Here is a 49,676-nt window from a genome sequence, read left to right as displayed (position 1 = left end):
ACTGGATAGAAACTGGGGGCAACGTCAACCCCAGAGCTGAATTAATAATGCCGTCATCAAGAGAAAAATTGGGCCCAGCCAAACTACCTCTCTTGTCATATTCAGCCGGTGGTGCAGTTCGAAGCCAAGCCCTGTTTTTGTCGTTACCTTGCTGAGGAATGAAATCCGGAAGTCATAGGCAATTTGCGCGAAAATCAACCCGGCCGCCATGATTGCATAGGGGTAGCGACTGACTGGCAAACTACCCTGAAGAGAGAAAAAGCCGACTGCAACCGCGAACGCTGGAAATCTCCCAATCACACTGTAGGGAAATCGGCGATACACGGCGATCAGCGTGGGGCGGCGGCTTTCGAGCAAACGTTTGCTCCAATGCTGAATGACGCTACCCAAGCTGATAGTAATGTACGCAGTAAGGAGATAGCGTCCCCACACCACCTGAGTCGGCTTATTGAAGTTTGCGTATTCGAGGAGGGCTTCATGCGTCTGCTCGGCAGCCAGGCCGGGTATCATGAAACATAAGGTCAGACCGAATATCACAATGGTGACTGGCCATGTTCTATAGAGAGCCGTTATGACTTCAACGTACGGCCGTATCGTTGCTTCCAAACGTCGGCGACAGAATCTAACGCGCGCAAGGAACATGCGAGACTGGCGTATGAACCGCGAGTCCGACGACATGTTTCGGAACCTCCCCCAATCTACTCGTCACCGTTGGCCAAGTTCGGGTTGGCCAAGTTCGGAATCCGGCAGATTAAATCAACGACCGAAGTTAGTACGTGGGCAGCCTTCGCGCCATGTCTATTCGAGATCCGATCTATGAGCGTCGCAATGGCGCTTTTCCGCCGGGTGTCGGGTGTCGCCGATCGGCAGTGTTATGCCGATCCTAGGATCGACCACCCTATCGTAATCAAGCCGGCGCCAAAGGCGAACGACATTGCGCGCCTTGAGCTCACAATTTGCAGGGCGGGATACTATCAAATGGAGAGATTTGTGAGTTCTTCGTGATCGCACGAGCAGTTCTCAGGTGCATGGGATCAAAATTCGACATCCACGCTACGATGCCAGGAGGAGCAAATGGACAGCCACCTGCATGCGAGACAGGCTGAGAGGATGCTTCGTGCAACCGAGACTCCTATCGTGGACGGCTTGCCGGACTTTCCGGGCATTCTTGCCGCGATGATGATTTCGCCAGATTTGGCGACGCCACTGAGGTCGCTTGCTGACACCCTTCTCGTCAAGCTATTTCCGGGTGCAACGCTGACGAGATCCGAACGTGAATTGATCGCAGCGGGGGTATCCGCGGGCAACGCCTGTTTCTATTGCATGGACACGCATGCCGCCTTCGCAGAAGCGCTGCTACAGCGAGAAGGCGTCGGCGAGGATCGCTCGCGTGTGCTGACAGACGACGTAAAGATGGGAGTGCTGACGGGCTTGTCCGGCAAGATGCAGCGGCTCATTCGCATCGCCTTGATCGTGAGGGATAGTGGTCGAAAGCTCACCGAGCGACACATCGCAGCGGCTCGCTCTTCTGGCGCCAGCAATGCCGATATCCAACTGACAATTCTGATCGCTTCGGCGTTCTGTATGTACAACCGAATGGTTGACGGGTTTCGAGCGCGTACGCCGTCAGATCCCACTGCGTTCCAGGATCGCGCTCAGCAGATCGCAAACTATGGATACTCGGACACGCGTGTAACGGCTGTTCCAGTTGCAGCGTGATATGTTGGAGTCCAGTCCGAACTGCTTCTCACCTAATAAAGCTCTGGGAAATTTTAGCGATCCGTGATTTTATGGTGAGCGAACTCTGCATTATTGCCAACAACCAAGTAACATTGCGGCCATCCACCTGAAGCGGCGGTCGGCGCGGGCGAGTCCCTGTGGTTTGGGGGGTGGGTCGTGTTGCAGGTCAATCTATTGGGTTCATTTGCTATCACCGTGGACGGTCGGCGGGTTCACTCTGACCTTGGGCCGTCGGGGCAGAGGATGGCTGCATTTCTGTTTGCTTTCCCGGGCAGGCTTCATCGTCGGGAACGGATCGCGGATCTCTTCTGGCCGGAAATGAACACCGAGAGGTCCCGGGCCGCGTTGAACTCTGCTCTATGGCGCCTGAGAAAGATTCTGGGGCAAGAGCCGAGCAGCAACGGCGGTAGAAATCTTCGATCGATCGGGGACGACGTGGTTCTGGATCAGGAGCCTTGGCTACACGTCGACTCAAACGCGATCACAGCGTTGGCAAAAAGGGTGGCCCTCGGATCAGATTCCCAGGTAGCAGCTACGCTCGAGGCAATCAGGTCCGCAATCGAATTGTACCAGGGGCCATTTCTGGATGGCGAAGAAGATGCCCTGTTTGTGGAAGAGCGCGAGAGAGTTCATACATGCTTTGTCACGCTCGCTCACAATGCGCTTGCCCAATATATCAGGCAAAGTGACTACGCTGACGCGATTGCAGTATGCCGCAAGGTCCTTTCATTCGATCCTTTCCGCGAGTTCTTCGTTCGAAATATGCTTGGTCTGTTGTGCCTGGATGAGCAGCGCGCCGAGGCGGCCAGGTTCTTCGAGCGCTGGCAGAAAGTTCTTCGTGCAGAAATCGGAGTTGGACCGATGCCTGAAACGGCCCGGCTCTTTCAACTCATCCGGCAATGCGACAACCACGACGACATAGAGTCGATCCGGCAAACACTCTGCCTTGAGAAGCGGGGTGTGCTGAATTTGCATTCCCTATAGGCGAGTGCTCGCATTCCCACGGCACTCACTGCATCTGTGATCAAACGTTGGCACCTTCTTGTCCAGCCATTGATCCTTGGCAAAGGCATATCCAGATTTGCACATTCGGATCGTGTCATTGTCTGGATAATTGGTCGATGGGTCGGCAGGTATCCTCGATGCTAGGCTCCAACTGCCCGCTTTCGGTAACGCCGCGCCCACTTCACACGGATGAGAACGCTTCGCGATGGCGGCTCTGACGCGGGCAGTCGCTGCAGGAACATGCTCGCGAAGTTCGCTCGGAGACGCCCGTTCTCGTCTGATGCTGGTCTGGCCCAGCAGAGCTCTTGAATCACAAACCTCCCGATTGGAAATCCTGTCCGGCTCGATCAATGCACAGCATTCGCTAGCCAGGCATCGGTAGCCGCTGCAATGATAGTGCGGGCAATTCGCGCCAAAGATGGTGTTGGCAGTATCTTGTGAGGGTTTGGTAATTCTGGCGCCAGCGCTACGACGTAGGTCTTGGGCCTTGGACACAACGCGACCCAGGGAACAAGAGATGGCTACTTCAGATGTGTCTCAAACTTCCGAGGTGTGGAATTACAAGATTGCCCTTGGAGTGGTTGCCGCGCTTGGCCTGATTTTCCAGATTGGCCATTTCGCGGAGCATGCATTCCAGTTTGGTGTCTGGGTTCTTGGCGACTGGTCGAACATCTGCGGCCGTGACACTCCCTGGATGTCTCCGTGGGCCATGAACCTCGTGCAGCAGATTGGTCTCGTTGTGGCGCCTTCCGGCGATGCCGCGCGCCGCACGATGCTGGGGATGGAAGTGCTACATCTGATAGGCAACGGTATTTTTCTGACAGCCCTCGTCTGCCTTTATGTGTGCCTGCCTTCGAAATGGGTTCGCTGGGCTTTATACATCGAGACCTTCCACCTCTATGAGCATATCATGCTCACGACCAGCGCCTTCTTTGTCGGAAAACCAATAGGTATGAGCACGCTCTTCGGGGCGGCAAGTGTCGTCGGGAGTCGGGATTTCGCGGTAGGGTTCAGGGTGACCTGGCACTTTGCCATGAACCTTCTGCCGATGCCCTTCGCAATGCTCGGCATCATGGAATATGAGCGCATGAGGAACGCGCTGGCCAGAGTTAGCCCGGCAGACCGTTTCCGTGGGCTACGCCTGGTCTCGTGCCCTAAATTACGTCAGGGCGAAGATCCCGGGGCCCGCACATGAAGATCCGCTGCGGTGGGCTGCACATGTCTGCCCGGTTCACCGGCGCCAAGGCCTGAATCCTGGCGGCATGTCGGCGTGGACCCGCAACGAGCGCACAGCACGTTTCGTGAAAATCGAGGGCACCACCGGTCGTGAGGCATTCGTGAGAATTCACTGAGAAGCGCCGCGCCGTTTTTCGACTTCGCCGCAACAATCTGATGAGAACGCAAACACCGTTTCACGAAATACTTCGTCAATCGAAGGAGCCTTGGTCGTGAAAGAAAAGGCCAGGTCAGGCGAGCCGGACAAGGTGTTTGTGCTCCGTTTCTGGGGAGATCCGGGAAGTCAGCCGGCAACCTGGCGCGGAGAGGTCAAGGAACTGGGCGCAAGCAGGCATTCTGACAGGCCATTCAAGGTTTCGGGCCTGGCGGCAGCATGCAAGGTCATCGCTGAGCAACTGAGAAAATCGATCATGAGGGAATGACGTGATCCCCCTTCCGTTCGACCCGTTTGATCCTCCGGTCCTGTCGCCGCCAAAGATGCTGTGGCGGCCATTTATTCTGTCTCCTGTTGAAGCAAGCTTCGAACGACGTGGTTTCGCTTCGTCATCGAAGGAACGAAGAGCACAGCTCGAAATGATCGGCGAGGCCTTCATCCAAGGCTACAACAAGGGACTCCTTGCCAGGGACGCTGCCGAGGTGCGCCTGGCCAGCAAGGACGTTGACCCTTTCTTACGCGGATTCGCTGTTGAAGGCAGCGCCATGGGCGTGGCGGTCCATGACGCATTCTCCTTACGACGGCCAGTTCTCCCAGAATTGCTGGCCGAGTTTGCTCCTGATTTCACTTATCTGGCCCACGTCGGATGCGGATGGGCTATGGCAAGGCTGCCCTGGCGAAGGGCACCGGTACTGAAAGCACTTGACCCGCTGCTGCGCTGGCTTGCTTTCGACGGGATGGGTTTTCACGATACGTACTTCAAGCCACGTCGCGTCCTGTCATTCTGGCGCAGGGTCGACAGTGGCTATGCGGCGCACGCGTATGACCAGGGCTTGGGACGCGCGCTATGGTTCGTCCGCGGCGGCTCCGTTGAAGATGCCGTTCACACAATCCGGCGATTTCCGTCAACCCGGCAAGGCGACCTTTGGGCCGGTCTTGGTCTCGCCATGGCCTATGCGGGTTGCGCGGACCGGTCCGATTTCAGGATCGCCCTGACTGCAGCACAGCTAAACGGGCGGCATTTCGCGCAAGGTATCGCATTCGCCTGCGAGGCGCGCGCGCGCGCCGGCGTGCCATCTGCAGCGGCCGACCTTGCCGCTCGGACAGTTTGCGACATGTCGGCGCTCGAGCTGTCCAAGCTGGTTCGGACAGCCCGAGAGGATCTCTCCGCGGTCGATCCTGATGTTCCTGACTATGAGGTCTGGCGAGAGCGGGCATCCTCGTCGTTGACCGTCTGTCGACTGGAGGCTGCCGAATGACAAGCCTTCTTCTGCGACATGCAGCGAAAATCGTGACTGTGTCGATAGCTGTGGCGCTCTATCTGGCAGCGTCTCCACGTCAGCTGACGGCAGAAGCATCGGCCGAGCTGGCCGCACCGTTACGATTGTTGCCGACCTATCTCCAGCCAGCGGACACGGGACGACCTTACCGCACAATTCGTGATGTCAATCCTTCGCTCAGGCGCATCGACGCGTGGATCTCGTCAGTAGGTTCAGGAATCGCCCTTGCAGATATACAGGGACGAGGATTGCCGGATGACATATGCCTTGTCGATCCTCGCAACGACAGCGTTACGGTGATGCCTGCTCCGCAAACTGGCGACCGTTTCGTACCATTTGCCCTGGAGCCTCCCGACAGAGGCTTCGATATCCGAACAATTGCCCCGATGGGCTGTCTTCCGGCGGATGCCAACGAAGACGGTCGGATGGACCTCATCGTCTACTACTGGGGCAGAACGCCGGTGATTTTCCTTCGCAACGAGCGCCCGGATCTCGATGCGGGAGGGTTCACGCCCGTCGAGCTGATTGATGCTCCGGAGATATGGAACACGAATGCAGCCATTCTTGCCGACGTTGATGGTGACGGCCATCCGGACCTTGTTGTCGGGAACTACTTTCGCGACGGCGATCGGGTGCTCGATCCCCGGTCGGACAAGCCGGTTGCCATGCAGCACTCCATGTCACGTGCAGAAAACGGCGGGAGAAACCGGCTGTTTCTATGGCAGGGTGCCACCAGCACGTCCGTAGCTTTCCGCGACGCAAGCGCGGCATTCACCGACGAGATGGCAGACGGGTGGACATTGGCACTTGCCGCGCGCGATCTGGATGACGCGTCGCTTTCAGGCGACATGCAGAAGTTTCGCAGCCTGCCCGAGATCTATGTTGCCAACGATTTTGGCAATGACCGGCTTCTCCTGAACCGGTCAACTCCTGGCGAACCGCATTTCGAACTGGTCAAAGGGACCAGAACTCTCGGCGTTCCGCGCTCCAAAGTTCTTGGCCAGGATTCTTTCAAAGGGATGGGCGCCGATTTTGGAGATCTGGTCGGCGACGGCCGCTCGGCGCTTGCAGTAAGCAACATCGCGTCTCCATACGCGCTTCTCGAGAGCAATTTCCTGTTCGTCAACAATGGTGACGACACAGCATGGCTCAGAGGTGTAGCGCCCTACGTCGACCGGAGCACGGAATACGGGACCTGGATCAGCGGCTGGGGCTGGGACATCAAGTTTGCGGACCTGCTGAATTCGGGGCGGCCGGCGATCCTTCAGGCAATTGGCTTCATCAAGGGGACAACGAACCGATGGCCCGTACTTCAGGAGCTTGCCATGGGCAATGACGAGCTTCTGCAGTATCCCGCCGCATGGCCCTGTTTTTCCCAGGGGGATGAACTTTCCGGACGGGATCATGATCGGCTTTTCCTCCCGATGGGCGACGGCAGGTATGCAGACGTCTGGAAGTCTCTCGGGCTGGACTCCGAAACTGTTTCGCGCGGGATCGCGACCGGCGACGTCTACGGCGATGGTCGGCTCTCCGTCGCTATTGCACGGCAATGGAGTCCTTCTGTCTTTCTGAGAAACGTGTCAACGGATGTCGGACAATCGATCGTTGTTGATCTCAGGGTAGCAGGAGCCGTCGGGGGTACAAGACCCGCGATCGGTGCCGAAGCGCGCGTCGTTCTTCCGGATGGACGTATCGTCACTTCGGTCGTGGATGGTGGATCCGGCCATGCCGGAAAGCGTGCGCCAGAAATCCACATCGGCCTTGGCAAGGTGGCCTCCGACGCCCGGTTCGATGTGCAATTCAGATGGCGCGCCCCTGCTGGCCAGCAGACCATGACGATGAAGCTGACGCCCGGGCGGCATCGGCTGGTACTCGGCGATGCGCTGGCCGCTGCCCCGCAGGACAACTCCCGGAATGGAGGTGGCTGATGTCGACCGCAACAACGCCACTGACTGGTCGTCGCGTTGACCGCTTCGAAGCTGTTGCGGAACGCTGGTATTCCGAGAAGCGTCTGGGTGGGCTGTCCCGCTTTGCTTTCGCGATCACTGTCCTGAACATTGTCGGCCACGCCTTCCTTGGGTTTGAGCAGTCGTGGATCACCCCCTTTGTCGCGGTGGGGATAACCTATTCAGTAGATCTGATCGGCGAAACATTGGAAGCGCGCGCTGCCGGTCGCAAACCTCGCTACGCAGGCGAATTCCTGGATCTGGTCAGGTTTCTGCTACCAGCTCACATCAGCGGACTTGCAGTTGGCATGCTATTGTATTCAGCTGATAATCTGGCTGCCGTTGCTTTTGCGGCGAGCGTTGCGGTGGGATCAAAATATGTATTTCGGGTAGCTCAGGGGCAGGATAAGGACGGCAAACCGGTTTCGAGACACTTCCTCAACCCTTCGAATTTCGGCATCACCGTAACGCTGCTGTTGTTCCCCGCAGTGGGAATTGCACCGCCATACCAGTTTTCCGAGAATACGTGGGGTTTCGTGGACTGGCTTCTGCCGCTTGTTATCGTTGGAACCGGAAGTTACCTCAACAGGAAAGCAACGGGCAGGATCCCGTTAATCCTCACCTGGGTGACGGCGTTCGCTGCGCAGGCGATCATTCGTGCAGCCATAAACGGAACACCGATTACATCCGGCCTTGTGCCGATGACGGGCTTTGCCTTCATACTGTTCACTTTCTACATGATCACCGACCCGGCAACGACCCCTGCCAGAACGCGCGGGCAGATTGCTTTCGCTGTTGCGGTCGCCCTTGCCTACGCCGTCTTCATGGAACTCCACGTGGTTTTCGGCCTGTTCTTTGCGCTCACTGTAGTGACTGCCGGACGGGGAGCGTTGCTTGCAATTGCCAATGCTGGCCTCAGGGTACGGTCTGCCGGTCAGAACCGAAGGTCCGCTGCTCTCTCCCCGGGTGAGTGATGAAGCCGCAAACTAGAATAGCCGTCGTCTCGCTCTCCTGCCGGTTTCCCGATTCTGGGAGCCCGACCGGGTTGTGGCAAAATGCAATGGAGGGACGCAGAGCGTTCCGGGCAATCCCTAAGGAGCGATTGAACCTCGAACAGTATGCAGAATGCCTTCTCGGCGAAGCCGACTCGATTGCGCCGGTGATGGCGGGACTCCTTACAGGCTGGGAATTTGACCGCGCTCGATTTCGCGTACCCATGTCAACCTTTGAAGCAACCGACATGGCTCATTGGCTGGCGCTTGAACTTGCCGCTGACGCGATCTGCAAGGCAGGCCTCGACAGACTTGATCGCAGCCGGACGGCGGTGATCGTTGCAAATACGCTGACCGGTGAATTCAGCCGGGCCGCGATGCTCAGGCACCGGCTCCCTTTCCTCGACGCCATGTTGGCAAACGCTGTCCAGATCGAGGGCCTCGAGGCGACTGTCGGATTAAGGCTCAGGCAGGCATTTGGTGCCGAGGTGCGGAAAAAGTTCCCGCCGCCGAACGAAGACAGCCTGGCCGGAGGACTGGCGAACACGATCGCCGGCAGAATTGCCAACCATTTTGACCTGGGTGGTGGCGCATACACAGTCGACGGAGCATGCGCGTCATCTCTTGTTGCGGTCGCGGACGCAGCCAATCTGCTGGCGTCACATCAGGTTGATGCAGTTGTGGTTGGCGGTGTGGATCTCAGTATTGATCCATTCGAGCTCGTCGGATTTTCGCGAAACGGTGCGCTTGCCAAAGGCGATATGCGGGTTTTCGATGCTAACTCGGCAGGCTTCTGGCCAGGAGAGGGAGGAGCGTTCGCCTTAATCGTGCGAGATGGTGACGCACGCCGCGCCGGTTTCGACCGGCTGGCCGTGCTTCGCGGCTGGGGAATTTCTACGGATGGAGCAGGGGGGTTGACCCGGCCATCCAGCGCAGGACAGCTGGTTGCATACAGGAGAGCTTACGAAAGTGCAGACGCAGACCCCGCGGATCTGGCCTTCGTGGAAGCCCATGGCACCGGGACAGCTGTAGGCGATCCAACCGAAATACGAGCTCTGGCCTCGTTGCGTGGCCGGACATCGAACCCGCTCCTCATCGGATCAATCAAGGCAAACATAGGTCACACGAAAGCTGCGGCCGGATTTGCGGGCCTGGCAAAGGCTATCGAAGCATTGCGCCAAGGGGTGCTGCCGCCTCATGTCGGGTGTCGCGATCCGCATCCCGCCTTTGCGGAGGTGGAAAACAGGGTTCAGCCCGCCGTCGTTCCGACGCGGATTGATGGAAGACTCGCCGGCGTGTCGAGTTTCGGGTTCGGTGGAATCAATGCCCATGTCGTCATTGAGCAGGTAGGCAAGCCCGAGAAGGCATCGGTGTCGCTGCGAGCTCCCGCCGCCTTCGATGCAGAGCTGTTTCTCTTTTCAGGAGCCACGCCTGATGAGGTTGCTCGAGATCTCGACGTCCTTTTGGCAAGGGCACCGTCCCTTTCGATATCTGAGCTTTCGGATGCCTCTGCCGCAACTGCAGCTAAAGCAGGGGCAGGTAATATTCGGGCCGCAGTTGTGGCCTCTGAGACCAAGCAACTTGCGGAACGGCTGCTGCATGCAAAATCGTTGCTCGAAAACGGACGATCATCGTTCATACGTGAAGCTGGCGTTCTGGTGGGCAAAAACCATTCTGCCCCGCGAATAGGCTTTGCTTTCCCGGGGCAAGGAGCACCTTCACGACCTGACGGCGGACTTTGGGCGCGGTGCTTCTCTGACGCCGATGCCTTCCGATCGCAAATTCCTCAACGTTGCCAAGTGGATTCCGTCGCAACGGAGGTCGCGCAGCCCACAATAGTCGCTGCGAGCATGGCTGGACTTGCGCTATTGGAGAGACTTAGTGTGGTCGCCGAAATCGGCATCGGTCACAGCCTCGGCGAGATATCCGCGCTTGCCTGGGGCGGTGTAATGGCGAGGCAGACTGCCGTCGAGCTTGCAGCGAAGCGCGGCGCAATAATGGCTGATCATTCCACGGCAGGCGGGAGCATGCTGCGCGTAGCGCTACCCTCAGCCGAGGCCGAGGCGATTTCGGCAACTGTCCTGAACGCTGTTGTGGCGTGTGAGAATGGTCGAAATGAAACGGTGATTGCCGGTCCTCGCGCATCCATAGAAAGCCTCAAACACATCTTTGAGAGTAGCCATATCGATCACACGCTTCTGGCGACCTCGCACGCCTTTCATAGCGCAGACATTTTCGGAGCTTTGAAGCCTTGGCGTGAAGCACTTGCTGAAATAGAGCTTCAGGTTTGTGAGAAGTCGGTGGTGTCGACCGTCATTGGTGAAATCGTCGGCGACGCAACCAATTTGCGATCACTCTTGACAGACCAGCTTGTTCGCCGGGTTCGCTTTGAGGCTGCATTGAAGCAGGTCCGGCTCCATGCTGACATATTAGTTGAAGTCGGACCGGGACAAGGACTTGTGAGGCTGATAGAGGACTGTGGCATCCCAGCCTTGGCTATCGACGCTTTTGGCCAGTCCATCAATCCACTTCTCGTTACACTCGGGGAGCTTCATGCACGCGGACATTGCATCAACTGTGCTCCGCTATTCGCCGAGCGCGCAATCAGGCAATTTGATCCGGCGCCTTCGGCGTTCCTGACCAATCCGTGTGGGTCGGCAGCGGTGCCAGGCGCACAAGGTCCAATCACAAATCCGATGGCTGTCATCAATGTACCCGTGGTCGCAACCGGGGACAGCCTATCTAGAGTTCTGTCCGTCATTTCGACCCTGACGGGGCTTCCGCAGGAAGCAGTTGGCGCCGACGACCGGTTCCTCGAAGCGTTGCATCTGAATTCGCTGTCCGTTTCACGAATAGTGACCGCCGCTGCTAATGCCCTCGGGGTGCGGCCGCCCGCGGTTCCTACTGAGTTTGCCAACGCAACGCCGCGCATACTGGCTAGCGCGCTCGATGAACTGCGCGAGTTTGGCCCAAGCAACGGTGAAGGCGATCGGATCTCGGGAGCCCGTCTTTGGGTAGACACCTACGCAATTCGGTGGGTGGGTGGTTCGTTGTCATCAGATGTCGATACGGCAGCCTGGTCAACAATCCGGCTTTCGGCATCCAGCGATAGTCCCCTTTTGCCAACTTCAACGGAAGCTTGGCTTCTGCATCTTCCGCATCCGTTCTCCCGCACATGCGCCGAGGTGCTGATCAGCGTGACCGCAGAAGCTTCGCGTCGTGGCGTCAGGCACTTCGCCATTGTTCACAAAGGCTCGCCAATCTCGGCCTTTGCACGGTCCTTAGCGCTCGAAGGGGCCTTCCAAACCGTTCGTGTCGTTGATTTCAACGAGAAACTTCACACTGACGAGACGCTGACAAAGGCTCTCAGAGCGTGTGCCGGCCGATATACCGAGCTGCGGGTCGATTCCGACGGATCACTGAAAACTCCGGAGTTTGTTCCGTTAGAACCCGCGACCGACCGGGAATCCGGGGCGGTCGGAGTGGGCGATGTTGCACTGATCGTTGGAGGCGGCCGAGGCATCACCGCCGAGTGCTCGCTGGAACTCGGGAAAAGAGGCGCCGCGTTGATCCTCGTGGGCAGAACAGCTCCCGAGAACAAGGAGGTTTCAGACACTCTCGCTCGAGCCCATAGGCTAGGCATTAACTGCACATACGTGCGTGCGGATGCGTGCGATGCGGTGCAGTTGCGATCCAGGCTTGCTCCGGTATTCAAGACCGTGGGCACGCCGTCGGTTCTCGTACACGCAGCTGCCGTTAACGAGCCGATGCGGATCTCGAATGTAGACGCGGCGACGGCGCGTCGCTGCTTGGCGCCCAAGATCGATGCTTTTGACAACGCCTTGTCTTGCTGCGGATCTTACCTCCGGAGGATCGTGACGTTTGGCTCGCTAATAGGCCGGATCGGGCTCGAGGGAGAAGCCCACTACGCCCTGGCTAACAGCGCGCTGACTGATCGTGCTCTTGCTTGGGCATCTTCGAAAAGGGGACGATCGGCGCTTGCGCTCGAATGGTCAATATGGGGTGGTGTCGGAATGGGCGAGCGTCTCGGCACCATCGATCGCCTGACCACTGCTGGTGTTGACCCAATTTCGGTTGACGACGCTCTAACCGTGTTTAATCGACTCGTTGAGTCGGGTGCTTCGGGGGCTGTCGCAGTTACGAGCCGCTTCGGATTCCCTTACGGCCTGGATTTGGGTTCCACGACCCTGCCATCGCTGCGGTTTGTAGATCGACCCGTACTCCATTACCCCGGCAAGGAGATCGTGCTTGAAACTGAAATTTTGCCAGGGCGGGATCGCTATCTTGACGATCATATCGTCGGCGGCCACCGGGTTTTCCCAGGCGTCATGGCATTGGAGGCCCTAGGTCAAGCAGCCTTGTGCTTGTCGCCGCAAGCGCGCTTGGCGTCTATGGAAAGGATCGTATTCGAACGCGCCATCCATGTGGGCGACTCCGGTGGGGTGACTATACGTCTGGCAGCGGTTAGGGCTGAGGGCAGAATTGAGACGGCGCTCTTCGCAGCTGATGACAATTTCCTGTTTGCCGCTGTTCGTGCAACCTTCAGGTTGGGAACAGGCACTTCGATCGGCTCAAAGTATCAGTCAGACAGTCTTGTTGAAGCGGAAAGTTTCGACGCCGGTCCGCTATATGGCCGGCTGTTCTTTCATTCTGGCCGGTTCCGGCGTGTGGACCGGTTCCTGGCTGTGAACTCGCGATCAATCACAGCAACGCTCACGGACAATGGACCGGATGGATGGTTTGGGTCATACGAAGCGGCCCAAACGATCCTTTGGGATCCGGGCTTGGCAGATGCCTGCATGCACGCCTTGCAGGCTGCCATACCGCACAGAACGGTCCTGCCCGTCTCAATCGATCAAATCGAATTGGTGTCGCACGCTTGTCCGAAAATCATTCGCGCACGGGAACGCAAGGCAAGGCCCGGCTTCTACGTCTTCGACATAGAAGCTGAGACTGCGGAAGGCCAGATCGTGCAACGCTGGACCCGGGCAGCATTTCAATCGATCGGGGAAATGGATGCATCGGATGTGATTGCGTGCGAAGGCCAATTGATCACTCCGTTCTTGGAGCGAGTGGCCAGGGAAACCTTTGGAGACGAGAGCATCAAAATCGCTGTTGTGAGAGATCAGTTGGGTTCACGGCAGGATCGCCGGAATACTGCCCTGTCGATGCTGAAAGTCTCAGGCTGCGTCGATCGGCGGACCGACGGTCGGCCGATAAGAATCGACGGCAAGGGTTCGATCACCATCGCCCACCGCGATAGCGTAACGCTGGCGGTCACAGCCAAAACAATGATCGGATGCGATATTGAAACATCAGATACAGCCGGCCCCGAGTTCGTTGCAGTCGAAGCCTGCAGGAAGATCGACCGTCAGATTTCGCCTGGCCACGTGGCGAAACTCCGCTTTGGTGGATCGCTCCGTGTCGATGACATGCATGTACTAGTGGTGAGCCTGCCGGTTCAAGCAGGCTTCAAAACCGTCGCGCTAGCTCACTCAAGGATGGCCCCTGAATGACCGCGTACACCAATATTCGCGATTCGGCATTGGATTCGCGCAAGCCGTTTGTGTATCGGCACCTCGTAACTTTTGAGGACACAAATGTCGTGGGCAATGTGTATTTCGCCCGACACATATCTTGGCAAGGTCGCTGCCGAGAGTCGTTTCTAAAGGCTTATGCGGCAGGGATTGTAGCCGACTTGAAAGGGAATTTTCGGTTAGTAACACTGCAAGTGTCTTGCGAATACTACGAAGAGCTCCATGCCCTTGACGAAATCGAGGTTCGAATGCGACTCGCTTATCTTCGTCAACACAAGATTGGCCTCGACTTTGATTATATGGTTATCAATGGCGGCGAGAATATTTTAATGGCGAAAGGGTTTCAGGAGATTGGTTGCATGGAGGTAACAAGTCGAGGCCTGCAGGCTGTTACACCACCTGAGGATCTTGCCAGAGCACTCCAGCAGTTCACTCACACTTGACCCGGAGAACTCTGCGCATCGACTTGGCAACGCTGTCAGCGCTCAATGGATGGTGCGGCTCCAAAGCGGCGCTCGATAATATAGTCCATGGCCATGCGTTGGAAGTCGAGTTTTGGATGCTGTTTCCTTACGAGACCCTCGATGCAAAATAGTGCGTAAATTGGCCAAAAGAATTCGGGAGTTCCGTAAACACCATGAGACCTCTGAATTAAATAAAGATTACTTACAAATGTCGTCAGGCTAAACTTTTCAGCTGTTAGACGAGAATAGCTAGAAATTAACTTCGAAACGTCAAAACGGAATTTGTCAATATCGAAAATTTCTGGAACTGATATCGCTGTATTAACTATTATGTTGGCCGCGATGTCTCCCTTTCCAAGTGAGACGCTCAAAAAAAATTCACGAAAGTTCCCCATCGTGGCTGCTTCCATGCGGGAAACTAGTCCGAAATCAAGATACAATAGCTGGGAATATTGGTTCAACTGTAAGTTTCCAGGGTGGATATCACAATGAACAATTCCAAAAAAGAAAATCATTTCAAAAATCGACCGCATGCAATCTTTAATAACTTCATGTTGATTTTCACAATTTGATTGATCGATTGGAGTCAGGTTTGTCTCGAAAGACATAGCAAGTATATTTTTGGATGGTCGGCAAACTACAGTCGGAAATCTAATCCGTTTAGGAAAAAAATTCCAAGACCTAAATATTTCAATATTAAGAGCTTCCTTTTCGAAATCGAGCTGTTCATAAAGTTTGTCCGATATATCTTTTGATAGTTCTTTGATCGGAATCGAGCGAATTTGAGGAACCCTAGCCAAAATGCGCGCGGCTGCGGAGAAGAGCCGTAGGTCCAACCCTATCAGCTGGTCAATTCCAATTTTTTTTAACTTCAGCGCAATCAGGTCCCCCGTTCGTCGATCAGTTGCTAGATGAACTTGAGCAATAGCGCCGGAGGCGATCGGATGCGGCTGTATGTCAAAGATTTCCCTTATCCATGCGTCCTCATCAGCGATAACCAGGGCAAGGGGTTGGTGGCTGCAGCTGGCGCGAAGAGTTGAGAGAAGCGCGATGTCGGTCGCTGAAAAGAGGTCGTGGCGCGTAGATAAAATCTGTGCGATCTTGATCCAGCCGCCACCAAGACTGCGGGCGACGTGGAAGACTGCCGCTCCAAGAGAATACGTCGGCGGCCTGTCTCTGGCCGCCGCATTTCCTAATCGGCTCGTGCCGAAACGTAGGGCTGCGCCCGTGAGCACTATCACGGTATGCGAGGCCCTGCCAAGAACCTGCAGCCCTAACCGCACGCTATTCACTCAAGCTCCCGGTTGGCCGCTGGCTTGGTCGTGCCAAACCGGACTCGGCCCATGCGACCGGCATAGTCGGCCGAAGTAAATTCCGCTTGATCTTTGGCGCATGCCGCAATCGTTGGGCCCGCGTGCTGCATAGCGACCAAGGGAGAAATCTGGCCGTCTCGCTGCGCCGTGATGATGACCTCTCCTTCATAAAAGAAGGGGGCGGCTCTGAAGGAAGTTACCACGCGATCAGTCGGTGGCCTCATCGACCATCGGCCCCCCGCACTCCCGATGTTCATCGGAAAGCCTGGTACTCGCGCAACGCCAGTGTCGACAAAAATCGAATGTCCCTGACCTAGGGGGCGAAGTTCGAAAAGTGGCCAGAATTCAGCCTTGCTTTCGAATGTACCGTTGGTATCATCTTCGAAATGATAAATAGCTTCACCTACTGACTCTCGCGTCGGGGAAAGCGTAACATATAGATCATAGTATCCGGCAAGTGCGCCGTTACCTTTCAGTTTGACTGGCGCCGCGCTGACATTTGCAAAAGCCACAATTCGTGTCGGAACCGGCGCATCGGAAGTCGCATCATCGAGGCGCTCCATGATCGTGTCGGTATTTCCTATAGGGGGATCAAGGGGAATACCGACCAGCGTAACGAATTCGCTGAAGAGCTCCATACCGTCACCCAGCAGGCCAGGTGAGAACTCGATATACTGGTCGGATCGAATGGTGTGTAGATAGTCTTGGCCTCGCGGAAGGCGTCCGCTGGGCGTCGTGCTTGCAGTCTGCTGAGATGGACTACGCGGTTTCCTTTGGCTGGGCATCGGTATCTCCTTCCAATTGAGCGGCAGAAACTTATCTTTATGCTACTTCGCTGGGCTAGCTGGCGGCTCACGGCTGGATCACGATGTGCTTTCATCTAATAGTCGGTGCTGCTGGTATTGGCCGGCGACGCGTTGTCGAGGCTGATATTTCAGGTATCTGGACCAATTTCGCGCAGACAAAGTCAAAAAAAGGAGCGAAGGGGTTACACCGACCAAGACGATACATCACTTCTCAATACAGGATCCCTGCCTCGCTTTGAGCGCAAAACCTATTGCTTGTCTCTCTCCAATCTACGAAACACAGAGGCCAAGCTACCTCAATTAGCTCGTACGGAGACTGTCGAGAGAGCCAAGTTTGTAAATGCAGGTTACAAGTGTGGTTTTTATGGCGAAGAAACCCTTGGGTGAGCCGAAGAGAAGTCGATCTGGCTTCGATCGGCTAGTCACTGCACAGGCCAATCCGGGTTTGAGGCAAATTAATAACGTTAAATACATCAGAAATTCAGGGAGATGGTCAGATGAGAGCTCTTACCTGTCTACTTAGCGTGCTATTTGCTACGATCAGCTTCTCGGTTGGAGAATCTTCTGGACAGGATGCTTTTGCCCCATTTTCATCGCCGTTGGCAGTTCGAGGGGGAGCCATTTTCGGGCAGGCAATCGGTGTGACATCGGTGGTATTTGGGAAAAAACCCGAAGGAAAGCCGGAAGTGATCCTATTTTCGGGACTACTTGAAATCACAAAATCGCCTCTGGTTACCCTCTCGGATGGATCGCATCAGATAGCAGTTCAGTTCGACTCGATTACTCAAGGAGGCGCACGGATTGCGCGCGCGGCAAAGACGACGAAGGGATTCGTCGAGGTCTGGGTAGATCCGAGCAAGGCACTCGATTCAATTGGCATCCTTACCGAGATACCAGAGGCGGAGCACGGACATGAGGCAGCCGAGGGACATGCTAAGCTCTATTTAGCCTTCAAGGCTGGATTGGATTTCTCGGGTCCGGATTTCGGCGAACTCCGAAACACAGAGCCGGTTGAACTCAATGGCCATATCCACAGAGTCCCACCCATTACAAAACCTATAAAGCTCGAAAAAAATATGACGGCGGACGAACTAATCATGTTGATGGATGACGTCGGCGACGCCGACAAATGGGTTGGCGCAAATGACCACCCTATAGCCTTGCTCGATAAGACGGCGTGGCGCGTGCCTGGTTCACACCGTATGTTCATGTCACGACCCTCACGGGGTTTTGCGGCGACAAAATTGATAATGATGTCGACGGACGCATAGATGAGGAGAACGGTGACAACGGAGATGACGACCATGACGGATTTGTCGACGAGGATTCAACATGTCCGTCCTGAAACAGTCAGCTTGGGCTGACCTCCCTCCGAACTTCCATCTGGTGGCGAGTCGCGGGCAGCCTGGGTGAACGGACTGGCGCGAAGGGTCGCGCTGCGGTGTTTTTTTGCTCTTCCGTGGCAGACGGCGATGTCCGGGCGGGACGTAAGCGTCGAAAAGTAGATCGTCCCGAAACCTATCCTCCGCTGATCGCTATGATGACGAACACCTTCGCCCCCGGTTCGAGCGGCGTATCAAGCCTGGCGCGCTCGCCGTCAACGAAGACGTTGATGTGCTTTCTGATCGCCGGCGTCGAGTCGCAGAGCCTGTCGCGCATGCCCGGCCACCGCCGGTCGAACTCATCCATCATCTCGTCAACAGTTGATGCCGGCATCGTCACCGAGCGTGTCGAGCCTGGGAACAGGTCCACCAGCACGCCGGGCAATCGCACCGTGATTGCAACGGTCTGGCTGGGTCGCGTATGACGCGAATCTTTCGGCACAGTCCTTACCCTTCGACCACCATTGTCTCGACCGAGGTGATGACAGGCAGATGCTCGGCGATAGGTGCAAAACTATCGCCCTCGTTGGCGCTGGCAAATACCGTGCCGCTCGATGTGCCGAAATAGACGCCGCCCGGCTCCAGCCGATCCGTCGCCATCGCCTGCCTCAGCACACCGAAATAGGCGTTTTGCTGCGGCAGGCCTTCGCGCAAGTCCTGCCAAGTCTTGCCCGCGTCGCGCGTGCGCCACACCGCTGCCTTCGCATCGGGCATATAGCGGCCCGCCGTATCCCCGTTGAGTGGGATCATGAAGACCGTGTCGGGGTTGCTCGAGTGGGCAGCCACCGGGAAGCCGAAGCTCGACGGCAGACCTTGCTCTATGCTCTGCCAGCTCTTGCCGCCGTCGTCCGAGCGGTACATGCCGCAATGGTTCTGCTGGTAGAGCCGGTCAGGCTTCCCCGCAGCCATGACGAAGTTGTGAACGCACTGGCCGAACTCTGGATAGTTTTCTCCCTCCGGTAGGAAATCGGCACGGGTTCCTTTGTTGCGGGCCTCCCATGTCTTGCCCCGGTCCGACGTATAGAATACGCCGGCCGCCGAGATGCCGATCCACATCTGGTTCTCATCATTCGGGTGAAGCACCATCGAATGAAGGATCAGGCCGGCGTTGCCAGGGCTCCACTGTGGGCGTGACGGGTGTTTTCGCAGCCCTTCAACATGCTGCCAGGTCTCACCGCGATCGTCGGAACGGAACAGGCCGGCAGGCTGCACGCCGGCATAAAGAATGCCGTTGTTCGGCGCGACGCTCCACACCGCTGTGATCGGCTCGGCGCCTCGCTCATAGGCGAGCCCCTTACTCGAATGCGTCCAGCTCTCTCCGAGATCTGTCGATTTCCAGACGGCCGGGCCGAACCATTCATTGCCACCGCCGCCGTAGATCGTGCCTGTCGTCGGGTTGCCGACAAGATGGTTCATCGGCCATGTCGCGCAGAATGGACCTTTGAGACCCCACGATTTGCGCTTGGAATCACTTTCCAGGATGAAGGCACCTTTGCGGGTGCCGATCAGAACGAGCACATTCTTCGCCATGATCAGGTCCTCTTGCCACCGGCGGGTACGCCGGTCGGAGGATGAAAGTTACGCCCTAAAGCAATAACGTCAACTCGCCGGCACAGAGCCTGTTGCCACTTCGCCGCGACTTCAACCAGGCGTCTTTGATAGGTGCCACTTTTTCGCTATCCAATCCGCGATGAGGCGCGTTTGCATAGACCATAAGATCAAGACAGGAAGGCCAGTGCGAGGCTTGGTTGTTTTCCAGTTTGCAACACCTTCTTGAGCGTGGCGGATCCCTGCTTGATGCCCTGCTGCGCCTGCTGCCCGGCGTTCCATTGACGCTGCAACTGGCATTCATCTCGGTCGGGCTCGGAATGGTCCTTGCCCTGGTGCTGGCAATGCTGCGGCTATCGGGCAGCCGCCCGGTCGAGTGGGTCGCTCGTAGTTACATCTTCGCGTTCCGCTCCACTCCTCCCTGCTGGTGCAAATTTTCCTGATCTACTACGGTCTTGGCCAGTTTCCGGCAATTCGGCATAGCGTGCTGTGGCCGGTCCTGCGCCAGCCTTACTGGTGCGCCATAATCGCGCTTGCGCGGAACACGGCCGCCTACGGAAGTGAAATAATCCGCGGTGGCCTGCAGTCCGTGCCGGAGGGGCAGATCGAGGCTGCCCGGGCCTGCGGCATGAGCCGGTTCCTGATATTCCGACGCATCATCCTGCCCCTTGCCGTCCGCCAGGCCCTGCCGGCCTATGGCAATGAAATCATACTGATGGTGAAGGCGACAGCGCTGGCATCGGTGATCACCATGATGGAAGTCACCGGCCTTGCCGCCAAGCTGATTTCCGAAACCTACCGCGCTGTCGAAGTCTTCATTGTCGGGGGAAGCATCTACCTGATCATCAATTACGTCATCACGCGGATCATTCACTTACTGGAATGCTGGCTGACGCCGCATCTTACATCTGTACCGCCAGCCGTCATCGAGAGAGAAGACGCGATATGAGCCTGCAACTGCAGAGAAATCCGATTGTCGATGCCACGGCTCCAGCTGTCCGCATTCGTGATCTGCGAAAAGCCTACGGCGCTTTCGATGTGCTGAAAGGCGTGTCGCTCGACGCTTATGACGGGGATGTTGTTTCAATCCTCGGGTCTTCGGGCTCGGGCAAGTCGACGATGTTGCGGTGCATCAACATGCTTGAAACGCCGACCGGCGGAGAAATCTCCATCGGTGGCGAGACCATCCGGATGAGACAGGTGAAAACCGGCCTGCAGCCAGCTGACCGTAAACAGGTCGATCGCCTCCGCGCACGCGTGGGCATGGTCTTTCAGAGCTTTAACCTATGGTCGCATAAGAAGGTGCTTGAGAACGTCATCGAAGCACCGATCCACGTTCAGGGCCGCACGTGCGCCGAATGCGTAGAGGAGGCAAAGGAGCTTCTGGCCAAGGTCGGTATCGCCGACAAACTTAATCACTATCCGATACATCTTTCCGGCGGGCAGCAGCAGCGTGCCGCAATCGCCCGTGCGCTCGGCCAACGACCCCGTGTCATGCTTTTCGACGAACCGACGTCCGCGCTCGATCCTGAACTTGTCGGCGAGGTCCTGAAAGTGATGCGCGCGCTCGCGGAAGAAGGGCGGACCATGCTCGTGGTCACGCATGAGATGGGCTTCGCGCGGGACGTGTCGAGTAAGGTCGTATTCCTTCACAAAGGAGTTGTCGAAGAGGAGGGGCCGCCTGAAGAGGTCTTCCGCGAGAGTCGATCAGATCGTTTTCGACAGTTCCTGGCTCGGTAGTGCGCCAACATCTGTGAGATTTGATGCTGCGTTGACGGCATCGTGTTACAAAGACCGGAGTTGCCATTGCGCTCCTGGTCCCCCAGACCAAACGCGCTCATATCCTTGTGGTAACACGCGTTCCATCTACCATTTTCGTGGGAAAGACAGAGACATCACCTGCATCGGAAACTAGTCCTCGTCCAGGTCCTTAGGTTCGCCAGGCCATTTGATAGAATACGAAGGAAAGGGGCTGGCGAATCACCCGCTAACGTATTGATTTTGTATAGAAAACGGTGACCCTCCGGGCCAACCACTTGGTCGCCCAGTTTCAGTTGTTGACCGTCAGGACAATTTCCGGAGGTTGCAGATTCGGCTCGGCGTTTGCGTCGATGTTGGGTTCAAAGTAGACCCTCGCGATAGTGTATGGACGGCAGTGTCCCCGGTCGAGATTACCCGCGCGTTTTTGCTCTCGAGTTCATCCAGATAATCGGCCCACCATTGCATCATCTTGACGCGCTCTTCCCAGTGCTCTGCCCGAGCGTAGGCCCGACGAACGTCGTTGCTCTCGATGTGGGCCAGCTGCCGTTCTATGGCGTCCGGATGCCATTTTCCGCATTCGTTTAGCAGAGTTGATGCCGTTGCTCGAAAACCGTGCGCGGTAGCTTCTTCCTTGCTGTAGCCCATACGGCGCAGGGCGGCGTTAAGCGTGTTGTCAGAAATCGGACGCGAACCCGATCGAACACTGGGAAACAGCAGTGCTCCACCACCAGAGATTTCTCTAAGTGAGGTCAGGACACTGACGACCTGACTTGAAAAGGGTACGCGGTGCGGCCGTCGCATCTTCATGCGTCCTCCAGGTATGGTCCACACCCATCTTTCGAAATCGAACTCATCCCACTCGGCGGCGCGCAGCTCGCCAGGTCGGGGAAACAGCAGTGCCATCAGCCTCAGGGCCGCTCGGGTTGTGGGCTGTCCGTCAAATGCATCGATCGCCCTCAGCAAGCCACCCAAAGCCTTTGGATCGGTAATCGCCGCGCGCGGCGTGACGGTCGGACTAATGAGTGCGCCCCTCAGTGAGAACGTCGGATCTGCCTCAGTGCGTGCAGTCGCGATTGCGTATCTAAACACGCTCCCGATGGTGGAGCGTAGTCGTCTCGCCGACTCATATCGACCGCGAACCTCCACGCGACGGAGGGCGTCAAGGACTATGGCCGGATCGATCTCTCGAATGCATTTTTCACCGATTGTCGGATAGGCAAAGTCCAGCAGCCATTTGACCTTGCTGATCGTCCGGTCGGCACGCCCCTCCTTCTTCAGCTTGTCAACATATTCGTTCGCGATTGAACGAAAGGTGTCCTTTACCGAACCGGCCTTGCGCAAACTGCGTTCCTGTGCGGGGTCGATGCCAGTCAGCAGTAGGCGTTTGGCGTCATCCCGGGCTTGGCGTGCCTCGGCGAGGGAAATGAGAGGATAGCCGCCTAGCGCCAGAAGCTTCTGCTTTCCTTCGAATCGATAGGCGAGGCGCCACAGCCGAGATCCGGTGGGTTGCACCCAAAGTTGGAGCCCACCACCGTCAGACAGTTTAACGAGCTTGGAGGCGGGTCTGGCATTTCGGCATCTGACGTCGGATAGGGCCATTGATCGGACCTCATTTTGGCTGTTTGATACCAACAGGATGCCCAATACCAACGGAAATACCATCCCAGCGCGCTCTTGGACCAAGTACGCCCAGATCTCCGCGAAACCCGCCTAGCCACGTCGTTCTCTACGAAAAGATCAGCGATTTCAGTGATTTGCAGAGATGGAAGCGTAGAAGTTTCGGCGAAAAGGAATGTCGGGCGAGGAGGGGATGGTGCCCAGAGGCGGATTCGAACCACCGACACGCGGATTTTCAGTCCGCTGCTCTACCAACTGAGCTATCTGGGCCTGTGCCGGCTAACGGGATCGCCCGCCGGGTTTCACCGGAGCGCCGGGCGGCACCCCTTGAAAGCGCGTGGGTTATAGCATGGGAATTCGGCCTGTCCAGCGCTTAGGTGTCGATTTCGTCGGGAAAGAAAAATCGCCGGAAAACGGCCAATTGCCGCGTGCCCTCACTCTTCGTCTTTGGGCGAGGGGGCCTGCTGCGAGCCTTCGTCTTCTTCCTCTTCGTCGCGGCCGGGGATGACATAGGCGCCTTTCAGCCAGCGATTGAGGTCGATGTCCTTGCAGCGCGCCGAACAGAACGGATAGTACTCGCGCACGGAAGGCTTGCCGCATTCCGGGCAGGGACGCTTTGGCCTGAGCGGCGTTACTTTTTCGTCCGGGCTCATGGCCGCGCGACGTGCCAGTTCTTGTGCGCCTTGAAGCCCTCGCCGGAAAGCAGCGCGACACTCTCGTAAAGCGGCAGGCCGACCACATTGGTGTAGGAGCCGACCATCTTGACGACGAAGGAGCCGGCGAGGCCCTGCACGGCATAGCCGCCGGCCTTGCCGCGCCATTCGCCCGACGCGATATAGGCGTCGATCTCCTCGCGCGGCAGCCGCTTGAAGCGAACTCTCGTCTCCACCAGCCGCTGCCTGAGCTTGCCGCTCGGGGTGATCAGGCAGATGCCGGAATAGACACGGTGCGAGCGGCCGGAAAGCAGACCGAGGCAGTTCACGGCGTCGTCGATCGTCTCGGCCTTGGGCAGGATGCGGCGCCCGACCGCCACCACCGTGTCGGCGGCGAGGATGAAGACCGGCGCATGGTCGTCTTCGCTTTTCAGCGAAGCCAGCGCCTTCTCGGCCTTGTCCTTGGAAAGGCGCTTCGCCAGCGAGCGCGGATGCTCGGCGCGCAGCGGCGTCTCGTCGACATCGGCGGGCAGCACGCGGTCCGGCTCGATGCCGGCCTGCTGCAACAGCTCGATGCGGCGCGGCGAACCCGAGGCAAGCACGAGCTTCTGCAGGTTGCTCATCGCGGTTCGCGCCGGGCTGTTACTTGAAACGGTAGGTAATGCGGCCCTTGGTCAGGTCGTAAGGCGTCATCTCGACCAGGACCTTGTCGCCGGTCAGCACGCGGATACGGTTCTTGCGCATGCGGCCGGCCGTGTGGGCGATGATCTCGTGCTCATTTTCGAGCTTCACGCGGAACATCGCATTGGGCAGCAGTTCCGTGACCACACCTGGAAACTCGAGGACTTCTTCCTTCGGCATTCGATACCTTTGCTTGGATGGAGGTTCCGGCGGCCGGCCGGAATTCGCGGCGGAACCTATATGATAATCGCCTGCTTGTGAACATGCTTAATCCGTCGCGTTTTTTGCCTCTGGAAGCGAAAAACGTCGGCTTATGCGCGCTTTCAGGCGCTCGCGCACATCGCGATAGGCGGCCATTATGTGCTCGCGCGTGCCGCCGGTGTCGGTCGGATCGGGCATCGGCCAGTACTCGACTTCGACGGCGAGCGACCGGGTGAGCTCGAGCGCGGCGTGATGCGCTTCCGGTGCCAGCGTCACGATCAGGTCGAAATAATCGTCTTCCAGCTCGTCCAGCGTCCTCGGCTGCCGCTCGCCGAGCGTAAGGCCTTCTTCGGCAAGCACGGCGTCGACGAAGGGGTCGCGCTCGCCGCTGCGCACGCCGGCCGACGCGACGAAAGTGGTGGCGGGTAGCAGCCGTCGCGCCAATTGCTCGGCCATCGGCGAGCGCACGGCGTTCATGCCGCACAAAAACAGGATCGAATGCGGCAGCCCGGCCAGCACTAGAGCATGATCCCGAAAAGGGGGAACCGGTTTTCGGAGAAGATCATGCTCCGACAAAAGAGCATGATCCCGAAAAGTGGGAACCGGTTTTTGGAGAAGATCATGCTCCAACAAAGAGTTAGATCAGGATGGCGATTCAACGAAACGTCATCCTGATCTAGCCCCGCCAGTGCAGCACACAGACCAGCGTGAACAGCCGGCGCGCCGTATCGAAATCGATCTCGATCTTGCCGGCGAGCCGGTCCTTCAGCGTTTGCGAGCCTTCATTGTGCAGGCCGCGTCGGCCCATGTCGATCGCCTCGATATGGCTGGGCGTCGAGGAGCGGATGGCCTCGTAATAGCTTTCGCAGATCAGGTAATAGTCCTTGACGATGCGCCTGAGTGGCGTCAGCGACAGGATGTGGGTGACCACGTCGGCGCCATCCTGGCGGCTGACGGCAAACACCAGGCGCTGCTCGGCCAGCGACAGCTTCAGCCTGTATGGGCCGGCGCCGCCGTCGTTGACCGGCCGGAAGCTGTTTTCCTCGATCAGGTCGAAGATCGCCACCGCCCGCTCGTGCTCGACATCGGGCGTCGAACGTCCGATCGATTCGTCGAGCTCGACGTCGATCAGCCTGTCGCGGTTTTGGTGGTGGCCGGACATCGCTACATGTTCAGCCTGATCGCCACGGAGCGCGCGTGCGCGTCGAGCCCTTCCGCCTCGGCGAGCGCGATCGCCGCCGGCGCCAGCGCCTTGAGCTGTTCCGGCCCGAGCTTCAGGATCGACGTGCGCTTGACGAAATCGAGCACGGACAAGCCCGAGGAGAAACGCGCCGAGCGCGCCGTCGGCAGCACATGGTTGGAGCCGCCGACATAGTCGCCGATGACTTCCGGCGTGTGGCGGCCGATGAAGACGGCGCCGGCATTGCGCATCCTGGCGAGAAAGTTCTCGGCGTCGTCGAAGGCGAGCTCGACATGCTCGGCCGCGATCCGATCGACCAGCGCCAGCGAGGCTTCGATTGCCGGCACCAGGATGACTGCCCCGAAATCGCGCCAGCTTGCCGCAGCCGTCTCGGCGCGGGGCAGAACTTTGAGCTGGCGTTCGACCGCTTGCTCCACCGCCTTGCCGAAATCGCCATTGTCGGTGATCAGGATCGACTGCGCCGACGCGTCATGCTCGGCTTGCGCCAGCAGATCGGCGGCGATCCAGTCCGGGTCGTTGTCCGCATCCGCGACGACAAGGACTTCCGACGGCCCGGCGATCATGTCGATGCCGACGGTGCCGAACACCTGGCGCTTGGCCGCCGCGACATAGGCGTTTCCCGGCCCGACGATCTTGGCGACCGGCCTGATCGTCTCGGTGCCGTAGGCGAGCGCGGCGACCGCTTGCGCCCCGCCGACGCGGTAGATCTCGGAAACGCCGGCAAGGTCGGCCGCGACCAGAACCAGCGGATTGATGGCGCCGCCCGAGGCCGGCACCACGATCACGATGCGCTCGACGCCGGCGACCTTGGCCGGGACGGCATTCATCAGCACCGAGCTCGGATAGCTGGCCGTGCCGCCGGGCACATAGAGGCCGACCGCCTCGATTGCCGTCCAGCGCGAGCCGAGCTCGACGCCGGCGGCGTCCGTGTACCGGTCGTCCTTCGGCTTCTGCCGCTCGTGATGCGAGCGGATGCGGTCGCGCGCGAATTCGAGCGCCTCGATCGTTGCAGGATTGGCGGCGGCATAAGCCTTGGCGATATCGTCCTTGGAAACGGCGATGCCGAGCCTGCTCAGATCGGCCTTGTCGAATTTCAGCGTGTAGTCGGTGAGCGCCTTGTCGCCCTCGGCGCGCACCCGCGCGATGATGTCGCGCACCACCGCCTCGACATCGGCCGACACCTCCCGCTTGGTGGTGAGGAATGCCGAAAAGCGCTGCTCGAAATCGGCGTCGGTTTGGCTAAGCGTGATGGCCATTGTCTGTGCTCAGGTCCTGTGAACAGGGCGTGAGGTGGCTTCCCAGGAGCCGCCGATATCGGCAAGCCGCGCCTCGATGCACTCGACGTCGAGCATGATCGTGCCGCCTCCGGAAAACACCAGCTCGATGATGCCGGCCGGCTTGCTGATTGCAACGAAGCTGATCGCCAGCAGCGAAAGCACCTCAGCCGGCTTGTCGCGGGCAATGCCGCTGGTCTTGGCGCCGAGCACGCGGTCGAAATGCAAAATACTCTGGCGCCGCTCATTGTGCTGGCGCAGGAAGCCGGATTTCGCCTCCCAGACGAAGCGGTTCATGGTCAGCACAAAGCGTTTGGCCGCCGGCAGGTATTCGAGGTCGGAGACCTTCATCACGGCGTCCTGGACATGGGCCGAGACGATGCTCAGATCCTGGTCGTCGAGCGCGATGAGCTTGAGAGCGGCCATGCGGAATGCGCACCTGAACGTTGACAATTCAAAGTTCTGTTAGAGCATGATCCCGAAAAGTGGAAACCGGTTTTCCGCAAAGATCATGCTCAAACAAAAAGATTAGAGCCTGTTTCGCCCCGATTTGATCGGGACGAACAGGCTCTAGTGGGTCTTTCCGCTCTGCGCAACCGACGCGCGGCCGCACCGGCTCCTTTAGCCCGAAATCCGCTCGATCACCGCGCCGCAGCCGGAGAGCTTCTCTTCCAGCCGCTCGAAGCCGCGGTCGAGGTGATAGACGCGGTTGACCACGGTCTCGCCCTCGGCGGCAAGGCCGGCGATGACCAGCGAAACCGAGGCGCGCAGGTCAGTCGCCATGACCGGCGCGCCCTTGAGCCTGGCGATGCCGTCGACGATCGCCGTCTGGCCCGACAGCGTGATGTGGGCGCCGAGGCGGGCAAGCTCCTGCACATGCATGAAGCGGTTCTCGAAGATCGTCTCGGTGATGCGCGACTTGCCCTTGGCCATCGTCATCAGGCCCATGAACTGCGCCTGCAGGTCGGTCGGGAAGGCGGGGAAGGGCGCGGTCGTCACGTCGACCGGTGCGATGCCGGCGCCGTTGCGCTTGACGCGGATGCCCTCGTTGGTGGGCGTGATCTCCGCGCCGGTCTCGACAAGAACGTCGAGCGCGGTCTGCAACAGGTCGGGTCGCGCGCCTTCGAGCACGACGTCGCCGCCGGTCATCGCCACCGCCATGGCGTAGGTGCCGGTCTCGATGCGGTCGGGAATGACGCGGACCCGTGCCCCCGACAGCGCCTCGACACCCTCGATGGTGATGGTGGAGGTGCCGGCGCCATGGATCTTGGCGCCCATGGCGATCAGGCATTCGGCGAGGTTGACGATCTCCGGCTCGCGGGCGGCGTTTTCGAGCACCGTCTCGCCCTTGGCGAGCGAGGCCGCCATCATCAGCACATGCGTGGCACCGACCGACACTTTCGGGAACACGTAGCGATTGCCGTGGAGACGGCCATTCTTCGTCTTGGCGATGACGTAGCCGTTGTCGACGTCGAGCTCGGCGCCCAGCGCCTGCAGGCCCTCGAGGAACAGGTCGACCGGGCGGGTACCGATGGCGCAGCCGCCGGGCAGCGACACCTTGGCCTCGCCCATGCGGGCAAGCAGCGGGCCGATCACCCAGAAGGAGGCGCGCATCTTCGACACCAGCTCATAAGGAGCGGTGGTGTCGACGATGTTGCGGGCGGAGAAATTGATGGTGCGCGAATAGCCTTTCTGCTGCTTCTCGCGGCGGCCGTTGACCGAATAGTCGACGCCATGATTGCCGAGGATGCGGATCAATTGCTCGACATCGGCCAGATGCGGCACGTTTTCGAGCGTCAGCGTATCGTCGGTGAGCAGCGAGGCGATCATCAGAGGCAGCGCCGCGTTCTTGGCGCCCGAGATCGGAATGCTTCCGGCAAGCTTATTGCCGCCGACAATTCTGATGCGATCCATGGAAAACGTCCCCTCGGCCCGGACGGGCCGGTTTCAATCGGTTGAGTATGCCCGGCTCTAGACTATTGGCCGGTGCGGTTCAAGAAATAGGATTTCCCCATCTGTGGACCAAGTGTGGACAGCCAGTGTGGCTGATTTGGGTTACCTTTTCTGCATTTTTCCAGCAGACGGCAGTCCTTCCGGCTGCTGATCCGGATCGCAGGCGCGCTGCCTGTCAGCGTCGCAAGCGCGCTGCTTGTCAGCGTCGCCGGCGCGCCGGGAGCGCGCCTGCGCCTTGCGTTTCTGCAGGTTGGCGCGCAACGCTTCGGCGAGCCGGTCCTTACGCTCGCCGCCGCCCTTTTTCGGTGGATTTGCCTTGTCGTTCATCGTCCCGTTCCGGCCAGCGGCTAGCCGGCTGTGGTTCAGGCATAGTTAACATTGTGGCGTCGCCATGTCATGAAAACCTGCTTGGAAGCGGCTTTCACAGCCGCGGCAGTCAATACATGTCGCCCAAAACTGCGAAGCGGTTTTGCGACAACGACCTGCGTCGTTTTAAGGTTTTCTTGGCCTTGCGCTTGCCGGTTCGTTATGGCAGAAGCGCCGCCATCGCAGGCTGCGGTAGCTCAGTGGTAGAGCACTCCCTTGGTAAGGGAGAGGTCGAGAGTTCAATCCTCTCTCGCAGCACCATCCTATCCCATTGAAATCACTGAAGTGCTTGGCACTCAAGGCTTCCTGTCCATTCTGGCGTTACAAAAGCCGTAACAAACCGGATGGATCACATGGCAGACCGCTTTCGAAATCTTCCGTTCGACAGGGCAGCAGGTCCGATCTGGTCCCGCGGGTTCACCAAGCATTGCCCGCGAAACAGATCGTCTCATATCGCGCAGGGCAAAGCCCGACGCTGTCGGCGTCGTCGCGTTGTTAGCGGTGGTGTGCGCAAGTCCAACGATGACCACCCTTATGCTGGGTCGTCGCCGCCCGTGAGTATTTTTCAAAGCGGGAGAATCTTGGCCCTCGATGACACGCCGAAAGAGCGTTGATCGCTCGACTCACGATCCGGAACTCGGCCGGCTTCGGCCGGCATTGATTGCGGCTCGGTCATCGCCTCAGCCCGGCCATGAAAGTCTTTACCCGTGCGGGGTCGACCTGGTTCCACCAGACGCCGTCATGCTTCAGGGCACTTGCGATGATGACACCGTCAACGATGCCAAGGATGTCGTCGGCGTTGTCGGGCGTCACGCCGCTGCCGACCAGGGTCGGGAGTCCGGCGGCCTCCTTGATCATGCGGATGTAGCTCAGATCCGCAGCATGCCCGGTGCGCTGACCCGTCGCGATGATGGCGTCGGCGTCGAAGAAGACCAGATCCTTGACCAATTCCTCTACAGGGCGGTCACCAACGATGGCGTGCGCGCCGTGTTTGACATGAGCATCGGCGAAGATGCGGATGCCGTTGGCGCGCAGTCGGGCGCGGTAGCGTGCTGCGCGGCCCGACTCGCCCTCGACAAAGCCCTCATTGGCGACATAGGCATTGGCCCACTGGTTAATGCGGACGAAGCCCGCGCCAGCGGCACTGGCGATCGCAAGCGCCGGGATCGCGGCATTGGCTAGCACATTGATGCCGATCGGCTTGCCGAATTCGCGGCGAATACGGTCCGAGATCACCGCCATATAGGCTGCTGTCTCCGGTCCGATATCGTCAGGTTTGGCGAAGGGAATGTCGCCATGGTTCTCGACGATCACGCCGTCGCATCCGCCACCGAGATAGGCGCGCGCATCCTCGAGCCCTCGCTGATAGATGGCCTCTACAGCCTCGCCGTCATAGCGTGGCGCGCCAGGAAGCGGCGCAAGATGAACGACGCCGATCACCACCTTGCTGCGGCCGAAAAGCTGGACGAGTGCGTCGCCGCCTGATTGTCCGATCGGACGTGAGGGCTGGGTCATGAGAACTCCGTTTGATCGACGAGCGCCGCCATTTCAGACGCGGAGGGACAGGATAACAATGTGCCCGGCCGTGTCACCGCGATTGCTGCGGCCGCGAGCGCGAACTTCAGCGCCGAGATAACCGGCATGCCCCTGGCGAGCCCGCCGGCCAGACAGCCGCAGAACACATCGCCGGCACCACTCGTGTCGAGCGCCTCGACGTGTGGGGCTGGCAAACGCAGTGTTCCTGGCTGGTCCGGGCCAAGCACAAGACAACCCTTGGCGCCGAGCGTGATCACGACTGTCACGGCGCCTTTGGTGGCCAGCGCGCCGGCCGCCGCCGCCATATCCATCTGACCAGTCAGTGCTTTCGCTTCGGATTGATTCACCACCAACATGTCTGCCAAGCCGAAGTCAGGCAGAGCGGCCTTATCGATAGGGCTGGCGTTCAGAATGGTGCGCGTGCCTTTTTCCCGAGCCGCTCTCAGGCAGGCGTTGGTAGCGGCGCCTCGCAGGTTTCCTTGGCAGACAAGGATGTCGCCCGGCCTAATCCGGCGCCCAAGTGCGGTTTGCGTGATCGGATCGAATGCTTCGCTGCAGGCGACGCCGCTGACGATGAAGTTCTCGCCGCCAGCATCGATGACGATGGTCGAGCGATCGCTTGGCAGGTCGAATTCGCTCGCCCGCACGTCCGACAGCTCCATGTCGAGCCGGCTCCTGATCCATGCGCCTGCCGGATCCTTGCCGAGCGCCGTCCATAGCGTCACCGCCGCGCCTGTGCGGGCTGCCCCCACCGCCTGGTTCGCGCCCTTGCCGCCGAGGCCATCGGCATAAGCGGTGGCGTTCAACGTCTCGCCGGCTGTAGGGAAGCGGCCGAGGCGAAACGTCGTGTCGACACAGGCGTTGCCCACGACGTGGACGTGCATCGCTCAATTCCCGCCGGTTGCCCAGCCAAGCATCTGTTCGAACAGGGTCTTGTAGCCTTCCCAGGCGATGAACTCCGGTGGCAGCCAATGCGGCCCGACATCGGACGTCCAGGCCACGGTGCGGCCCTTGCCGTAGTGGCCGGTGACGAGCAGCGGCAGTGACCCATATTCCGACGACACGGTTGCCAGAACTTCCGCCCCGTCTTTCAGCGTCACCTCGTTGAAGCCGAGCAGCATTGGCCAGTCCGCACCGAGACCGTTCAGGATGGGATGGCTCGACGGACCTTTCAGCGCGGGCGCAAAGCCTTCTGGAACCTCGACGCGGTCATCGACCGCGAGGCAGTTCACCGGCAGCACTTCCTCGACCGGCGTCTTGCGGTAGCGCGCGCCGCCGTTGATACCCTGGAAACTGTAGTAGCCGCCGAACATCAAAAGCCCGCCGCCGCCGCCCACGTAGTCGCGCAGCAGACGCAAGCGGTTCGGCGTTCGCTTCGAGTGAACCCAGGTGTCTGGATGCAAAAGCAGCGTGTTGGCGCCGATGTCGGAGAGCACGACCGCGTCATATACGGAGAGGGCTTCCATCGTTTGCGGAAAGGTGCGCTGCGCCTCGTGCGCCGGCATGAAGGTGACGTCGAAATCGGTCGCTTTCAGCGCCGTCAGCAATTCGTCCGCGCCGGTATGGTAAGTGACCGTCGGGAACTGGTCGAAGCCCTTGATATGGGTCGCCGTCGAGACCCAGGATTCACCAGCCAACAGGATCTTTTTCTTGGACATTTTAAACTCCGCAGTAGGTGTTGGCTGCCATATAGCTGGGTCGCCGTAAGTCTGGGCCGTTCAATTCTGCCGCGCGAACACGGCCTTAGGATTGGCGATCAGCATGCGGTCGATCGCTGGCTGCTCGAGACCATGCCGTTTCAGACGCGGTATGAAGTGCTTCAGGATATAGCCGTAGCCGAAGCCGCCGAAGCGGGTCAGCATGATCTTGAGGAACACATCCTGGGAGAGCAGCAGGCGGTCGCCGAAGCCCGCTTCGACAAGCGCCGCGATCGCTCGCGCATTCTCTTCATCGGAGGGCGATTGCGCGTCCTGATCGGCATAATAGTAGTCCATGCCGATCATGTCGTATTCGAGGAACGCGCCGCGCCGGGCGAGGCTTGTCTGGTAGTCCAGATCGTCGTGGCTGGGATTCATGTGGCAGAGCACGGTGTGACGAAGATCGGCGCCCTCGGCCTCCACGACATCGAGCACGTCGTGCGCCAGGCGTTCCCAGCCCGGCAGATGGATCGACAGCGGCACGCCCGTGATGCGCGACGCTCGGGCGGAAGCTCTCAGCGACTTTCGTTCCTCGGCGGTGAAGTCCTTGCTGACGCCGACCTCGCCGATCAGGCCGGCCATGATGGGCGGCTGCGTCTTGCTGCCGCCGACATCGTTGACAATGAACTCGGTCACCGCGTCGACGTCCATCGCCTTGAGCCATTCGGGATGGGTGTGCTCGAGATAGAAGCCGGTGCCCATGACGATCTTCAGGCCGGACATGCGGCTGATGCGGGCAAGCTTTTCCGGCTCGCGGCCGATACCGATATTGGTCGCGTCGACGACGGTGTGCCCCCCCAGTGCGCGATAGCGCTGCAACTCCGACAACGCCAGGTCGCTGTCGTCGAGCGAAACGTTGTCGCGGTTCACGTAAGGGTTCATGCGCAGTTCGCCGATAATCTCGATGTTCACCGGCTGCTCGGCGAGCGCCATGTCGTCCGGATGGCAAGGACATTTCCAGGTGCGCGCGCCGTCGAGCAAGATGTGCTCGTGCATCAGGGTAATCCCCATCTCGTCGACAGGAATGGGGCCGAGCACGGTCATGACATGGCCGGTCTCGACCCCGATCTCCGGCCGTTGCTTGTGCGGCGCGTTATCGAAGAGATTGTTCATGAGTTCAACGGCTTCGCACGGCGCCGCGGAACAAGCGGAAATTCAGCCAGATGGCGATCAGGATAATCGTTCCGGTTACGATCGGCGTCAGGAAAGGCGACAGATGCGCCAGGATGAGGCCGTTGCCGATGACGGCCACGGTAAGCGCCCCGAGCACCGTGCCGATGATCGTTCCGCGGCCGCCGAAGAGACTGGTGCCGCCAAGCACGACGGCTGCAATCACCTCTAGCTCGAAGCCTTGCCCGGCATTCGAGGACCCGGATCCGAGACGGGCAGCAATGATGATACCCGCAAGCGCCGCCGCGGTGGCGGAAATCACATAAACGAAAAGCGTCATCAGCTGCGTGTTAACGCCGGCGCGCCTCACCGCTTCGGCGTTGGCGCCGATGCCCGTCACGTAGCGGCCGAACGGCGTCTCGTTGAAGGCCAGATAGGCGATCGCGAGGATCGCCAGCGCGATCAGCGCCGGCACCGGCACACCGACGAACCAGGCGCGGCCTATGACCGTGAAAGAGCTTCCCGGGTCGACGGGGATGGAATAGCCGCCGGTGATGAGCAGCGCCACGCCCCGGATCACCGAAAGCCCAGCAAGCGTGACGATGAAGGCCGGGATGCCCTCATAAGCCACAAAATAACCCTGAACCGCGCCGAGCAGAGCTCCCAGCGCAAGCATGCCGAGGATGACCGCCGGCCACGGAAAGCCAAACTGCAGAAGTGTCGCCGACAGCGTTGCCACCAGGGCCAGCACGGAGCCGACTGAAAGATCGATGCCGCCCGTGGTGATGACGAAGGTCATCGCCGCGGCAACGATCAGAAGCGGCGCCGACTGTCGCAGGATGTTCAACAGATTTGGCGATGTCAGAAAGGCGTTCGTCGCCACCGAGAAGACGATGCAAACGACAAGAAAGAACAGTGCAATCGACACGACACTGCCGTTGGCGAGCATCGCTTCTCGCCATGTGCCTTCGCGCACCTTTCGCGACTGAGCGGAGTGAGTTGCTTCGCTCATGTCGCCGCTCCATCGCGATATCGACTGGCAGCGGAACGAGCATTGAACTTGCGGCCAACGATCAGGTTGACGACGTCCTCGATATTGGTTTCGCCGATCAGCCGCTCGGCGACGTTCCGTCCTTCATACATGACCTGGATGCGGTCGCAGACGAGGAACAGATCCTGGAGGCGGTGGGTGATCAGAATGACGCTGACACCTCGGGCGCTCACGGTGCGGATCAGGTCCAGCACGGCCTCAACCTCGGCGACGGCAAGCGCTGCCGTCGGCTCATCCATAATCAGCACCGACGGCTCGAAAGAGGCGGCGCGCCCGATCGCGATCGACTGTCGCTGCCCGCCGGACAGGTTTTCGACCTTGAGCCGCGTGTCGGCGATAACGATGCCGAGGCGGTCGAGCATCTGGCGCGTTTGCTCGTGCATGCGCTTCTTGTCGAGAAAGGAGATGCCGGCGATGTGGCGGCGCGGCTCGCGGCCGAGAAAGAGGTTGCCGGCGACGTCGATGGTGTCGCAGAGCGACAGGTCCTGATAGACCATCTCGACTCGTGCTGCACGCGAGTCCGCCGGCGAGTTGAAGGTCACCGGCATTCCGTCGATCTCGATCGTGCCGGCGTCGGGGATAACTGCTCCCGACAGCACCTTGCTCAACGTTGATTTTCCCGCGCCATTGTCGCCGACGAGGCCCAGGACCTCGCCCGGCTTCAGCGTCAGGGACACGTCGTCGAGCGTTTGGATGGCGTTGTAGCGCTTTGAGATGCCGCTCATCCGCACCCGATAGGTCTCGCCACTGCTCATCTTGGATCCACGGAATAGCAAAGAGACCGCGGCATTGCCTTGAGCGCCGCCGCGGGTCGATCTTCGGTGCAGTTTACTTGAACATCGCGCGGTATTGGTCGACGTTCTTCTTGGTCACGATCGTCACCGGAATGTTGATGATCGGATCGACCTTTTCGCCCTTCTTGAGCTTGGTCAGCGCTTCGACCGCCGCCTTGCCCTCGCCGGCCGGATCCTGCTGGACAACCGCCACCACCCAACCATCGTCGATGCCCTGAACCGCCTGCTTGGTCAGGTCCCAACCGAACACCTTGACGTCGCCGGTGCGGCCCTGGCTGGTTACGGCGGAAACAGCACCCAGCAACGCCGGCTCGCCGGTCGCATAGAGCGTCGTCATGTCCGGGTTGGCGGTCATCAAATTCTCCGAAGCACTTAACGCGGTCTCCTGAACGTTCTGGCCGTCGACCGTGTCGAGGAAGGTGATCGCCTCGCCGCTGTCGGAGACGGCCTTCTTGAAGCCGTCGAGCCGCTGGTTCTGGATGAAAGAATTTAGCGCGCCGATGATGCCGATCTTGGCTTTGCCGCCCATCTCGGTCTTCACATAATCGGCGTAGAATTTGCCGATATCCTCGCCGGCTTTGGTGTTGTCGACACCGATGAACGAAACGTTGTCGCCGTTAGGGATCTGCGCGTCGATAGCGACCACGGGAATGCCGGCCGCCTTGGCGGCGGTGATGGCTGGCTTGACGCCGTTCACGTCGATGGCGACCAGAATGATGCCGTCGACCTTTTGTGTGATGTAAGTCTCGATCGCGTCATTTTGCGCGCTCGGGACGTTGTTGGCATTGAAGATGACCAGCTTGGCGCCGGCAGCATCGGCCGCCTTCTGTGCGCCCTCGTTGATCTGGTTGAAGAACAGGGCCTGCTGGTTGATGTTGACGAGAGCGAACGTGTCGGCGAGAGCCGATCCCACGGCTGTCGAGCCGATGGCAATGACGGCCGCGCAACCGACTAAAAGTTTGAACAGACGCATTTGCGATTCCCCTTGCTTGCGGGCCATCCTCATTTGGCTGGTCCCATTGGTGCTACAGGCACGAGGCAACAATTCAAGAGACTTGAATATTTGTCAATGCGTTTGAATAACCGAAACTCGATCAGAAGGTCGCCGGCGTGTTGACCCAGAAAATGCTCGCGCGCTCCTTGCCGACGTTGCGGTAGTGATGCGGCAACTCCGACCTGAACACGAACGCGTCGCCTGCAGTGAGGTCATGGATCTTCCCATCGACGATCAGCTCGATCCGGCCCGCGAGCACATAGCCGACTTCCTCACCGACATGCTGGATCGGACCTTCGCTCTCGCCGTCTGGCTCGATGTGGTGGATGTTGCACTGGAGCAGGTGACCGGACGAATACGGAATGACGCGTTCTAGCGAGATGCCATCGCCGCGCCTCAGCGCGTCCAGTGTGATCAACGGTCGCGCACCAGCTCGGAAGACGATCGCCTCGTCATCATCGACCTCCTCGAACATCCAGCCGATATTGGTGTCCAGAACCTCGACCAGGCGGTGAAGCATGGGCAGCGATGGCGAAGCTTTGCCGTTCTCGATCTTGGACAAAAGGCTTTCAGAGCAGTTCGCAGCAATGGCCAGCGTCTTTAGGGTCATGCCACGCGTTTGGCGGGCGAGGCGCAACCGCGTTCCAAGCCGTGCCGCATTTACGGTGCCGCCCATTTCGGATTCTGGCCGTCGCCGATCGATTTTGTTCATCCGTTCGCCAAGCGTTCAAACGTCAAGAGAGGACTTTCGCGCGAGCAAAAGACAGCGGCGGCCGATTTGCAAGCGATGATCCGTCAATTTCGAATATGAAATGGCTCAACGCTGATTCCAACACCACCGTCCGCTCCATATCGAGCCGATGCTGTTGAGAGCGTTGTGAATGGTCCAGATGACGTCGATTCCAACACGCGTTCCTGATTGCGCAAGGAATAGGCGCCTTTGAAAATGTCGATGGATAAGTGAGGCCGTTTCGATCCGTATCGTGCGGTAGCCTGCGCCTGTGCCTGCTCCTACCCATCATGGAGTAGAACGGCATTTTCCTCGCGGAAGCCGAAAAATGAAACCTAGTTCCTTATCTCTATAGATTTTATCCAATATCGTCTGCCCCGGTTTGGAAATGGCCTGTTGCGCTTACAGGAACTGGGAGATTGACGGCGTGGCACGATTATCGGTTCTCGGCATATCGGGCGGCGTAAGCACGCCGTCCCGCACCACCGCGGTGGTGAACGCGCTGGTCAAGGCGGTTGCGTTTCGGGTGCCGGCCGACACCGGTCTGATCGAAATCACTGAGGCAGCGCCGTCGCTTTTCGCTGGGCTCTCCCGCAGCGCGCTCGGCGCTTCTGGCGAAGCGATCATCCAGCGAGTCGAGAAGGCCGACCTGCTCGTGGTCGGAACGCCCGTTTATCGGGCTTCCTACACCGGTGCCCTCAAGCACCTGTTCGACCTCGTCGACTATCGCGCGCTGGGCGGCAAGACTGTGCTTCTCGGGGCAACCGGCGGCAGCCCTTACCATGGCCTGGTGCTCGAACATCAACTCCGGCCGTTGTTCGGCTTTTTCGGCGCCGTCACCGTGCCGACCGGCGTCTATGGCTCGCCTGACGACTTCGTCGGCGCAGAACTTGTCGGCCCGTCGATACGGGACCGTATTTCACGGGCCGCTTTCGAAGCGGTCTCACTGCTCAACTCCAGTCATGCAGACGCTGCCGTCAGCGCGCGCGTCGGCTGAAACAATCAGAAGGGGACAACAATATGAGCTCGCATTCCGACGCCATCAAATTCGCCTACTGGGTGCCGAATGTCTCCGGCGGGCTGGTCATCTCCAACATCGAGCAGCGAACGGGCTGGGACATCGACTACAACCGCAAGCTCGCCCAGATCGCCGAGGCCAACGGCTTCGACTATGCGTTGAGCCAGATACGGTTCACGGCCGGCTACGGCGCCGACAATCAGCACGAATCCGTCTCGTTCAGTCATGCCTTGCTAGCCGCGACTACGACGCTGAAAGTCATCGCGGCGATCCTGCCCGGGCCGTGGAATCCTGCGCTGGCGGCCAAGCAGATCGCGACCATCAACCACCTGACCAACGGCCGCGTCGCCGTCAATGTCGTCAGCGGCTGGTTCCGTGGCGAGTTCGCCGCCATTGGCGAGCTCTGGCTCGACCATGACGAGCGCTATCGCCGGTCGGAGGAATTTATCCGCGCGCTGCGTGGCATTTGGACCGAAGACAGTTTCACTCTGAAGGGCGATTTCTACCGCTTCACCAACTATTCGATGAAGCCCAAGCCGATCGAGCCCTTGCCCGAGATTTTCCAAGGCGGCTCGTCGCGCGCCGCGCGCGACATGGCTTCGCGGGTCTCGGACTGGTATTTCACCAACGGCAACACGCCGGAGGAGATCCGGAAGCAGGTCGACGACATCCGCGCCAAGGCGAAAGCCAACGGCCACAAGGTCAGGATCGGCGTCAACGCGTTCGCCATCGCCCGAGACAGCGAGCAGGAAGCGCGCGCCGTGCTCGACGAGATCATTGCCAAGGCCAATCCCGAGGCGGTCCAGGGTTTTGCCGACCAGGTCAAGAATGCCGGCAAGGCCTCGCCGGAAGGCGAAGGCAATTGGGCGAAATCCTCCTTCGAGGATCTGGTGCAATACAATGACGGCTTCCGCAGCAATCTCATTGGCACGCCGGAACAGATCGCTGAACGCATCCTGAAGCTCAAGGACACCGGCGCCGACCTGATACTGCTCGGCTTCCTGCATTTCCAGGAAGAGGTCGAGTTCTTCGGCAAGCGCGTCATCCCGCTGGTGCGCGAACTGGAAGCGGCTCGCGACAGGGAGCTTGTCGCCGCGGAATAGGTCAGGCGCGGCCCACGGCCGCTGCCGGCTCTCCTTCAAAAATCAGGGACGTTTCATGATTGGTGCTTCCTTGGGAGCCGCCGCATACGAGCGCGCGCCCGAAATTTCCGGCATTCTTGCTGGTGCTGGTTCCGTTGAGGACACGCGCCCGGCGCTCCTGTCGGCAAAGGCTGATGCCATCCTGACCCTGAGCGGGATCGGCATTGCCTTTGGCGGCGTCAAGGCGCTGAGCGACGTCGGCCTCGAGGTCAAAAGCGGTGAGATCCGCGCGGTGATCGGCCCTAACGGCGCCGGCAAGTCCTCGCTGATCAACATCATTAGCGGCCTCTATCACGCCGACCACGGCAAGATCGCGATCGATGGCCAGTCCTTCTCCCGGGTGCCGGCGAGCCATCTGGCACGGCTGGGCGTTGCGCGAACCTTCCAGAACCTGGCGCTGTTCGGCGGTCTCTCTGTGCGCGACAACATCGCGTCTGGCCGCGTCCATACCCGTCGCGCCAGTTTCGTCGAACACATTGCCAGATTGCCACGCGCCCGGCGCGAAGACGCCGCGATCGCGGAAAAGGTCGATCAGACAATCGCATTCCTGCATCTCGAGGCCGTCGCCGACCGCCTGGTCGCGACGCTGCCCTACGGCCTGCAGAAGCGGGTCGAACTGGCCCGCGCCTTGGTAGCCGAGCCAAAGATTCTGCTGCTCGACGAGCCGATGGCCGGCATGACTGCGACCGAGAAAGCCGAGATGGCCGGCTTCGTGCGCGCCGCGCGCGACCGACACGGCGTCACTATCATCCTGATAGAGCACGATATCGGCGTGGTCATGGGACTCTCTGACCGGGTCGCCGTGCTCGACTACGGCCGCAAGATTGCCGACGGGGCGCCAGCCGAGGTCAGGGCCGATCCGGCGGTGATCCGGGCTTACATCGGCACCGCCGAGGCCGAGGATGGCGAGGGCATCTGATGAGCTACTATGATTTCCTCTTCGCCATCGAAGTGCTGGTCGGCGGCTTGCTCTCGGGCGTCATGTATTCGCTCGTCGCCATCGGGTTCGTGCTGATCTACAAGACCTCGGGCGTCCTGAACTTCGCGCAAGGGTCGATGGTGCTGTTCGCGGCACTCACCTTTGTCAGTCTCGTCGAACGCGGCATCCCCTTTGCGCTCTCGCTTCTCATCACCTTCGCGGTCATGGTTGCGCTGGGCTTCACCATCGAGCGAACCGTGCTCAGGCCGCTGGTCAATCGCTCGCCTATGACGCTGTTCATGGCCACGCTCGGTCTTTCCTACATCATCGAGGGCGCTGCCCAGTTGGCCTGGGGCACGCAGGTGCACGGGCTCGACCTCGGCATCGACGACACGCCTTTCGAGGTCGGCGGCATCCTGATCTCGTCGTTCGATCTTCTCGCCGCGGGTATTGCCGCAGCAATGGTGGCCGGCTTGAGCGCATTCTTCTACTGGACCCGGATCGGGCTGGCGTTCCGCGCTGTCGCCGACGACCAGTTTGCAGCACTTGCCGTCGGGCTGCGGCTAACCCGGATATGGGGAACGGTGTGGACGGCTGCGGGGTTCGTGGCGCTGGTCGCAGGGCTGCTGTGGGGCGCGCGTCTTGGTGTCCAGTTCTCGCTGTCGCTGATCGTGCTGAAGGCGCTGCCGGTGCTGGTGCTTGGCGGCTTCGATTCCATCCTCGGCGCAATCGTCGGCGGCCTCATCGTCGGCGCCAGCGAAAAGCTCGCAGAGGTCTATCTCGGCCCGTTTGTCGGCGGCGGCATCGAAGGCTGGTTCGCCTATGCGCTGGCACTGGTCGTGCTGCTGGTGCGCCCCTCGGGCCTGTTTGGCCAGAAAACCATCGAAAGGGTCTGACCGATGGCCGTGCAAGCGCTCGATGCCGCAAGGCTTCCAATCCACTGGCAGAAATTAGCTCTGCCAGCCGCGTTGATTGCCGTGGCCTACGGCCTGATCCCCGCCTACGCGTCGAGCTATCTGGTCGAGGCAATCCTGCTGCCGTTCCTGGCGCTCAGCCTGGCGGCGGTCGGCCTTAACCTCTTGACCGGCTACTGCGGGCAGCTTTCGCTTGGCTCCTCCGCGTTCATGGCGGTCGGCGCTTTCGCCGCCTATAATTTCAACCTGCGGGTCGAAGGACTGCCGCTGGCTGCGACCATGATCCTGGCCGGGATCTCGGCCGCTGGCATCGGCGTCGTGTTCGGCTTGCCGAGCCTGCGACTGCGCGGCTTCTATCTCGCCGTCTCGACGCTCGCCGCCCAGTTCTTCGTGCAATGGGCGTTGACCAAGTTCGGCTGGTTTTCCAACGACAACCCGTCCGGGGTGATTTCGGCGCCGCATCTCACCGTCGCCGGATTTTCGCTCGACAGCGCGAGCGGCCGCTACCTGCTTTCGGTCACCACGGTCATTGGGCTGACGGCTGTCGTCTGGCGTCTCGTCAACAGCGCGACCGGTCGCAACTTCATCGCCGTGCGCGACAATGAAACAGCGGCGCGCGTGATCGGTGTTCCGGTGCTGCGGACCAAACTGCTGGCCTTCGCCATCTCGTCCTTCATCATCGGCGTCGCCGGCGTGCTGTGGGCTTTCACCTATCTGCGCACCGTCGAGCCGGCCGGCTTCAATCTCGACCGCTCGTTCCAGATCCTGTTCATCATCATCATCGGCGGGCTGGCCTCGATACGCGGCGCCTTTCTGGGCGCGGCCTTCATCGTCGTCTTCCCACTCTTTCTGTCCCGGCTCGGCGCCTTCGTGTTCGGCGGCCTGTTCGATTCGGGCGTGCTCGACATGAGCCAGCGCATCGTGCTCGGCGCACTCATCATCATCTTCCTCATCGCGGAGCCGAACGGGCTGTCGGCCCTCTTCGACCGCCTGAGACGACGGATCGGCTCAAGGTCCAGCTGAGCGCCGCTCGACATCCTCACGGACCACAACCTCAGGAGACGCAACCCATGACTTTCTTCAGTCATCTACGAAAAGCGGCGATCGCCACAGCCTTCGTGCTCGGCGCGACGGCGGTTCACGCCGACGAACAGTATTTTCCCCTGCAGAGCTACCGCGTCGGCCCCTATGCCGCCGGCGGCACCGGTTTCTTCGGCGGTTTCATCGACTACCTCAATCTGATCAACATCCGCGACGGCGGCGTCAACGGCGTGAAGCTGACCTGGAGCGAGGGCGAGACGCAGTATGAGGTCGAGAAGGGCGTCGAGGTCTATGAGCGACTGAAGAGCAATCCCGGCATCGCCGCCTGGAACCCGCTCTCGGTCGGCATCGCCTATGCCATGATCGATCGCATCACCGACGACAGGGTGCCGCTGATCACTATCAACCACGGCCGCACCGACACCACGGACGGTCGCGTGTTCCCCTACGTCTTCCCGCTGCTTCTCAATCCCTACAGCGAGACTTCCGGAATCGTGAACTACATCGCCTCCAAAGAAGGCGGCCTCGACAAGCTCAAGGGCAAGAAGATCGTGGTGCTCTATCACGGCTCGCCCTATGGCAAGGAGACGATCCCGATCTATGAGCTGCTGTCGCAGAAATACGGCTTCGAGCTGTCGCAGATCGAGGTTCCGCATCCGGGCAACGAGCAGCAGGCGCAATGGCTCACGATCCGGCGCGAGCATCCGGATTATGTGGTGTTGCGCGGCTGGGGCGTGATGAACCCCGTCGCCTTGAAGACCGCGCAGAAGACCGGCTTCCCCGCCGATCACATCATCGGCAATGTCTGGTCCAATTCGGAAGAGGACGTCATCCCCGCCGGCGATGCCGCCAAGGGCTATACGGCGATCACCACCCAAGCGTCGGGCGAGCAGTATCCGGTGGTCCAGGAGATCGTCAAAACGGTCTACGGCGCCGGCAAGGGCAATCTCGAGGACAAGAGCCGCATCGGCTCGGTCTACCACAATCTCGGCATCGTCAATGGCATCCTCAATGTCGAAGCGGTCCGCATCGCGCAGGCGAAGTTCGGCAATCGCACGCTGACGGGCGACGAAGTGCGCTGGGGCTTCGAGCACCTCAAGCTCGATCCGGCGCGCGTTGAGGCGCTCGGCGCCAAGGACCTGTTCCACTCGATCAACGTCTCCTGGGACAATCACGAGGGTGACGGCTACGTGACCTTCCAGCAGTGGGACGGCAAGAAGTGGAACGTCGTTTCCGACTGGATCGCACCCGACTGGAAGCTGCTGCGCCCGATCATCGAGAAGTCGTCCGAGGCCTATGCCAAGGAGAACGGCATCAAGATCCGCACGGCCGAGGATGCAGACGCGGTGGTCAGCAACTGAGTTTAGCACCTCGCGGCCGGCTCATGGGCCGGCCGCCATCCAGCTTCCCCAGCGGAGAGATCGATGTCCAGCCCGGAATATCCGATACTGTCGGTGAGCAGCGTGGAAGCTGTCTACAACGGCGCCATCGCCGCCCTGCACGGCGTGGACCTGTCGGTTGGGAAGGGCGAGATCGTCGCGCTGCTCGGCTCCAACGGCGCCGGCAAGACGACGCTGCTCCGCGCCGTATCCAATCTCCTCCCGGCCGAGCGCGGCACTATTACCGCCGGTCGGATTACCTTCGATGGCGCGGATGTTTCCAAAGCAAGTCTCTCGCATCTCGTCCGCAGCGGCCTTGTTCAGGTCCTCGAGGGACGGCATTGCTTCCGCTCGCTTACGGTAGAGGAGAACCTCTTCACCGGCGCGCTCGGACGCTCGTCCTCCCGCGCCGGCGTCAAGGCCGACCTCGACCGTGTCTATTCACTTTTCCCAAGGCTCGCCGAGAAGCGGCGAACCCGCTCCGGCCTCACTTCCGGGGGCGAGCAGCAGATGACGGCAATCGGCCGGGGTTTGATGTCGCGGCCGAAACTCTTTGTTCTGGACGAGCCGTCGATGGGACTCGCGCCGCTGATCGTCGAGGAGATTTTCAGCGCTTTGAAGCGGCTCAATCGCGACGAAGGGCTGTCGATCCTTGTCGCCGAACAGAATTCGGCGGTCGCGCTGAAATACGCCGACCGCGCCACCGTGCTCGAGAACGGCGTCAGCGTTCTGGAAGGATCGGCTGCCGATCTGCGCCAGCGCGCTGACATCAAAACCTACTACCTCGGCGGCGCGCCGCTTCCACCGCAACATTTTCCCAAGGAGACAGCAGCATGACCATCCAATCCAGGCAGCCGTCGGATATCCGCAGTGCCGTTCCGCCGGTCGAGCGTCCATCAGCCAAGGCGCATGTCATCAAGACCGATGCCGAGGCAATCGCTGTCGCCGAAAAACTGGCCGCCCAATTCGCCAGGGATGCCTCCAAGCGGGATCGTGAACGCATCTGGCCGACAGAAGAGCTCGATGCGTTTTCGCAGAGCGGCCTGTGGTCGATCAACGTGCCGAAAGCCTATGGCGGGCCGGAGCTCTCCTATGTGACCCTGTCGAAAGTGATCACCATCATCTCGGCGGCCGATCCGTCGCTCGGCCAGATTCCGCAGAACCATCTTGGCGTCGTCGCCGCTATCCGCACCGTCTCGGATGAGGCGCAGAAGAATCTGCTTTTCGCCGAGGTTTTGTCCGGCACCCGCTTCGGCAACGCGTTCTCCGAGTTCGGCTCCAAGCGGGCGGCCGACTTCGAGACCAAGTTCGTCGACGCCGGTGACCATGTCGTCGTCAACGGTCAGAAATTCTATTCCAGCGGTGCTCTGCTTGCCCATCTGGTGCCGATCGTGGCGCTCGATGACGAGGGGCGCGCCTGGTATGCCATCGCCGATCGCGGCGCGCCAGGACTGACTGTCATCGACGACTGGTCGAGCTTCGGCCAGAAGACGACGTTGTCCGGCACGGTCTTGCTCGACAATGTGAAAGTGCCGAAAACGCATCTCGTTCCTGGCTTCAAGGGTTACGACAGGCCGACGGCTGACGGGGCCATCTTCCAGATCATTCAGGCGGCCGTCGATCTCGGTATCGCCAAGGCCGCGATCGACGAGACTGTCAGCTTCGTGCGCACCAAGTCGCGCGCCTGGATAGACAGCGGCGTCGATCATGCCTGGCAGGATCCTTATACGATCCAGGCGATCGGCGACCTGCGCCTGCGGGCCAATGCGGCAGAAGCGGTTCTGGAAAAGGCCGGGCTTGCGGTCGATCGGGCCGTCGCTGACCCGAACGAGAAGCCCGTCGCTGAAGCGCAGATCGCGGTTGCCGAGTCCAAGATCCTCACCACTGAGATCGCCATCAACGCCACCAACAAGCTGTTCGAGCTCGCCGGCACACGCTCGACGCTGGCCGAGCACAATCTCGACCGGCACTGGCGCAACGCCCGCACCCACACGCTACACGATCCGGTGCGCTGGAAATACGCGATCCTCGGCAACTACTACCTCAACGACGTCAATCCACCTCTCCATGCCTGGAGCTGAGCGAGGCGCGCCAAGTCACAGAGGACCATTCATGAGCATTGCCACTCCCGACAGGATCAAGGTCCTGTGGTTTCTTCCGACCCATGGCGACAGCCGCTATCTCGGCACCTCGGAGGGGGGCAGGGCGGTCGACCTGCCCTACCTCACCCAGGTCGCCAAAGCCGCCGATGCCATCGGTTACTACGGCGCGCTGCTGCCGACCGGACGCAGCTGCGAGGACAGCTGGGTCGTGGCGTCGGCGCTGGCGCCCCTGACGCAGCGGCTTCGCTTTCTTGTCGCCGTCCGCCCGGGCCTACAGTCGCCGACGCTTGCGGCGCGCATGACCTCGACGCTAGACCGTATTTCCGGCGGACGGCTGCTGATCAACGTCGTCACCGGCGGCGATCCGGTCGAGAACAAGGGCGACGGCATCTTCCTCAGCCATGACGAGCGCTATGAGGTGACGCGGGAATTCCTCGACATCTACAAGGCGGTGCTGCGCGGCGAGACTGTCGCCTTCGAAGGCAAGCACTTCCGCATCGAAGACGGCCGGCTGCTGTTTCCGCCTGTTCAGTCGCCACATCCGCCGCTCTATTTCGGCGGCTCGTCGGGGGCGGCGAATGCGGTCGCCGCCGAGCAGATCGACAAATATCTGACCTGGGGCGAACCGCCCGCAGACGTTGCAGCTAAGCTCGATCATGTGCGCGGTCTCGCCGAGAAAGCCGGGCGCCAGGTGACCTTCGGCATCAGGCTGCATGTCATCGTCCGCGAAACCAATGACGAGGCGTGGGCCGATGCCGACCGCCTGATCAGCCGCCTGGACGACAACACGATAGCCGAGGCGCAGAAGGTTTTCGCGCGCATGGATTCGGTCGGCCAGTCGCGCATGAGCCGCCTGCATGGCGGCCGTCGCGACAAGCTCGAAATCAGTCCGAACCTGTGGGCCGGCGTCGGCCTGGTTCGCGGCGGCGCCGGCACCGCCCTGGTCGGCGATGCGGCTACCGTGGCGGAGCGGATCGATGAATACCGGCGTATCGGCATCGATACCTTCATCCTGTCCGGTTATCCGCATCTGGAGGAGGCCTATCGTTTCGGCGAACTGGTGCTGCCCCTATTGCCGCTCGATCATGAAATCTCGACACGGACAACGGCCGTGAACATGGGGCCTTTCGGCGAAACGGTGGCCGGCGACCATCGGCCGTCGGCGCTGCGCGCGAGCCAGTCTTGAGCGCCAGCGAACCGGTAATAGCGATTATCGGAGGCGGCTTTTCAGGTGCGGCAACCGCGTTTCATCTGGCGCGGGAGCTGCCGGCCGGCGCAGCCGATATCGTGGTCGTCGAGCCCCGCGAGGGGCTCGGCTATGGCCTAGCCTATTCCACGGTCGATCCGGCGCATCGCATCAACGTGCCAGCCTCGAGGATGACGCTGATCTCCGGTCAGGACAACCACTTTGTTGACTGGCTGGAGCAGACCAGCGCCATTGTGGTCGATGCCGAGGCTATTGCTGCCAATGGAGCGCTCTACCCGCAGCGTCGGGTTTTCGGGCGCTATGTGGAATCTCATCTGCAGCCCTTCCTGCTCAGCAAAACGATCCGCCATGTCAGGTCTGCCGTCGCATCGGTCGACCGCACCGGCGAGCGCTACCGCCTGATCCTCGCCGAGGGCGGGACTCTCGCTGCCGACGCCGTGGTGATTGCGACGACGCATCCGCCTCCGGCCTTGCCTTCGCCCCTACAGTCCGTGGCCGGCGCAGCCGGGTTGCTAGCCAATCCCTATGATCCCGAGAGGCTGGAAGCGATCGGCAGCGATGAACATGTTCTCGTCGTCGGCACCGGACTGACGTCGGCGGACGTGATTGCGACGCTCGACCGCAAGGGGCATCGCGGCCGCATCACAGCACTTTCGCGCCATGGCTACCGGTCGCGCGGCCATGCTGTGAAGCAAGCCGATCCGGCGGGCGACTTTACCAACCTGCCTTCACGTAGCGCCACAGCGCTACTCAGGCGCATCCGCACCGCAGTTGCCGCAGCCGCTCAGCGAGGCGAAGACTGGCATCCGGTGCTCGATGCCGTCCGCCGCCAGGGGCCGGCCATCTGGCAGGCCCTGCCACTCACCGAGCAGCGCCGCGTGGTGCGCCATCTTCGCGCGCTCTGGGATGTGCATCGCTTCCGCATTTCGCCACAGATCAAGGACGTGCTCGATCGCCGGGTAACCGAGGGGAGGCTTGCCTATCGCGCCGCATCGATTGTCGGCGCCGAACAGGTCGACGGACGCATTCGCGTCAGGCAGCGGCTGCGTGGCCAACACAGCCCCGTTGTCGAGGCTTTCGAGAGCGTTATCGTGACGACCGGGCCGGCGCATGCCGATATCTTGCGGACCAACACCGCGATTGCCGCGCTCGGAAAGTTTGGCTTAGTCCGGCTCGACCCGATTGGTCTTGGCTTGGAGACCGATCTGCAAGGTCGTGCAGTCGGCACATCCGGGCGCCCAACCGACAGCATTTTCGTCAGCGGGCCACTGGCGCGCGGCAGCGTTGGCGAATTGATGGGAATTCCCGAAGTCACCGCGCATGCCGAGCGCATCGCCGCTGAAATTCACCAATGGTTGGGATGCCAAACCGCGTTGCGTCGCAAGGCGTCGTGAAGCTGCAAACGATGAGGCTAGCGAGATGACACTGACGGAACGCGTCCCCCTGGTTGAAACCCGGATCCCTCTTAAAGTTGCGATGCGGCACCTGGCCGGAGCCGTGTCCGTGGTCACCGCAGGTATCGGCGACGAGCGGACGGGCGCAACGGTTACCACCGCCCACTCCCTGTCGGTCGAACCGGAGGTGATGGTCGTCAGCATCAACCTGAGCTCGTCGACATGGGCAGCCATCAGCCGGCATCGCCACTTCTGCGTGAATGTGCTGCGCGCCGACCAGATCGCGATTGCCGACCGCTTCGCCGGTCGCGGTGGCCTCAAGGGCTCGGCTCGTTACGAGGGAGCTCGCTGGTCCAGTCTCCCAAGCGGCGCACTGGCGCTCGACGGGGCGCTTGCCGCAGTCGGCTGCACGGTCGAGGATACGATTATTCGCCACAGCCATGCGCTGATCCTCGGCAGCGTCCGGCATGTGGTGAGCGGAGAGCCTGGCCCGGCATTAATCTATCATCACGGCGCATACGGATCGTCGTAAACGCCTGTCGGTCCTTCTATTGGCGGCGCAGTGATCCAAGCGTTCGACACCACAACGCGTTGGTGCCTTGAGGAGAGAACGAGAAAAGGCCAAGGAGGTCTTGGCTTAACGCCCCGGCCAAAGCCCGCATACTAGAGGCGATTTTCGGTCCGTTTTGTCGGTCGTCACAACGTTACAAATATTGCCGTAAGTATTTGATTTTATTAATACTAATTAGAGTTCAATCCTCTCTCGCAGCACCAGTTTTTCCCAATTTTTTCAACTTGCTAGTTGATGGCGCATTGTTGCCAATCTGGCACCGAGTGGCGAACAAAGGCGCAACTCGGCACAGAAATCCGTGGACTATCCGGGGAATTTGTTCCCCTTGCGTTTTGGTGTCGGGAGCAGATCGGCCTTCATGCTCTCCACCGAAACGTCCACATGCTCGTAGCGAGCCGCCGACTTCATGTCCTTCCATCGGCGCGTGCCGACTAGGCCGCGGGTATCGAGCCCGCCATAGCGGCGCATCCAAGTCGCCCAGGTGTGACAAAAGGTGTGGAAGGTGACGAAGGTGACATCCGGTCCGGCCGCCAGCTTGACCTTCTTGAGCAGGTTATAGAGGTGGCCGTTTTTCCTGAATCGAAACACCTTCTGCCGGCCGCGGTCCGTCCCTCGCGGGTGGTTCGCCAGCGCAGTCACTAGCAGCGGCGGGAGGTGCGCGCCTCGCGGATCGTCGTTCTTCGTCTCCTCGAAATAGACGAAGGCCTCGTTGAGCATGAGCCTATCGCATGTCAGATCTAGCCCATCGCTGAGCCGGCAGCCGGTATAGTCTGTGACGCCGACAAACGTCTTTCTCGGCTCCGACGGATTGGCGAGTTGCGAATTCGGAGTACTTTGAGCGACAGCATCCGGCTGTGCTCGGCCGCCATGCTTCGTTTGATGGCTTTGAGCACATCGGACCCGATGGTGCCGTCATCTGCGCATTTCGCAAAAGCCGGACGGGGAT

General features: G+C 60.0%; 45 protein-coding genes, 2 tRNA genes and 2 pseudogenes. 24 read left to right on the top strand and 25 right to left on the bottom strand.

Translation table 11 applies throughout. The features are described from left to right. Positions 1 to 24: 24 nt before the first annotated feature. Positions 25 to 510, bottom strand: a complete 486-nt coding sequence (locus tag DH10_RS00445) for a hypothetical protein (RefSeq protein WP_192384033.1) — start codon at positions 508 to 510, stop codon at positions 25 to 27. 564 nt (positions 511 to 1,074) lie between these two features. On the opposite strand from DH10_RS00445, the gene DH10_RS00440 reads away from it, so the two are divergent. From DH10_RS00440 to DH10_RS00400, 9 genes are all read left to right on the top strand, one after another. Next, complete coding sequence (locus DH10_RS00440; protein WP_192384032.1) at positions 1,075 to 1,719, top strand: carboxymuconolactone decarboxylase family protein; 645 nt, start codon at positions 1,075 to 1,077, stop codon at positions 1,717 to 1,719. A 264-nt stretch (positions 1,720 to 1,983) separates the two neighbouring features. Next, the gene (locus DH10_RS00435; protein WP_192384031.1) at positions 1,984 to 2,724 is read left to right on the top strand and encodes an AfsR/SARP family transcriptional regulator; all 741 of its coding nucleotides are present in this window, start codon (positions 1,984 to 1,986) and stop codon (positions 2,722 to 2,724) included. Between the two features lie 538 nt (positions 2,725 to 3,262). Continuing rightward, positions 3,263 to 3,940, top strand: a complete 678-nt coding sequence (locus DH10_RS00430) for a DUF6008 family protein (RefSeq protein ID WP_192384030.1) — start codon at positions 3,263 to 3,265, stop codon at positions 3,938 to 3,940. A gap of 253 nt (positions 3,941 to 4,193) precedes the next feature. Further along, a complete protein-coding gene (locus tag DH10_RS00425) occupies positions 4,194 to 4,403 on the top strand; it encodes a hypothetical protein (RefSeq protein WP_192384029.1) in 210 nt (69 codons plus the stop codon). A 1-nt stretch (position 4,404) separates the two neighbouring features. Next, positions 4,405 to 5,394: a DUF1702 family protein gene (locus DH10_RS00420; RefSeq protein WP_192384028.1), complete on the top strand. Its 990-nt coding sequence runs from the start codon at positions 4,405 to 4,407 to the stop codon at positions 5,392 to 5,394. After that, complete coding sequence (locus DH10_RS00415; protein ID WP_192384027.1) at positions 5,391 to 7,343, top strand: CRTAC1 family protein; 1,953 nt, start codon at positions 5,391 to 5,393, stop codon at positions 7,341 to 7,343. The genes DH10_RS00420 and DH10_RS00415 overlap by 4 nt, the downstream gene beginning before the upstream one ends. After that, a complete protein-coding gene (locus DH10_RS00410) occupies positions 7,343 to 8,335 on the top strand; it encodes an enediyne biosynthesis protein UnbU (protein ID WP_192384026.1) in 993 nt (330 codons plus the stop codon). The genes DH10_RS00415 and DH10_RS00410 overlap by 1 nt, the downstream gene beginning before the upstream one ends. Continuing rightward, the gene (locus tag DH10_RS00405; RefSeq protein ID WP_192384025.1) at positions 8,335 to 13,890 is read left to right on the top strand and encodes a type I polyketide synthase; all 5,556 of its coding nucleotides are present in this window, start codon (positions 8,335 to 8,337) and stop codon (positions 13,888 to 13,890) included. The genes DH10_RS00410 and DH10_RS00405 overlap by 1 nt, the downstream gene beginning before the upstream one ends. Further along, the gene (locus tag DH10_RS00400; RefSeq protein WP_192384024.1) at positions 13,887 to 14,354 is read left to right on the top strand and encodes an acyl-CoA thioesterase; all 468 of its coding nucleotides are present in this window, start codon (positions 13,887 to 13,889) and stop codon (positions 14,352 to 14,354) included. The genes DH10_RS00405 and DH10_RS00400 overlap by 4 nt, the downstream gene beginning before the upstream one ends. A gap of 35 nt (positions 14,355 to 14,389) precedes the next feature. Here the strand turns inward: DH10_RS00400 and DH10_RS00395 are convergent, their stop codons facing one another. After that, a complete protein-coding gene (locus DH10_RS00395) occupies positions 14,390 to 15,667 on the bottom strand; it encodes an AarF/UbiB family protein (protein ID WP_192384023.1) in 1,278 nt (425 codons plus the stop codon). Further along, on the bottom strand, positions 15,664 to 16,326 hold the full coding sequence (locus DH10_RS00390; protein ID WP_192384022.1) for a hypothetical protein: 663 nt from the start codon (positions 16,324 to 16,326) through the stop codon (positions 15,664 to 15,666). The genes DH10_RS00395 and DH10_RS00390 overlap by 4 nt, the downstream gene beginning before the upstream one ends. 665 nt (positions 16,327 to 16,991) lie before the next feature. Between DH10_RS00390 and DH10_RS00385 the strand changes: the two genes are divergently transcribed. Beyond that, positions 16,992 to 17,765, top strand: a complete 774-nt coding sequence (locus DH10_RS00385) for a hypothetical protein (protein ID WP_192384021.1) — start codon at positions 16,992 to 16,994, stop codon at positions 17,763 to 17,765. A gap of 247 nt (positions 17,766 to 18,012) precedes the next feature. Here DH10_RS00385 and DH10_RS00380 read toward each other — a convergent pair whose 3' ends face one another. Together DH10_RS00380 and DH10_RS00375 are read right to left on the bottom strand one after the other, a co-directional pair. Continuing rightward, positions 18,013 to 18,318, bottom strand: a complete 306-nt coding sequence (locus DH10_RS00380) for a MoaD/ThiS family protein (RefSeq protein ID WP_192384020.1) — start codon at positions 18,316 to 18,318, stop codon at positions 18,013 to 18,015. A gap of 5 nt (positions 18,319 to 18,323) precedes the next feature. Next, complete coding sequence (locus tag DH10_RS00375) at positions 18,324 to 19,406, bottom strand: WD40/YVTN/BNR-like repeat-containing protein (RefSeq protein WP_192384019.1); 1,083 nt, start codon at positions 19,404 to 19,406, stop codon at positions 18,324 to 18,326. Positions 19,407 to 19,666: 260 nt separating this feature from the next. Here DH10_RS00375 and DH10_RS00370 point away from each other — a divergent pair. Together DH10_RS00370 and DH10_RS00365 are read left to right on the top strand one after the other, a co-directional pair. After that, positions 19,667 to 20,373, top strand: a pseudogene (locus DH10_RS00370) (ABC transporter permease). Then, positions 20,370 to 21,164 (top strand): ABC transporter ATP-binding protein, encoded by a 795-nt coding sequence (locus tag DH10_RS00365; protein ID WP_192384018.1) that lies wholly within the window; start codon positions 20,370 to 20,372, stop codon positions 21,162 to 21,164. Before DH10_RS00370 ends, DH10_RS00365 begins: the two are co-directional and overlap by 4 nt. A gap of 324 nt (positions 21,165 to 21,488) precedes the next feature. Here DH10_RS00365 and DH10_RS00360 read toward each other — a convergent pair whose 3' ends face one another. The 11 genes from DH10_RS00360 to DH10_RS00310 all read right to left on the bottom strand — a co-directional run bounded on the left by DH10_RS00360 (position 21,489) and on the right by DH10_RS00310 (position 29,092). Continuing rightward, positions 21,489 to 22,784, bottom strand: coding sequence for a tyrosine-type recombinase/integrase (locus tag DH10_RS00360; RefSeq protein ID WP_192384017.1), 1,296 nt, complete (start codon positions 22,782 to 22,784; stop codon positions 21,489 to 21,491). Between the two features lie 212 nt (positions 22,785 to 22,996). After that, positions 22,997 to 23,072, bottom strand: a tRNA-Phe gene (locus DH10_RS00355). Positions 23,073 to 23,236: 164 nt separating this feature from the next. Continuing rightward, complete coding sequence (yacG, locus tag DH10_RS00350) at positions 23,237 to 23,455, bottom strand: DNA gyrase inhibitor YacG (RefSeq protein WP_192257549.1); 219 nt, start codon at positions 23,453 to 23,455, stop codon at positions 23,237 to 23,239. Next, positions 23,452 to 24,078 carry a Maf-like protein gene (locus DH10_RS00345; RefSeq protein ID WP_192257547.1) on the bottom strand — a complete coding sequence of 209 codons (627 nt, stop codon included), beginning with the start codon at positions 24,076 to 24,078 and terminating at the stop codon, positions 23,452 to 23,454. The genes yacG and DH10_RS00345 overlap by 4 nt, the downstream gene beginning before the upstream one ends. A 19-nt stretch (positions 24,079 to 24,097) precedes the next feature. Then, complete coding sequence (gene infA / locus DH10_RS00340) at positions 24,098 to 24,316, bottom strand: translation initiation factor IF-1 (protein ID WP_006200926.1); 219 nt, start codon at positions 24,314 to 24,316, stop codon at positions 24,098 to 24,100. A gap of 87 nt (positions 24,317 to 24,403) precedes the next feature. Continuing rightward, a complete protein-coding gene (locus DH10_RS00335; protein WP_312891355.1) occupies positions 24,404 to 24,856 on the bottom strand; it encodes an arsenate-mycothiol transferase ArsC in 453 nt (150 codons plus the stop codon). A gap of 157 nt (positions 24,857 to 25,013) precedes the next feature. Then, entirely contained in the window at positions 25,014 to 25,499 is a 486-nt protein-coding gene (locus tag DH10_RS00330; RefSeq protein WP_192257545.1) for a UPF0262 family protein, read from the bottom strand. A 2-nt stretch (positions 25,500 to 25,501) separates the two neighbouring features. Then, positions 25,502 to 26,794: a histidinol dehydrogenase gene (gene hisD / locus DH10_RS00325; RefSeq protein ID WP_192384016.1), complete on the bottom strand. Its 1,293-nt coding sequence runs from the start codon at positions 26,792 to 26,794 to the stop codon at positions 25,502 to 25,504. 9 nt (positions 26,795 to 26,803) lie between these two features. Beyond that, positions 26,804 to 27,238, bottom strand: a complete 435-nt coding sequence (locus tag DH10_RS00320) for a DUF2948 family protein (protein WP_192257541.1) — start codon at positions 27,236 to 27,238, stop codon at positions 26,804 to 26,806. Positions 27,239 to 27,433: 195 nt separating this feature from the next. Then, a complete protein-coding gene (gene murA, locus DH10_RS00315) occupies positions 27,434 to 28,726 on the bottom strand; it encodes a UDP-N-acetylglucosamine 1-carboxyvinyltransferase (RefSeq protein ID WP_192257539.1) in 1,293 nt (430 codons plus the stop codon). A gap of 141 nt (positions 28,727 to 28,867) precedes the next feature. After that, positions 28,868 to 29,092: a hypothetical protein gene (locus tag DH10_RS00310; RefSeq protein WP_192257537.1), complete on the bottom strand. Its 225-nt coding sequence runs from the start codon at positions 29,090 to 29,092 to the stop codon at positions 28,868 to 28,870. A gap of 225 nt (positions 29,093 to 29,317) precedes the next feature. Here DH10_RS00310 and DH10_RS00305 point away from each other — a divergent pair. Then, positions 29,318 to 29,392 (top strand) — tRNA-Thr (locus tag DH10_RS00305). Between the two features lie 411 nt (positions 29,393 to 29,803). Here the strand turns inward: DH10_RS00305 and DH10_RS00300 are convergent. From DH10_RS00300 to DH10_RS00265, 8 genes are all read right to left on the bottom strand, one after another. Beyond that, positions 29,804 to 30,646 (bottom strand): BtpA/SgcQ family protein, encoded by an 843-nt coding sequence (locus DH10_RS00300; protein WP_192255055.1) that lies wholly within the window; start codon positions 30,644 to 30,646, stop codon positions 29,804 to 29,806. Further along, on the bottom strand, positions 30,643 to 31,551 hold the full coding sequence (locus DH10_RS00295) for a ribokinase (RefSeq protein WP_192384015.1): 909 nt from the start codon (positions 31,549 to 31,551) through the stop codon (positions 30,643 to 30,645). Before DH10_RS00295 ends, DH10_RS00300 begins: the two co-directional genes overlap by 4 nt. A gap of 3 nt (positions 31,552 to 31,554) precedes the next feature. Then, the gene (locus DH10_RS00290; protein ID WP_192255059.1) at positions 31,555 to 32,325 is read right to left on the bottom strand and encodes a glutamine amidotransferase; all 771 of its coding nucleotides are present in this window, start codon (positions 32,323 to 32,325) and stop codon (positions 31,555 to 31,557) included. Between the two features lie 60 nt (positions 32,326 to 32,385). Beyond that, entirely contained in the window at positions 32,386 to 33,477 is a 1,092-nt protein-coding gene (locus DH10_RS00285) for a phosphotriesterase family protein (RefSeq protein ID WP_192255061.1), read from the bottom strand. A gap of 4 nt (positions 33,478 to 33,481) precedes the next feature. After that, positions 33,482 to 34,423: an ABC transporter permease gene (locus DH10_RS00280; RefSeq protein WP_376774908.1), complete on the bottom strand. Its 942-nt coding sequence runs from the start codon at positions 34,421 to 34,423 to the stop codon at positions 33,482 to 33,484. 59 nt (positions 34,424 to 34,482) lie between these two features. Then, positions 34,483 to 35,280 (bottom strand): ATP-binding cassette domain-containing protein, encoded by a 798-nt coding sequence (locus DH10_RS00275; RefSeq protein ID WP_192255065.1) that lies wholly within the window; start codon positions 35,278 to 35,280, stop codon positions 34,483 to 34,485. 73 nt (positions 35,281 to 35,353) lie between these two features. Then, positions 35,354 to 36,292, bottom strand: coding sequence for an ABC transporter substrate-binding protein (locus DH10_RS00270; protein WP_192384014.1), 939 nt, complete (start codon positions 36,290 to 36,292; stop codon positions 35,354 to 35,356). A 121-nt stretch (positions 36,293 to 36,413) separates the two neighbouring features. Continuing rightward, a complete protein-coding gene (locus DH10_RS00265; RefSeq protein WP_192255069.1) occupies positions 36,414 to 37,025 on the bottom strand; it encodes a cupin domain-containing protein in 612 nt (203 codons plus the stop codon). Positions 37,026 to 37,470: 445 nt separating this feature from the next. On the opposite strand from DH10_RS00265, the gene DH10_RS00260 reads away from it, so the two are divergent. From DH10_RS00260 to DH10_RS00210, 11 genes are all read left to right on the top strand, one after another. Further along, on the top strand, positions 37,471 to 38,040 hold the full coding sequence (locus DH10_RS00260; RefSeq protein WP_312891322.1) for an NAD(P)H-dependent oxidoreductase: 570 nt from the start codon (positions 37,471 to 37,473) through the stop codon (positions 38,038 to 38,040). Between the two features lie 23 nt (positions 38,041 to 38,063). Continuing rightward, on the top strand, positions 38,064 to 39,164 hold the full coding sequence (gene sfnG, locus DH10_RS00255; protein WP_192255073.1) for a dimethylsulfone monooxygenase SfnG: 1,101 nt from the start codon (positions 38,064 to 38,066) through the stop codon (positions 39,162 to 39,164). A 55-nt stretch (positions 39,165 to 39,219) separates the two neighbouring features. Then, on the top strand, positions 39,220 to 40,122 hold the full coding sequence (locus tag DH10_RS00250) for an ABC transporter ATP-binding protein (protein WP_192255075.1): 903 nt from the start codon (positions 39,220 to 39,222) through the stop codon (positions 40,120 to 40,122). After that, positions 40,122 to 41,018, top strand: a complete 897-nt coding sequence (locus tag DH10_RS00245; RefSeq protein WP_192255077.1) for a branched-chain amino acid ABC transporter permease — start codon at positions 40,122 to 40,124, stop codon at positions 41,016 to 41,018. Before DH10_RS00250 ends, DH10_RS00245 begins: the two co-directional genes overlap by 1 nt. A 3-nt stretch (positions 41,019 to 41,021) precedes the next feature. Then, positions 41,022 to 42,059 (top strand): branched-chain amino acid ABC transporter permease, encoded by a 1,038-nt coding sequence (locus DH10_RS00240; RefSeq protein ID WP_192255079.1) that lies wholly within the window; start codon positions 41,022 to 41,024, stop codon positions 42,057 to 42,059. Positions 42,060 to 42,106: 47 nt separating this feature from the next. Beyond that, positions 42,107 to 43,438, top strand: a complete 1,332-nt coding sequence (locus tag DH10_RS00235) for an ABC transporter substrate-binding protein (RefSeq protein ID WP_192255081.1) — start codon at positions 42,107 to 42,109, stop codon at positions 43,436 to 43,438. Positions 43,439 to 43,501: 63 nt separating this feature from the next. Further along, the gene (locus DH10_RS00230; RefSeq protein ID WP_192255083.1) at positions 43,502 to 44,293 is read left to right on the top strand and encodes an ABC transporter ATP-binding protein; all 792 of its coding nucleotides are present in this window, start codon (positions 43,502 to 43,504) and stop codon (positions 44,291 to 44,293) included. Further along, entirely contained in the window at positions 44,290 to 45,537 is a 1,248-nt protein-coding gene (locus DH10_RS00225; RefSeq protein WP_192255085.1) for an SfnB family sulfur acquisition oxidoreductase, read from the top strand. Before DH10_RS00230 ends, DH10_RS00225 begins: the two co-directional genes overlap by 4 nt. A gap of 31 nt (positions 45,538 to 45,568) precedes the next feature. Beyond that, a complete protein-coding gene (gene ssuD, locus DH10_RS00220; protein ID WP_192255087.1) occupies positions 45,569 to 46,744 on the top strand; it encodes an FMNH2-dependent alkanesulfonate monooxygenase in 1,176 nt (391 codons plus the stop codon). Then, the gene (locus DH10_RS00215) at positions 46,741 to 48,159 is read left to right on the top strand and encodes an FAD/NAD(P)-binding protein (RefSeq protein ID WP_192255089.1); all 1,419 of its coding nucleotides are present in this window, start codon (positions 46,741 to 46,743) and stop codon (positions 48,157 to 48,159) included. The genes ssuD and DH10_RS00215 overlap by 4 nt, the downstream gene beginning before the upstream one ends. Positions 48,160 to 48,184: 25 nt before the next feature. Further along, complete coding sequence (locus tag DH10_RS00210) at positions 48,185 to 48,691, top strand: flavin reductase family protein (protein ID WP_192255091.1); 507 nt, start codon at positions 48,185 to 48,187, stop codon at positions 48,689 to 48,691. A gap of 342 nt (positions 48,692 to 49,033) precedes the next feature. Here the strand turns inward: DH10_RS00210 and DH10_RS00205 are convergent. After that, positions 49,034 to 49,516 (bottom strand): annotated as a pseudogene (locus DH10_RS00205) (tyrosine-type recombinase/integrase); the annotation flags it as partial. Positions 49,517 to 49,676 lie beyond the last annotated feature (160 nt).

This window comes from Mesorhizobium silamurunense (genome assembly GCF_014843825.1).
GTDB classification, from domain to species: domain Bacteria; phylum Pseudomonadota; class Alphaproteobacteria; order Rhizobiales; family Rhizobiaceae; genus Mesorhizobium; species Mesorhizobium silamurunense.
Note: the sequence above shows the minus strand (reverse complement) of the source record. Positions and strands in the feature narration are given on the sequence as shown.

Coding starts and splice junctions, on each gene's coding strand:
- DH10_RS00265 (WP_192255069.1), bottom strand. CDS start 37,025: ATGAACAAAATCGATCGGCGACGGCCAGAATCCGAAATGGGCGGCACC.
- DH10_RS00225 (WP_192255085.1), top strand. CDS start 44,290: ATGACCATCCAATCCAGGCAGCCGTCGGATATCCGCAGTGCCGTTCCG.
- DH10_RS00430 (WP_192384030.1), top strand. CDS start 3,263: ATGGCTACTTCAGATGTGTCTCAAACTTCCGAGGTGTGGAATTACAAG.
- DH10_RS00290 (WP_192255059.1), bottom strand. CDS start 32,325: ATGTCCAAGAAAAAGATCCTGTTGGCTGGTGAATCCTGGGTCTCGACG.
- DH10_RS00275 (WP_192255065.1), bottom strand. CDS start 35,280: ATGAGCAGTGGCGAGACCTATCGGGTGCGGATGAGCGGCATCTCAAAG.
- DH10_RS00240 (WP_192255079.1), top strand. CDS start 41,022: ATGGCCGTGCAAGCGCTCGATGCCGCAAGGCTTCCAATCCACTGGCAG.
- DH10_RS00365 (WP_192384018.1), top strand. CDS start 20,370: ATGAGCCTGCAACTGCAGAGAAATCCGATTGTCGATGCCACGGCTCCA.
- DH10_RS00345 (WP_192257547.1), bottom strand. CDS start 24,078: ATGAGCAACCTGCAGAAGCTCGTGCTTGCCTCGGGTTCGCCGCGCCGC.
- DH10_RS00445 (WP_192384033.1), bottom strand. CDS start 510: ATGATACCCGGCCTGGCTGCCGAGCAGACGCATGAAGCCCTCCTCGAA.
- DH10_RS00235 (WP_192255081.1), top strand. CDS start 42,107: ATGACTTTCTTCAGTCATCTACGAAAAGCGGCGATCGCCACAGCCTTC.
- DH10_RS00360 (WP_192384017.1), bottom strand. CDS start 22,784: ATGGCCCTATCCGACGTCAGATGCCGAAATGCCAGACCCGCCTCCAAG.
- DH10_RS00300 (WP_192255055.1), bottom strand. CDS start 30,646: ATGACCCAGCCCTCACGTCCGATCGGACAATCAGGCGGCGACGCACTC.
- ssuD (WP_192255087.1), top strand. CDS start 45,569: ATGAGCATTGCCACTCCCGACAGGATCAAGGTCCTGTGGTTTCTTCCG.
- DH10_RS00320 (WP_192257541.1), bottom strand. CDS start 27,238: ATGGCCGCTCTCAAGCTCATCGCGCTCGACGACCAGGATCTGAGCATC.
- DH10_RS00400 (WP_192384024.1), top strand. CDS start 13,887: ATGACCGCGTACACCAATATTCGCGATTCGGCATTGGATTCGCGCAAG.
- DH10_RS00270 (WP_192384014.1), bottom strand. CDS start 36,292: ATGCGTCTGTTCAAACTTTTAGTCGGTTGCGCGGCCGTCATTGCCATC.
- DH10_RS00285 (WP_192255061.1), bottom strand. CDS start 33,477: ATGAACAATCTCTTCGATAACGCGCCGCACAAGCAACGGCCGGAGATC.
- DH10_RS00435 (WP_192384031.1), top strand. CDS start 1,984: ATGGCTGCATTTCTGTTTGCTTTCCCGGGCAGGCTTCATCGTCGGGAA.
- sfnG (WP_192255073.1), top strand. CDS start 38,064: ATGAGCTCGCATTCCGACGCCATCAAATTCGCCTACTGGGTGCCGAAT.
- DH10_RS00375 (WP_192384019.1), bottom strand. CDS start 19,406: ATGGCGAAGAATGTGCTCGTTCTGATCGGCACCCGCAAAGGTGCCTTC.
- infA (WP_006200926.1), bottom strand. CDS start 24,316: ATGCCGAAGGAAGAAGTCCTCGAGTTTCCAGGTGTGGTCACGGAACTG.
- DH10_RS00310 (WP_192257537.1), bottom strand. CDS start 29,092: ATGAACGACAAGGCAAATCCACCGAAAAAGGGCGGCGGCGAGCGTAAG.
- DH10_RS00415 (WP_192384027.1), top strand. CDS start 5,391: ATGACAAGCCTTCTTCTGCGACATGCAGCGAAAATCGTGACTGTGTCG.
- DH10_RS00295 (WP_192384015.1), bottom strand. CDS start 31,551: ATGCACGTCCACGTCGTGGGCAACGCCTGTGTCGACACGACGTTTCGC.
- DH10_RS00440 (WP_192384032.1), top strand. CDS start 1,075: ATGGACAGCCACCTGCATGCGAGACAGGCTGAGAGGATGCTTCGTGCA.
- DH10_RS00230 (WP_192255083.1), top strand. CDS start 43,502: ATGTCCAGCCCGGAATATCCGATACTGTCGGTGAGCAGCGTGGAAGCT.
- DH10_RS00390 (WP_192384022.1), bottom strand. CDS start 16,326: ATGGAGCTCTTCAGCGAATTCGTTACGCTGGTCGGTATTCCCCTTGAT.
- DH10_RS00280 (WP_376774908.1), bottom strand. CDS start 34,423: ATGCTCGCCAACGGCAGTGTCGTGTCGATTGCACTGTTCTTTCTTGTC.
- DH10_RS00250 (WP_192255075.1), top strand. CDS start 39,220: ATGATTGGTGCTTCCTTGGGAGCCGCCGCATACGAGCGCGCGCCCGAA.
- DH10_RS00330 (WP_192257545.1), bottom strand. CDS start 25,499: ATGTCCGGCCACCACCAAAACCGCGACAGGCTGATCGACGTCGAGCTC.
- murA (WP_192257539.1), bottom strand. CDS start 28,726: ATGGATCGCATCAGAATTGTCGGCGGCAATAAGCTTGCCGGAAGCATT.
- DH10_RS00410 (WP_192384026.1), top strand. CDS start 7,343: ATGTCGACCGCAACAACGCCACTGACTGGTCGTCGCGTTGACCGCTTC.
- DH10_RS00405 (WP_192384025.1), top strand. CDS start 8,335: ATGAAGCCGCAAACTAGAATAGCCGTCGTCTCGCTCTCCTGCCGGTTT.
- DH10_RS00210 (WP_192255091.1), top strand. CDS start 48,185: ATGACACTGACGGAACGCGTCCCCCTGGTTGAAACCCGGATCCCTCTT.
- DH10_RS00385 (WP_192384021.1), top strand. CDS start 16,992: ATGAGAGCTCTTACCTGTCTACTTAGCGTGCTATTTGCTACGATCAGC.
- hisD (WP_192384016.1), bottom strand. CDS start 26,794: ATGGCCATCACGCTTAGCCAAACCGACGCCGATTTCGAGCAGCGCTTT.
- yacG (WP_192257549.1), bottom strand. CDS start 23,455: ATGAGCCCGGACGAAAAAGTAACGCCGCTCAGGCCAAAGCGTCCCTGC.
- DH10_RS00245 (WP_192255077.1), top strand. CDS start 40,122: ATGAGCTACTATGATTTCCTCTTCGCCATCGAAGTGCTGGTCGGCGGC.